This is a genomic window from Mesorhizobium sp. M0991 (assembly GCF_040318915.1).
GTDB lineage: Bacteria > Pseudomonadota > Alphaproteobacteria > Rhizobiales > Rhizobiaceae > Mesorhizobium.
Genome location: NZ_JAMYNE010000029.1, coordinates 1 through 56,453, shown reverse-complemented (window position 1 = coordinate 56,453; position 56,453 = coordinate 1). Strand labels below are relative to the sequence as shown.

Here is a 56,453-nt window from a genome sequence, read left to right as displayed (position 1 = left end):
CGTATCTACAATTTCCCCCTCTTTCTAATGGCAGGATAGCCTATTTTGTGATACACACAAAATAGGCGGCGCGGCCCTGGCGGGCCTTAGCGCCCGCAAGCGGGCTTGAGAGATGGATGCAGACGCCCAGAAAGCAGCGGTAAAGAGCGCGTCACGACGCTATGGCGAGGTGACGCACATCCGGTTTTCGGCTGACGAGCTGGCCAACCTCAAAGCCATTGCGGAGCGGGATGGGGTTACCGTCAGCGAGGTCGTGCGGCGTCTCGTGCGGGCAGAGGTCGGGCATCTGCCTATCGCATCAGAGGCGTTGCGGCCGGCGATCGTGGACATGACCGATCAGCTGCGGCGCGTCGGCATCAATTTCAATCAGGCCGTGCGCGCGATGAACGACGGCCGTGTTGCCCACGACGAGGATCTTGAACAGGCGCTGGTCGCGGTGGGCGACCTCGTGCGGCAGTTTCGCGAGGAACTGAAAACGATGACCGTCGCGTCTCGCAAGGCTAGGGAGGCCAAGCCATGAGCGGTCGTCTTGCTGGCTACGCTGCCGAAATAGAACGCTATCTGCGGGGCGAGTCCGGCGTGAAGCGTGAGGAGCTGGACGACGACAAGTCACTGACGGGCGCCCGACGCGAGGCTGGCGAATTCCAGGCGATGAAGAGTTATCAACTGACCGGTGGCGGCGGACGCCTCGGGCAAGGACAAACCGGCTCGACCGTAGGTGGCGGCAGGAGCGCCCCTCGTTCTTCGCCGGGAGTAACAGGAGTGGTGGGGAGCTCCGTCTCCAGCGGTGCACCGAAGTCCGTTGCTGCTGCGAGCTCGCCCAAGGCCGCTAGCGCGCCGATCATGGTCTATGGCGCCACGCTCGCCGGTTTCCGGCCGGAAGAGGAGGAGGAAGACTGGAAGCGGCGCGGCGGCGGAGGCCGTGGCCGTGGTGCTGTTCGTCCGAGCGGTACAGGGCGAGCAGCGCGGGCGGGCTATCAGGCGCGGGCCGTGGCGGCACGGGCAGGCTATGCGGCGGGTGCGCAGCCTGCCGTGTTTAAAGTCATGCCCAATCCTCCGTCGACCAAGGAAGCCGCCGCGCGGCTGCTTAACTACATCGGGAAGCGCGAGGACGAAAAAGGCGAGAAACACGACATCGAGATTTTTGACGAGGACGGGCAGGTCCTTGCGACAGGCGGCGCACGAAAGGCGTTCCTGGAAACGTTTTGCGAGACGTTCGAACCACCCCTGGAAAACACCAATTTTATCGAGGTTCGTTTCGAGCTCGCCGGCGAGATCACCGATGCCGCCGTGAGCGAGGCATTGAACAACGCCTTCGGTGCAAAACCGTTCATCTATGCGCAGGATGGACAAACGGTTCAGGTTTACGCGCACACCGATGAGCGGGCCGGGCCGCTCGCCAAGGTGCTGGCCGGCGGTCGGGAAAATTCGCGCAGCAAGGCGCTCGAGAAGATCGAGGCGCGCTTGTCTGAAGCCATGGGCGCGGCGAGGGTGGTCGCCAAGGCAGAGGTGATGGCGGCCGTGAGCCGTGAACCCAAAGCGAAATATTTCTTGCAGAAGTTCATCCGCACCCACAGCCACGTCCGCCACGCAAATCGCGAGGCTGTGCCCGGGGTGAAGAATTCCACCAAGGCGGCGGCTGCGGTCTACGAACAATGGCGCCCGCAGTTTTCGGGGCGTGAGCGCCGCAATGCCTATCACCTGCTTTTCTCGGCAAGAGCCGGCACCGATGCCAACGCCGTCATGGCCGCGGCGCGCGCCGTGCTCGAGGAGCGCGCGCCAGGATACAAGTTCGTCCTGGCGCATCACAAGGACACCAAGCACGTCCATATCCATGCGATGGTGCAGGCACGGTCAGCCGACGGCGAGCGCCTGAAATTCTACAAGCCTGATCTCGCAGCTTGGCGCGAGACTTTTGCGGAAAAAGCACGCGAGAACGGCATTGCGATGGTGGCGACGCGGCGCATGGATCATGCGATGACACGGCCATTCACGAAGGAGCATGCTGGAGCTTATAGCCGCGCCCAGAGCGATCCGCGCTACCAGGTCAGCGCCAGGACGATCGAGCGAGTGGAGGCCAAGCGGCAACGCCGTTTGGATGGACAATCCCTAGTCGTGAACGGCGATGCAATCGCTGCCGCATGGCAAAAGACTGTGACGACGATGCGGACCGCGGGCATAGTCGGTCAGGCTCTCACGGCAGCGGAGTCGATCGGCAACAATTTTCTGCAGTTCCGCCGCGATCGAACAGGGGAGGGGCAACCAGGTCCTGCTGCGGGTCGCGGAGCTGATCAATTGGGGCAGAAGTCTTTCCTGTCCCATCCCGGTATGAGAGAATTGAATGCACTGATAGGAGATTTGGACATGGCGCAAACCCCCTTGGAAATGCGGCGTCAGATGGCCCGCGTCAATCAGGCTCTCGACAACATGCGCGAGACGCTGCCGCCGGCGCATCAAGGACAGTTCGAACAGTATCGTGAAGAGGTCAACGACAAGATGCACGACCGTCTGGCGCGGCTGCAATTCGAGCGGCAGCAGCAGCGTCGTGGTGGCGGCGGTGGCGAGCCGATCCCCGAGCGCGAGGTGCGCGGTCGGGATCTTCCAACTCGGGACGATCCCCGCGAGCCGGAGCAGCCGCGCACCGGCACCGAGCAGGAGAAGGTAAGAGCCAAGCAGAAGGACGCCAAAAAGCAGAAGGCTCAGCAGGCTGAAGAGCACGACCGCAAGACGCAGCGCTCAAACGACAACGATTACGAGCGTTGAGCAAGGGCCAACCTAGCGTCCTCGCGTGGCGGTCTATCAAATCGACGCATTCGTCATAGAATGATCAGTTGGATGGCAGCAAAACGCCTTCGTTTCTGCCGTTCAGGGTGACGATCCAGATGCTCCAAAGCATACGTCTGTTGATCGCTGCGAGCTCCCCGTCTTCATTGACCCGCCTCCATCAGATGCAGCGTATTAGTGTCTGCTATCGGCCCCAAGCCGCGGCAACGCACTCTGTGAGATAAACTCTGCCGCTTCCCGTTAGCCGAAGTTGCAAGCGGCCCCGCCAACAATCGTGGTTGCGCCTTTAGGCATCGTGGTTGAGACCGCTGGCGGATTAAACTCATGTTGGCTTTGCGATCAGCTCACGCTGCCGACAATCGGTGCCCTATATAAAGGGGCATGTCCAAGCGCCGAAAACTCAATGCAATAGCGAAGCTGATTGGAGAGTGGCCTTTAACCCCGGCTGCAACGCTTGGATCGTCCGTCAGAGCGAGGGGCATTTTTCTCGAAATACGCGCTCGACTTCCGACGGAGTTCAGGAAACTGCTCCATATCGAGTCCCGGGTGCTTACCCTGCGCCTGTCTGAGGGCGCGGAGAATGATGTGCGGGTGGTATTCGGGATCGTATCAAACGCACTGCAGAATATCGAAGACCTGCCCGTAATCCCCCGTGAAATCGAGGACATTTTGACGATCTCGACGGCCGAACGGCACCGCTGGCTGAAAGATGGTCGCTTGCAGAGCGCCGGGACGAAAACGGTGAAACTCCGCGGGCGGGCAAGGAACATCACCTTTCACGTGTTCGACCCGCAGCACGTGGAGGATGTGCTTGACCGCGACCTGGTCACGGTCTGGCGCGAACAGGACGCAGCGACGGCTGCAGAGAATAGGCGGCGAGCCGCTGGGAAGGCCGCTATGAAACGCGCTCAAAGAAGAGGGCGCGGAACTGCTGCTTCAGCTGGCTATGGCCCCGATGAGAACTCGGACTCCAGTTTGCGCGGCTGGGAAGATTTCGAGAATGACGGACTCCTGCGCTGATAGGCCGGGCGCACAAGCAGGTCAGAACGTTTGCCTGCGGCGTGCGAGATGCGCAAGGAGTGCCGTCAAACGCATCGTATTCAAGACCCGCTTCGCAGGGACTCCGCCCTTGCGCGCCATCTCGACACCCCAATGCATGTGGTCGAGTTCGCGGATCGAATGAGCGTCCGGATTGATGCTGAAGATGCAGCCCTGATCGAGTGCCTTTTGATGCCAGCGCCAGTCGAGGTCGAGTCGCCACGGATGTGCATTGATTTCGACAGCGACGCCGTGTTTCGCACACGCTTTGAGGACTCTGTCGATGTCGAGATCATAACCGGGCCGGCGCAACAGCTGGCGACCGGTCATGTGCCCGATGATCGTCGTCCGAGGATTTCCGATCGCTTCAATGATACGCTCCGTCTGCTCCTTCTTGGGCAACTTGAAGCGGCTGTGCACGCTCGCGACGACGAAATCGAACTGCTCCAGGATATCATTCGGGTAATCGAGCGAGCCATCCGCCAGGATGTCCGCCTCGATGCCCTTCAGTATGCGAAATTTTCCTTTGTATGCCTTGTTCAGCCCGTCAGCTTCGCGGTGCTGTTCAGCAATCTCCTGCAACGAAAGGCCGCCTGCGTAGTGAGCGGACTGCGAATGATCGGCGACACCATAGTATTCGAAACCGCGCCTGTGCGTGGCTTCAGCCATTGCCTCAAGCGTTTCGGTGCCATCGGATGCGGTCGTGTGAGAATGCAGGATGCCATGCAGATCTTCATCCCGAATGAGAGCGGGTAGCTTGTGCTTTGCCGCTCGCTCGATCTCGCCCCTACCTTCGCGCAATTCTGGCTCGATAAACTGCAAGTCTAGAGCTTGGTACATTTCTTCTTCTGTCGCTGACGCGATCAGCTTTCTCCCGCGATGAAGCCCGTCGGCATTTAGGGTGAATCCCTTGTTGGCCGCGAACGTCTTCAGTTGCTCAAGGTGATCTGCCGAACCGGTCGCTTCGAGCAGGCTCGCGCCAAAGTGCTTCCTGTCCGTGACAACAAGCCTGAGGGTCGTCTCCTCGATACAAGTCGATTTTTCGGCCTGCGCTACCAGGGCGAAGTCGGAAACGAGTTCGCAACCGCGCCGGAAGTCACCTGCAATTTCGACGCGCGAAAACTCTGGATGCTCTTGCTTCACCGATATGACCGCATGTTCGAGAAGAGCGGCGGCCTTGTGCAGGTGAAGTTGCGTTTCGCCGCTTCGCACAATGGCCAGGTTCTGCAGGAGCTTTGTCTGAAGCGCAGCGCCGAGTCCTTTGACCGGGCGTATGCGGTCTTCTCTTGCCGCGGCCTCGAGCTCCGCCAGCGAGTTCACGCCGAGCGCCTGATGAAGCTTCAGTATCTTATCGGGACGAAGCCCGGGTATGGCAAACAGCTCCATCACGCCCGCTGGAACATCCTCGCGCAGCTTCTCAAGCCTCGGGTGCGTGCCGGTTTGGTAAAGCTTGGTCACGATATCTGCGATAGCATCACCGATCCCCGGGATCTTGGTGAGGGCGCCGGCGGCGATGATCCGATCAAGCGGCTGCGATAGCGCCGTGAGACTGTCCGCGGCGCGCAGGTATGCCTTTGTGCGATAGGGATTGTCGCCGCGCATGGACGCCCGTTGCGCATATTCCCTCAAAAGATTGGCGACGGTCATCGGATCGATTTTTGCCATGGCTTCAGCCAAACGAGGCCGATCTCCGCAGGTTCCAATCAGGCAGGGCCATGAGCGCCGCGTTGCCCTTTGAATGCTGGCTTTACTGACTCTTCCCGCGTCGGACGCTACAGATTGGGCAAGGATTGGTCAGCGCGACCCCATCCAGCCAGAGCTTTGGAGGCTGCGCGTTTCTTTAATTCAGGAGCATCGCCCACGTGGAAATGTGAGGGCGCATCTATTGTCTTCATCTCCGCCCACGTGATCGGTGCCGCCACAGGGGCGCCCGGACGTGATCTTGCGCTGTAGGGCATGATCGCGGTCGCCCCGCGCTGATTGCGTAGATAGTCAACAAAGATGCGACCCTTGCGGCGCGCCTTTGACAACACGGCCGTGAAATGGGCCGGATCGCTCTGGGCGACCGCCTGCGCCAGGCGAGACGCGAAGTCCTTCACCTGGGGCCACTCGGCGCCAGGGATGAGGGGCGCGATGATGTGCACTCCTTTGCCTCCCGTCAGCATCGGGAAAGTCGTAAGCCCCAGCGATTTAAGGATAGCGCGGAACTGAAAGGCAGCGGCGCGGACAGCCTCAAAATCGAGGCCTTCATCGGGGTCCAGGTCGAACACGAGGCGGTCGGCCTTTTCGACATCCTCGATCCGAGCCCCCCATCCATGCAGCTCGATCGTTCCCATCTGGACGCACGTCATCAGTCCTTCGGCATCGTCGATATAGAGATATGGTTCCTCGTGCCCGTCCTTCTCCGTGATGCCGACGTGGTGGACTTTGTCGCCAAAGCTGCCGGCGTCGTGTTTTTGGAAGAAGCACTTCTTCGCGCGGCCCTGTGGGCATCGAACCAGACTGATCGGCCGGCTGCCAACCCAAGGAAGCATGATCGCCGCGACCGCCGTATAATGGTCGGCGAGCTGTCCCTTGGTGATGTTGGAATCCGGATAGATCACGCGGTCACGGTTACTTATCGCGACGGTTGTCGCAGACGCGGCGAGATCGGCTGCATGACGTTCCATCTCGACCACGACCGCCTCCGGCTTCTTGTCTTCGCGGAGACCAAGATAGCTCGGATGTCGTAATGTCCCTTCATTTGTCATTTCGGTGAAAGCAATCTCAGCGACCAGTTTCGGACGGAGCCAGTGTGCGCCGCGCACTTCGGCGCGTGGTGCGTCGACGGTCGCGGCCTTCTGCTCAAGCGGCGCCATGATCTTCAAGAGACGAAGAAGTTCAGCGGTATCGAAGCCGGTGCCGACTTTCCCGGCGTAACGCAGCTTGCCGCCGTCATGAACGCCAAGGATCAAGGACCGAAAAGCTCGGACCTTGTCGGACGGCGTCCAGCCGACAATCACAAACTCCTGCCGCCTGATGCATTTGATCTTCAGCCAGCTTGCGCCGCGGGCTCCCACATAACTCGAGTCCGCGAGCTTTGAAATGACGCCCTCAAGACCGGCTGCGCAGAAACGATCGAGCAACTCTTCTCCGCGACCGAGGATATGGTCGGAGTAGCGAAGGACGGGATTTTTCGCGGGCAAGATCGCCTCCAGTTTCGCCTTGCGCTCAAGGAGAGGAAGCCTAGTCAGGTCTTCGCCGTCGAGCTGCAGCAGATCGAACGCATAAAAGTCGATAGTCGCCGGGGCACCCTTCAATGCATTCTGAAGCGCCTGGAAGTTAGATCTTCCATCCGCATCGACAACCACGGCCTCGCCGTCAATCAGGGCGGAGCGCACCTTGAGCCTGCAAGCCTCGGAGAGGATCGAGGGAAAACGGCTAGACCAGTCCAGACCAGATCTTGTATAGGCTCGCGCCTTGCCACCGCCGACGGCAACGAGAATACGATAGCCGTCGTATTTCATCTCATGGATCCAACGATCGCTGGCAGGAACTGTGTCCACGAGCGTTGCGAGCTGGACCGGCCGGAAAGCGGGCGGCGCTAAAGTGACCTCGGCACGAGCGTGGGACTTCGCTTCACTAGCGCTTGATCCATTGATTGCCCTACGCGACGTTGGCTTGACCCTTCTGACCTAAACCACACTCAAGACGAAACAGCGTTATCTGCGTCCAACGCGCGACTACTTCTTTAGTTTCACTGCAGACCGTATCGAGCTTTTCGCGATCATTTTGCCGACCCGCTTGAGCGCATCGGCCTGAGGCCGTGCTTCCTGCCTCCGGACCTTCCACCTTCCCAATCTGCGCACACAGCTCACTGGCAATAATTAAGAGCAGGAACGTGCCCTCGAATGCCGCCGCAGCGTATCCGCTTTCTGCCATCGGCCTTAAAACCCCGGTTGGGCCTCCACCGAGGGAGCCGACTTTCCCCAGCTTTTCGCCAGCGGCGGATTCTTTGCCAGTCACGCATTTGAAGCCTATGCTGTCGCATCGGTCGCCAGATCCTTCGGACGCAGCCGACAGTAAGAGGTACGTGCTCTTGCCCGTATGGGAGAGAGCCATGCCCCAATCCCTTCTTCGCAACCATGTATTGAAAACCCTCTCCCCGGAGGATTTCGAGCTACTGCAGCCGTCAATGCATCACGTCGAACTCGGTATCAAAGCCCAGCTTGAAGTCTCATATCAGCCGATCGAGCGTGTGTATTTTCCAGAGATGGGCATCGCGTCGGTAGTCGCCACCATGACCGGTGGGCGGCAAAGTGAAGTCGGCATCGTCGGCCATGACGGCATGACCGGAGTGGCCGTTATCCTCGGCCAGGACAGGTCTCCCAACGAAACCTATATCCAGGTCGCCGGTAATGGCTGGATCCTCCCGGTTGAAGCCCTTCGCTCTGCGATTGCGGCGAGCCAATCCCTTCGCGAGTCACTGCTGCGCTATGCCCACGCGTTCCTTATCCAGTCCTCCCGGACCGCACTCGTCAACGGCCATTCGAAAATCGAGGAGCGGTTGGCCCGCTGGTTGCTGATGGTCCAAGACCGCGTCGAAGGAAGCAAGATCTACCTGACGCATGAATTTCTGGCGACCATGCTTGGCGCCCGGCGACCCGGTGTCACCACTGCCCTCCAAATGCTTGAATATCGGGGGCTGGTTCACGCCAGGCGCGGCGAGATCACGATTGTCGACCGCGTTGGAATGATCCAACTCACACATGGTGCTTACGGAGAGGAGGAGCAAAGTCACTTCGGCCTAGCCTCCACCTAATTGTCCTGAATCGGACAAACCCTTGCAGGCTACCGAATTCGTGCCGTAAATCGTGTTGAGGGTTCTAGGGAGGCATTCTCGATGACCAGCACTTTTCACACAGTCACGGTTGAAAAGGCGGCAGAGGCCTATGTCCGTTCCAGAGGCAAGGCCCAGTTCCTGTCCATCGCACAGTCGATCCGCGCTATTAGAACTCTCATGCCCGCATGCAAGGCTACCGACCACGAGTTGGAGGAGTTGCTGGCAGCGGCATCCATCATTCACGGTGTGCCCGTCGCTTTCGATGCAAAAACAGCCGATGGCGTAGAGCCACGGCTCCATTCGTAGGCCATAGATGCCTGCGCTCGCGCAGAGGCCTACCTTGTCGGACGTTCGCCAGGCGATTGTCCGCTACCTTATCGACGGTGTCGTCAGGCCGTGCATTTCGATATCCGAGGTTAGCCACGCCGTAAGGGGAACATTTCCGCTTTGCGAACTCACGGATTGGGAACTTGGCGATCTCATTGCGCGAAGTGCCATCGACGCAGGATTCGCGATTGAGTTCGACGCGGATTCTTGAGACACCTGTTGAGGCATGTGTCGTCGACGATTTCGTGCGACAAAGGCACGATAGACAATGACCTCTCCGCCGCATCGGAATGCTAGCCTACCCATCGACTACATCAGGCAAAGTATCTTCGACGACGCTCAAATTTCGATCGAAAGCCTCGGTGTCGGATGCGTGAGCTCGGAGAGATCGCACCCTGTTTAGGATAGCCGCAACCGCCGATTCTTTTTCGGGCGCTATGCGTGTTGTTACCGCTTTGGCCGCCAACGCGGAAAAATCTATGGCGGGATAGACTGGCGCGACTGCAGCGTCGGCTTTCGGCCGTTCCTTTACGATTGTGCGCCGGCCGCGCGGCGGAGCCATACGGCCGGCTTTTGCTGCGAATGTCGCGCCGCGCCGTACGCGGGTCTGCAAGAGGCCGGAGCGGTACGCGGGTGCTGTCGGCACAATCGTCGGGAGCGCAGGAGATGGAACCGCCGCAGAGAGGTCCAACGCAGGGCTTTTCGTGCGCGAAGAGTCGGTAGAGGCGGGCAGGGGCATGAACGCGCGTTTGGCGAGCTGGCCGTCGGCGAAATAGAAATTGCGCGTTCCAAGGATTGGCAGTTCGCCACGGGGCAATATGATGACCTTGTTCTTATCGAGCGTACGGATTTCATCCGGCCTCATGAGGGGCCGCCGCACTTGCTTGCGGTGCTCCGAGCGCGTGTAGTAGGTGTCGAACAACGTTGCCTTGGTGCGCGTCACGTCCTTTTGCACGTCCGACGTTTCGCCGAGCTGCTCGGAAACGTAGCGCAGATCGTCAGCGTCCTGCGCGCCGAAAAAGATCTGCACGCGAGCCGCGTTGATAAGCGTCTTGCGCCCTTCCTGGCGATAGATCTCGTCTACAGCCTTCAGCGACTGCACGAAAAACCACATGGAAACACTATTACCGCCTAGCACACTGGCCATTTCGGTCACGTTCTCGAGCTTGCCGAGGTTCTGGAACTCGTCGAGCAGCACAAGCACCGGATGCTCTTCCGGACGTGGCATGGTTTCCGACATGAAGTTCATCATCTGCGTAATCAGGACGTTGAACAACGGTCCAAGCGACGTAATCTGCTCGCGCCGCACGTCGAGATAGAGAGAAATCCGGTCACGCTTGAGCATGCGAATATCGAACGTGCTGCGCGACGTAGCTCGCATCAGGCGCTCGTTGAGGAAGGGGGCCATGCCGGTCCGGACGCCGGCGTAGATTCCGGAAAACTGCCGCTCAGACATCTCAAAATATGGCAACAGGGTTTGCAGCGTGAAATGCGAACATTCGCGGCGGCGTTCCTCGCGCAGCGAGCCGATGAATTCCAGGAGCGGCTGCTCAGCACCGTTCATGATCTCGAGGATTGTGGAGAAGGTCTTCGTCTCGTTCGGGATCGCAGGCGATTCCATGACGAAGGATGCGATGCCCGTAAAGAGGAGGCGGGCATCGTTGACCCAATAGGGATCTGCGTTCGAGGGGGGGCGCGGAAACAGCGCCGCAGCGATGTTGCGAAGGTCGATGTCGCGCTGTGCCGAGTCCAGCGAGATGAAGTCCATCGGATTGTAGCATGCGGTATTGCCGTCCGGATCAGCCGGCGCGAAACGCACCACGCGGCTCATGGTCGAACGGTAACCAGCAGTCGCCGCATAGGTCTCACCCCGTAGGTCGAGAACGACGAGCGAATGCGGCCAGGTCAAGGCGTTCGGGATGATGAGAGACGTACCTTTACCGGACCGCGGCGGCCCTATGACGAAGCCGCCAACATCATCGCCATCAATCCACAATTTCTTGCCGCCGATCAGCTTGCGCTGCGTCAAGCGAATCTTGCCGGAGCGCTGATCGCGGCCGGGTGAAAGAATTTCGGCAAGCCTGCCGCCGGCTCGACCGACGAAGACGCCGCCCACTTTCGTCAGCCCGGTTTTCGATACGTCGCTCATAGTCATGAAGCGAGAGTCATTGCGCTTTCTCGGACGCATGAGAAACAAGCTGACCAGTGGCAAGAGAAACCCTAATGCTCCTGCCGCAACGGCGTATTGTATCCTGCTAAAATTCCCCGACATCGTGTCCGCCCACGCCAGACGAACGACCGGCAGAGGATTGGCGTTCAACTGGTCGAACAGAAAGTGGGAGCCGGTCCGGTACCAATCCGTCGCGGCATAGGCGACCGTGAAGGCCAGGGCGCCCAAGGCCATCGCCATGAGTATCATGAAAATTGCTGTTGCGATTTTCTGCATGGGTGGGCTCGCTAGATCGTCTCCGCCTTGGTGAACTTGATCTCGCTGACGCCGCGCTGTCCGCCTTCGGTGCGGACCATCTGGACGACCACCGGAATGACCTCGCGCAGATAGTCGAGAATTTCGCTTCGTGAGAGGCCCGAGCTGCCCTGCATGACCATCAGCGCCAGGCGCTCGTAGGCGGACCGGGCGGAATTGGCATGAACGGTCGTAAGCGAACCCGGGTGGCCGGTGTTGATCGCCTGGAGGAACGCGAAGGTTTCAGCGCCGCGCAACTCGCCCAACAGCAGACGGTCGGGCCGCATGCGAAGCGAGGCCTCGAGCAGCTGTTGCGCTGAGACCTTGGCAAGCCCCTGGTCGCCCTTTGAGGCTATCAGGGTGACGTTGTTGGGGGCCGGCAGCCGCAGTTCACGGGTGTCTTCGATCGTGATGATCCGTTCATGGGCCGGGATCTCCTTCAGGAGTGCATTCAAGAACGTCGTCTTGCCGGTCGACGTACCGCCTGAAACGACGATGGAGACACGGTTGCGCACCGCATATTGCAGGAAGTCCATCGGCGACGTGTCGTGCAGCATCTCGACAAGTCGCTTTTCTTCGGTTGAAAGCGCCAGGCCGCTGCCCATTGCCGTGTTTTCGAATGCGCCGAGATCGTTGTAGGCATCGAGGCTCATATCCATGATGACCTGCTTGCGGATCGAAATCGCCCCGCCTTCGGGAGCCGCCGGCGGCAAGATGCATTGGATGCGCTCACCCGAAGGTAGAGCCGCCGACAGGATCGGTTTTTCTTCGTTGATGACCTGATTTGTCGCCGAGGCAACGCCGGTCGAGATATGCCTAATCCAGCCGGACGTGACCTCGCGCTTGACGACGTGCTCCATTTCCTTCGCGCCGAGGCGTTCGATGAACAATTCACCCGGTCTGTTGATTGCAATCTCGGAAACCGCATCTTCGTTCAGATAGGGCCATATCGGTTCCAGATGAGCGCGCAGGACCGGGGCTCTTGCCCAAGGGTCGGGGAGAGGATGCACGGCATTCATTTCACCGGGCTCCCATAGCCGGAATAGAAATGATCCTTTGGAGTCGCGTAAAGAGGCGTCGGATCGATTGCTGTCCTCGGCCGCCCACCTGCCTTGAGGCGCGCCACTTCTTCCTGAACGGGGTCGGCGTATAAGTCCGAAAAATCGAGGTCTCGCCGCACCAGCACGACAATCGATGTGCCCTGGTCAACGTAGACTGTCGGGCCAATGTTCTGCGTGTCGCGAAACGCCTCTTGCGCGAGTTGCTGCAGGGCGGTCGATGATTTGTCGAAGGCGATGCTACGGGCGTCCCGCTGCGAGCCATTGCCGCCATAAGTTACGGTCGTGGTCTCACCGGTCACGGGATCGACCGTCGACACCTGGCGCTGTTGTCCATTCTGGCTGCTATCGCCAAGCGAGGATAGATATTCAGAGACACCGCCAACGACGGAAAGCATGATGGCGTTTCCGTAGCGTTCAACCCAGTGCGTATCGACACGGCCGCCCATGCCGCCGCGGCCGAGCGCGTCGGCCCCAGGCGACTTGATATCGACGGAAATGCCGTCCGAGCGAATGACCCTGCTCCAGACGATGAAAACACGCTTTTGACCGCGCGCAAGCCCCGAGCGGTATTCCCCGGTCAGGCGCGAGCCCTTCGGAATGAGGATCCGCCTGCCGTCGAGCGAGAAGACATCCTCACGCACGACTGCGCGCACGGCGCCGGGAAGGTCGGTGTTAACAGCGGTTTCCAAATAGCCGCGAATGATCGTTCCTTCGGGGATCAACGCGTCGGTACGCCGGAAGGCCCTGGCTTTTACAATGCCGGAAGAACTTGCCTCCGACTGCGCCAGGAATGCCTTGTTAGGATCACTGTCCGCGCCGGGGACCGGGACGATCTGACCGTCGGGCGCGATTTCGATCTGCGCCGCCTGGGCGCCGGCATCTGTCGAGCCGGTTTGATCATTCGTCACCATCTGGTTCGACCGCAGGCGTTCCCACACCGCTTTTTCGCGCTCGGCGGCTTCAGCCTTGCGGCGAGCCTCGTCCTCAGCCGCGGCCTTGCGACGGGCTTCTTCCGCCTCGGCCTCCTCGGCAACCATTTGTGCCTCCAGCGCGCGCCGCTGCGCGTCAAGGTCCGGGCCCTCCTGCACCGTCTGATCGACATTGTCAGCCTGTTGCGTGCCACCCTGGTCGGCGGCCGGTGGCGGCACCACGATCTGGTCGATCGTGCCGTCGGCAGGTTGCGGCGGTTCGTTCAACGCCGGCGGGCGGAACTCGGGCGGGTTGAAGTTTTCCTCGCCATCGCTGGGAACGTCGCGCGACACAGGCTCGCGGGGCCAGTTCAGCCATATCAGCGCGCCAACCAGCACCACGCCGAGGCCGACCAGCGCGATCCTGGTACCGACGCCCGCACCACGGCGCGAGACCGTCGGGCTGCCGTCTAGTTGGTTATAATCGATCTGCGTCATCACCGCGCTCCGCTGGATCCGAACAGGGTGGAACCACCTGTCAGTTTCGTTGGACCGTAGACCTGCTCGACCGGATCGATTGCGTTGGGTCGCGCCCGGTTGTAGAGGCAGAGCGTCTTGCCATCGGCCCGCAAGGTGAATTGCCGTGCGACCTTGTCGATGACGGTGTATTTGCCCTGCGTGCGAACGTTGACCAGCGACTCCTGACGCTTGTCGTCGACAACGAAGATCGCCGGAATGTCGCCCTTGAACTCCAGAAACACCTTGGTGCCGTCGTCGAATACGGTGCGCGGCTTCAGGCTGTCGTCGCCCTTGTAGGCGTAGTCGTAGTTGAGGTCGGCATAGTTCAGGTCCTTCAAATCCGGATCGGCGGCGCTCTCCTTGGCCTGTGAGAGCAGCCGCGCGTTGATATCCTCGTCCGGGTATTTGAACCGGACCTGGAAGGATGCCCGGTCACGGCTATTGTCAGTCGCCTGCAACAGCAAGGAATAGACGCGCCGGTTGGTGACCACGTTGACGTTGGTCCACGCATCGCGCTCCAGCGGCTTGACGAACAGAAATCGCGATCCGCGTTTGGGGATGATCGACCAGCCTTTCGTGTCGCCAGCCGACACGGTTTCGATGACTTCGGTCGGGCTGAGCTCGACCATCGTGGAAATCCCAAGAGCGGCGCGCACCGACGTCACGTCGTCGTTGTTGAAGGTGACATATCGGATGCGGCCGTCGCGTGCGGCCGCGCCGTGCATCGTGCCGAGCAGAAGGGCGGCCGACAAGGCGAGGCTCACGCGCCATCTCATTGCAGGCTCCCCGCGGCCGGTGCCGATTCCTGGTCGCGGCGGTAATCCGTAACCTGAAATCCCAACGGGTTGTCGAAACGCCATTCGTTCTTGAGCGGCGTCGAGGTGTAGCGGAATTTTATCACCGCTACCCAATTGTCGGCGGTGGACGAATTGTCCCGCCGGGTCGTCGTGGCAAAGCGCACCGAGGCCGTGTTGCGATTGAGCAGGGAAACCGACTTGATCTCGACGGAAATGGTGACATTGCGGCCAAAAATCTTGTCCAGCGATTGTGGGTTTGCAGGCGTATAAAGCCACGTCAAATCCTTGGACGCGGCGTCGGTGGAGTAGAGCTGCGCCAGGTCGTAATTCTGTTTCAGTTCACGGGAATCGTAGGTTTCGCGGGCCCTGATGTAGCGCACAAGGTTCGCCGCCGTGACGGCTTCGTTCTGGGACAAATCTCCAGGCTTCAGCGCGCGCATGATCTCGAGGTAGCCCGTCGATTTGTCGACCTCGACAACGTACGGTTCGAACTGCCGAAGCGGCAGGATCAGCACGAGCGCGAGCAGCGACAGCACCGCGACCAGTCCGGAAACGCCGCTGACGATCCAGGCCAATGTACGCGATCGGCGCATTGACCTGTGCGTGTCGTCTTCCCAGGTCGCGCCCGCCCTGTAATAGCGCTTGTCGACGAGCTCGCCGCTTTCAGTAACCGTTTCCAGTGGAGTTGACACTTTACTCCTGCCTCGTTTGCGCGACGCATTCTGATCCAGAGCCGCGATCGGTGATCGTTGTGTTCTCGTTAGGCCAGTGGCCTGGAGTTATCGCGGGCACCTTGCTGGATGGCGCTCCGGGTTGCGGCATCCGCCCTGGCTGCTCGGGACGATCGAAAACTGTTTGCCGCGAGCTGCCGGGCGCCCCGAGCGGCGCGGCCGGCGGCCCATCGTGCACCGGCGTAGCGCACGGCATTCCTGCCGAAGGTCCCATAGGAGTAGCGAGCTCCCACGGTGCTGAGATACCCGCCGCCGTTCAGGATCGAAGCAATCGAGGGTATCTGCATGAGAACGTAGATCCCGATGATCGTCACCAGCACCAGCGGCAGCACCAGCGACATCTTGCTGTCCATGGTCGCTCCACCGGACGTGGCGGTGTTCAGCGCCGCATTGACGAGCGAAAAGTAGAAGCCGAGAAATCCGTAGATCAGGACTTGCTGGATCATCAGAAAGGTGGTCAGCGAAAGGAAGCCTTCGCTCATGCGCGAGGACCAGCGGTAAAGCCAAAGAATGATCCATATCGGCGCCAGAGCGAGCGTGATGAACAACATCACCTTGGCGGCGATGATCGCGGCAATGGCAAGCGCTGCGAAGATGATGGCAGACAGCAGAACCAGCAACGACAAGAGCGCGCCAAAAATGTCATAGAAGGATCCGCTGTAGACCTGATTGGCGACGTCCTGCGCCCCTTTGTAGAGATTGTCGATCAGCGCTGGGATTGCCGCCTGATCGCTGAGCTGGTTGCCGGTGGCTCGCGACACGGCGCCAACGATCACCTTACCGACCTCATCCGGAATGCTTTGAACAAGCTGGTAAATCGTTGCCGAAAATGTCCCCCATCCGGTCAGCAGCAGATAGATGATGACGGCGCGGCCGAGGCGATAAGCCGCTTCGATTGGCGAAATTGACTCTCGCCCGCTCAGGATCGAATAGCCCCACCACACGATATAGAGGGTCAGCATGAGGGTGAAGACGTTGCCCATCGCATTGCCTAACTGCATATAGACGGTGCGGACGAAGTCCTCGCCGATGTTGTCAATGCCACCGAGAATGCTTTCGGCAAGACCGTTCATGGATCCTCGTCAATGATGCTGGCGAACGGCGTTGAATTGACCGGCTTCAGCGCGCCGCATTCGTCGGCACGGGCATACGCCAAAGGCCCGCACGGCGCTTTCAGCTCGCGATTTGCGCATCCGAAAAGCACGGCGCTGAGCCCAATCACAAAGCATATGCGGAACACCCGCCTCGACAAGTGCTAGCCTCCGCTCTTGCCAAAGTCCGCGAACGGATTGACGTTGCGCGGTGTCATCATCTTCTGCACCTGGCTTTGGCGAAGAAGATCTCCCTTCAGCTTCTCATTCAGGGCCGCGACCGCACCGTTCTGGACGCCGATCAATTCGTTGACCGCGCGCGCGTTTTCCAGCTGCATTCGTGTGTTCTGGTCCACCGATCCCTTGACGTCCTGCGACTGCCCGATTTGGCCACTCGCGGACTGCAGAGACTGTTGGCGTTGGGTGACGCCCTGCGAAGCCTGGGAGGTCAACGCGCTTAGCAGCGAGGCCACGTTGACGCTGCCTCCATAGGCCGTGTTGACGGCGCTCGTCTCCTTGCCGGCAATCTGCTGGAGCTGCTTCACCAGCTGCAGCCCGTTGATGACGGCGCCGGCGATTTTCTGTATTTCGGGCGACAGGCCACCAAACGAAAGCGCACCGCCGTTCAGTATCGATCCGAACGACGGCGCCTGGGCAATCGACATGTTGCCGCCGAGGCCCATTTGTCCGATGCCGAGCGAACCGTCACGACTGCCGCTGAGAGCCTGCAGGATCTCCTCGCTCTTTTTCAGGATATCCTTGTTGGAATCCATGATGGAGTTGGTGTTGTCCGCATTCTTGCGGGCGACATCGAGATTGGCGCCATCAATGACGGCAATCTGTGCGTGGGCCGTGCTTGCCCAAAGCGCCAGACTGGCGGCAATCGCGAATTTGTTCATGTCAGCCTCCTATTGCTGTAGAGAATTAATGACGCTGGCAGCGCCGGCAGGATCACTGGTGATGATCATCGAGCGACTGTCGGCCGAGCTTGCCCCCGCGTTCTCAAGTGCGCATGGTAGCCACCGGCCGCGATCGATCCTCAACCGCTCCAATTCCGCGGGATCACAAGAGAACGGGTTTGGAGAGCCGCTCTTCGGCTGTTGCACCAGCTTGGACGACTGCGATGCCTGAACACTCTGCAACGATAGAAGTTGGGCCAGCAATGCCGTGAAGTCCCCCGCCTGGGCGAGGTACTGGTTGGTGACATCGGCGTTGATCCCACGAGCCGACGAGTTTAGCTCCCAAGCGTCCTTGTATTCGGTCACCTGGCCAACGTTGCCCGCCAGCGCGTCGATTGCAGCATTGTTGGCGCCCATCTGCGATGAGCTTGCATCGAGGCCGCCAGCCGCCTTCCTGACCGTGCCCATGGCCGCGTCCTGGGCCGTGCCGCCTGCGCCGTCGGCCGTTACGATCGAGAATGGTGGCGGCGCGGCGGCCGGAGCCTTGCCGCTCGACACATAGTCGTTGAAGTAGGTGTTCCAGCGGCCGACACCGCCGGCCCACTGGTTTTGCTCGCCAGCGTTCGATCCGTTGTAGAAGGAGGCGAGACAGCTATAATTCGTCGCCCCGCATTGCTTCACGCCCATTCCGAGATATTTGACGCCGCCTTCGACATTCTGCTCGTTCACATCGCGGTCAAGCCCCATTGACTTGCCGGTGCCCTTAGTCAGCTGCATGACGCCTTTGACGCCGGTGTGGCTTCCGGCGCATGTGTCGAAGCGCGATTCCTGATAGGCGACGGACAGCGCCAGGCCTTCGGGCACCCCGTATTTTTGCGCATAATAGCGGATCATCTTCACGTTGCCCGCGTCGCGCTGCAACGCTTCGGCTGGCGACCGGCGAAACATTTGTGAGCGGTATTTGCTTGAATAGGTGCAGACGACGCTTTTCTTCTTGTCGGTTTCGTCGTTCTTCGCTTCATCCGACTTCTTGCTGTGCTGCTCGTCCTCTTGCCGCTTGTCGAGGTTCGGCCCGTCGATCACCGCGATCTGAGCGATAGCCACGCTCATGCTTCCCGCCGTCGCGAGAGCCACGGCCAGACAAGCGCTGCTAAGCCGCTTCGTCATGCTCGTTCTCCCATCCGCAGAAGTATGGCAGCCACATCTCCGGCTCGTCGCCGAAGGTCTCCCGGAGCCGTGCGCATTCCTTGCTGTTGGCTTCGTTTGAGGACAAGACCTTGATGAGATCGGGCATCGCCGACAAATCGAGCTTGGCTACTATCGAGTCGCTGTCGTGCTTGACGAGGAAGGTGCGTGTTTCCTTGGCGGTTCGGCGCACGAATTCGAATTCCTTCGCCGTCAACGAGAAGCGCTCGATGTAGGAGTCCTTGCTCGCCTTCGGGTTGGGGAAGAAAATGTTGGTCTTCGTTTGCTCGATCAGCGACGGCGAGATGGAGGAATTGACGACGTCCTCCGCCGTCTGCGTGCCGAAGCCGACGACGCCGTTGCGGCGACGAATGGTCTTCAGCGTCTCGTTGATGAAAGCGGCGAAAACCTCGTCGTCCAGCAGCTTCCAGCCTTCATCGAGGAAGAGCATGATCGGCGAGCCATCGATGACTTCCTCGAGACGGTGGAAGATGTAGAGCAACGCCGCCGAGCGCAGCTTTCGGTCGCCCAGGATCCTGGTCATGTCGAAGCCGACGACGGGTTTCGAGAAATCGACCAGATCGACGGGATTGTTGAAAAGCCAGCCTTTGTCCTTCGGGTCGAGCCAGGGCTGTATCCGCGCGGCCAGATCGTTCATGCCAGGCATGAGCGACCCCCGCAGCACTTCCGGCAGCAGGTCGAAGGTACGCTGTTCGCGCGGAATCTTGTAGATCATGTCGACGGCGGCGTTGATGACGCGCATCTCCGCCACATCCAGCGCGCCGCCTTCCGGCGTCAGAATGTAAATGAGCAAATCTTCAAGGAACGAACGGTTTTCTGCCGTGTCATCAAGCTGCAATGGCGCGAACCCGGTCGGCTGAGAAGGCTCCATCACCTCGTAGCGGCCGCCGAGCGCCCGAACGAAAATTTCAGCGCCGCGCATATAGTCGAAATACACACATCGCGGCCGCGGCATGATGCGCATGGCCTGCGCCATCAGGAATGACAGCACGACGGTCTTGCCCGAGCCGGTCGGGCCGAACACCGTGAAGTGCCCGACATCGTGAACGTGGAAGTTGAAATAATAGGCCGTCTGGCTGGTCGTTTCGAGCAACGCGATGGGCCGTTTCCAATGCAGCCGCTCACGTTGGCCGGAGGGGAAATTGTGTCCTGAAAAAAGGCCGGCGAAGTTCAGCGACGAAATCAACGCACGTCGCGCGATGTAGCTGAAATTTCCCGGCAACTGCGCCCAAAAGGAGAGTTCCGTGTTCAGTGTCTCGCGGACAGGCACGATCGACATGCGCGAAAGCTCGGCCGTAATGTCGGACAGCGCACGGTTGAGCCCAGTCATGTCCGATGCCAACGCCATGACGCTCATATGATGTTGTCCGAAGACGACTTCGCCGCCAGCCAGCTTGTCGGCGCCGTCGTGGACGGACTCCTCGACCGTCGTGCCCGCTTCGTCGGAGCCTTCAACCTGGTTCGCGATAGTGTTGATCCTGCGCATCGCCGTTACACGATCTTCGATCGCAAAACTCTGCGTCAGGACAAACTCATGCGGCAGGCGCAAGAGACCGTCCAATGAGCCCGGCGCGGTGAACGGTGGGTATTCCTTGATCGACACCATGGCGCCGAGCTTGCCAGCGTCCGGTCCGCGAAGTTCCAGCGCGGACTTGCCGAAAAACAGCTGCCGCGTCGCCAGCACGTCACCAAGGCTCATGCGCGGCAAAGGCATTTCCACGTCGATGCCGCCGGCGAGGATCTTTGCCAAAAATTCCGCGGGCTCGGAAGAGAAGCCGTTGCGGCGCTTCACGACCCCGAGAAGACGTGCACCATAAGCCGTAAAATCCTTGACGACTCCGTCGAGAACGTCGTGCAGTTCGGCCATCGCCTCTTCGCGGGTTTCTTCGCCTGCGGTGCTGATGCGGAAGGCATTGAGCGCCTTGTCCACCCAGCCGACGCGGCCGACCATCGGTCGGCGTATGACCGTCAGATACGCTTCGTTGACGAAAAGGTTTTTCGCCCCAAGCTCATCCATGTAGCGAGCGTCGAGCTCGGCCACGAAAGGATTGTCAAAGTCGCCTTCGATCTCCGGCGTCACGTGGCGGCGGATGATCGTCGTGTAGACCGCAAAGCGAGAGGTCGAGAGATTGCGGAACGTGGTGTTGCGGTTGAACATTCGGCTGTTCAACTCGGCCTGGTCCATAGTCTGGAACGGCAGGCCACTGAGCTGGATGACGCCGACCAGAAAGCCGCTCTTCGTCACGATTAAATTGTCATCGACATGGCGAATGTAGGGGATGTGCATCGCCGCGGGCTTTTCGCGGCGGCGCTCAGGGCCAAATTTCAGGTCAGCATCGAGGCTCATGGCGAATAGCTCCTCGCCCCCCAAAAAGTAAGGTTCGCCACCGCTCCGCGTTTGGAGACGCGCCGCTCGAAAATATGGAACATGTAGGGGTCGCGCTGGCACAGATATGCGCTGACCAGATGCACCACGCCGAACACGCCAAGGCCGAGCATGAAGCTGCTCGTAGCGATAAAACCGATCACCGCCAGGATGCCGTTCAATGCAAAAACCTCATAGCGCACGCCCCATTTCATCGGGGGGCGCGTTAGTGGCAGACTGACCGGCTCGACATAGACTTCCTCATCATCCATGCCTCAGCTGCCTCCCGCGGTCGCGCGAACCGCATCCACCAGCTGGGCAGCGCCGAAGATCAGAGCGATGCCAATGATGATGGAAAAGGCCATCATCCACGCCAGTCGGCCCGTCATGGCGAGGAAGCCGAGAAAACAGACCGCGATGATGGCGAATGAACGCGCTATGTTGCCCTGCAGAACTCCGACGAACCACTCCAGCACATTTTCGACCGGTGCCGCCGACTGGGCATACGCAGTGGCTGGCGCGAGAGCTATTCCGACCGCCGAGGCCAAGGCCAGTTTCAGGGCAAATTTGCCCGCTTTCCTGTATTCCACCCTTGGCTCCTTTCAGTTGCCGAAATCCATGACATGACCTTCCTGCCAAGCGTCCTCGCTTGCTGGCGGTGCGGCCGCGAGCGTTTCGGATTTGGCCGGGGCAGACTTCTTCACGACACCGCCGAACTTCCAGCGGTTCAGTATTTTCACGATGTATTCGGCCGTCTCCGGATTCACCGGAATGCCCTGCGCCTTGTAAACGCCGTTAGGCCCGGCGTTGTAAGCCGCCAGCATCAGGAGCGGATCCTGGAACTCGCCATAGAGTGACTTCAGATAGCGGAGGCCAGCCCGGACATTTGCCGCTGTGTCGCAACGGTCGCTCACGCCGAGATCGGCCGCCGTGCCCGGCATCAACTGCATGATCCCCAGGGCTCCGGCCTTCGAGGGACCCTGACTGGCGCCGAGATCGCTTTCGGCCCATGCAATTGCCTCGGCCAGATCGGCGTCGAATCTTTCGTCTTGCGCGATTGAACGCACAAGTTGGGAGACCTCAGCACGATTTGTGGTCTTACACGCCCCCCGCGTTTGCGCCCCGACTGAGGCAACGGCTTGCGTCGGCGTTGCAAAGGCAACTGCGACGCGGTCTGATGCCAAGTCCCGGCCGAACGCTTGCAACGGCATCGTGGCGCCAAAGAGGGTGAGCAGAAGAGCGAATCGAGTGTTCATAGTGTCGCCAAAATTTAACACTTTACTATGGCTACACGCAGCCCTAGTAAAGTGTCAACACGATATCGATCGCGAGGACGGATTTCGATGAAACAGACGGCCCTTTGCACGGTGTTGCTGCTCCAGGGCACCGTGGCTTATGCTGCAGGCGCCGACGCCCCGAGTGCCTTCGCGCAGCCCTCGGAGCATTACCTGCTCCAGTTTGCGAAGCCGGGCCAAAAGGTGTTCGTCTATGAGCGCTACGATGCGAAAGGTGCGCTCTTTCAGCGCGATGCGGCGACCCTCATCTCGCCAGTCAAAGTGCCGTCGGCGACCGAGCGCGTCATCAACGGCATGGCGTATCGACTGCGCGGCCTTGCAGCCTGTCCAAAACCAAAGATTACCTACAAGGCGCAGCAATGGGACTGCACGAAAGCCGCGCAGGACTATGAAGAGGCAATCTACAACGATCGTGCATCCGTCGTGCTTTGCAAAACACTCGTGCTGCAAAGCAAGAAGGGTGAACCCGACGCTGTGTCGTGCTTCTCGCTCGTGGGTGCGGGCAACGCAAACGACCCGTACAACGTCGCCTACGACGATGACGAAATGGTTTTTTTCAACATGGCGGCTATCGGACACAACAAGGACGGCAAGTCGCTGCGCCCCGATCTCGAGCATTCCGCCGACCTCGGTGGACAGTTTCAGGAATGAAACAGGCGTGCTTCGCAGTGCTGGCCGCATTTGGCTTGTGCGCATCGGCACAGGCCCAGGATGCATCCGAGTCTGCCGTGCCAACGCCCTTTGCGGTATCGAAATCGGCTCAACTGCTGACCGGTGATACCTGGCGTGACGGAGGTCACCTTTTCCGCCTCTATGGCGTCCAGTCATGTCTTCGAGGCACGTCAGCTGAAGAGCCAAATGGAAACAAAATCGATTGCGGGAACACCTCGCTGGCGCATCTTGCTGCGCTGTTCGATAGCGCGGCGGTTACGTGCCAACCAGTCGGCTACGCGCTGGACAAGGCGGTTTTTGTCGTGTGCGGTGCGCAGCTCAATGGCGAAACAATTGACGTCGGCACCGCGCTCATAGCGACCGGATACGCGTTTGCCGCAACTACAGCAAAGGGCAAAGCCGTGAATGAGAACTACATCGTCGCGGAAATCAACGCTAAGATGAAACGCGCAGGTTTGTGGGGCACGACGTTTCAGCATCCTGTTCAGTTGCTGCTAAATAAGCGGTCGGAGAGACAACAATGAAGCACGACGATGAGGCGCACAAATATTACTATCCCGTGGAAGGACGCACTGACGGCGCCATTGGCGATGCTATTGCTCTCATCGCGATCATCTTGGTGCCGGCAGGAATCTATGCGGCCTGGAATACCGTGGCCTCATGGATTTCGGCGCTCTTCTCCTAGGACGGCAGGTTCGCGAAAGAACCGAGCAACGCGCGAAAATCGTCGACATCAACCTCGCACCAGTCGTTCCCCAACAACCGCCGGAAATAAGCTGCCTTCATTTTCATCTCAACGACATCGGCCACCGGCGCAGCGGCCGCGCGCCGACGCGCGATAGCCTCTTCCGCCATCACCGAATCCAATCGCCGGCCGATCAGGGTCGCATCCCGCCCATCGGCCCTCATCCATTGCCTGCCGAGACGTTCAACCATGGCGACTGCATGACGATGCGCGGCGAGCAGATTCGCGACCCCAGCGGCCTCTTCCATCACTCCGTTATTACAGACCACTTGAATGGACATCGCCGGCTCCATGCGCATGACAATTCGTAAATGATACCTGGGGAGGCGAGAAAAAAGGAATGGGTTCATCCCTCTGCTTCTCAGGCTCCGAAACCCTGGCTTCCCTACTGTTCGCTTATGAGGTCACACTACCCTGCCACAGACGAACGTTTCAGTTGGTCGGCGGTTTGCGAAACATCTCCCACGCAACAAACGTGCTCAGCCTCTCCAGCGGGTCACCCGCCATTCGATCTCTCCCGTGCCGGCCAAAATCGAGTTGATAAAAACGTTGATTGAGGACGAAGGCACGATAGGATACGAAGCCTAGCGAAACGGAACGAAAATAGAGCCTATAAGTTGTTGTTTAGGAACGGAAAGTTATTTCTCCCTCCGCCGAGAGACGGGAGTGATTTCAAAGAATTATTCAAACGACTGGCGGCGGCGGGTGCGGGTCGACTGTTGGACAAAGACGGCTTTCCTGCTGGCCCATGGACGCCCGAACTCCTTGCAGAGGCGATTTCACTGATTGATTCCAACCGGGTTGGGGTCGATCTGCGAACGGTGCAGCTTTGGTTTCAAGAGAACGAGAAGGGAATTAGCACTGCCAACATTCGTTGGCTGGCGAGGATTTTTGGATGCGGTGATCCGGTCGCAACTAGCGAATGGCAGATAGAGCTTAGTGAGGCGCAATCGCGGCTATCGGCCAAGAGACGAGAATGGAAGAGAGCCGGAAGCAGCGTTGCACAGGAGACTGCGACCATCGATGACGAGACAGACTCCCCGGTAGAGCTGACACTGGATACAGACCCCAAGGGGCCGAGCCGGCGCTTTAGTCTGGCGAGGAAATCGGAGGCGATTTTTAGTCGCGGATCTCCCCTGAATTTACCGGCGTCGGTGTTTGCGGGTGTCACCGCTCTTGGGTTTTTGTCGTATCTTACGGGGATTCACAGCGTGACGTATGGCCGGGCGGATGGCGTCGTCAAGCAGGTCGGGTTTCTTTGGACAGCGAATTGGACATTCGTCTTCATGGTATTTTTGCCACTGTTTTTTGCCTTCGTGACCGAGCTGGTGACCTTTTGGAAAGATGAAGGCCGCCCAAAGCTTGTGGCGCAGGGCGACAAGATGGAAAGCGACAATGACTGGGCGCGCACCGTACAAGCTTCTTCGTATTCATATTGGGCAGTTTTTTTGATTTGTGTGGTGTTCGCCGGTCTTTTCCAGTGGATCGGCGTGTCTTTAATCCCGTTGTTCAAAGGTGGTGGCAACTATGCGACGGATTGGGGCTCGTTAGCGATTGTGCGCCCTGAGGTTATATCGGTGCCGGAAGCGGTCGTATTCACGGGGCTCGCTTACCTATACATGTGCCTCTGTTTTTATCTGTTCTTCGTAGGCCTCATTTTGCTTTATACGGTGATCCATGATCTTTGGAGAATTGGAGAAACAGCGAGTTATCGGCTGGAGGTGGATTATCAACACGAGCTCCATGAAGCCAGCCTCAGGGTTATGCGTGCGATTTTCCGGTGTACTGTTTTGGGGCTTCTGATCGCCATAGTCATGAAGCTCCAGAGTGCTTACCTGACGTCGCGTGGAGAGAATATTGTGGCTTGGTTGGTCGGTGATATGTCTTCCGCCTTCTATGCGCGCAATGATGTGAGCGCCGAGATCAGCTACCGTAGGCCGACCCATTACAGTAGCCTTCTTATCGCTATTTCGACCTGTGTTGTATTTCTGTACGGCTCCATCCGTATAGGTGTCGAATGTCGGTTTTGTATGCCTTTGTGGAGGATGTCAGCGATCGTAGCGGTACTCGTGGCTGGCTACTTGCTGATCGATGCATTTGCTGGCTTTTCAATCCTTCTGGGCGTTGGAGTGCTGCTCGCAATATACGGCCTGTTTGATCCAGGGTTGGGGCGATGGCAAGCGAGTAAGTTAGGAAACAACCAGAGTGTATCATAGTTGGCTTGATCATTGGGATGAGCGGCGGGCGCGACGCGGTGAGGAAGGGAAGAAACCAACGGATTTCATCCTTGACGCGGAACGCGCCTTTCCAGGTGCGAAAAAGATAACAAATATCGAGGAATTCTGTGCTCTTGCGGACCAAGCCGTGGCTGATCCAGCCTTTTTCGATGAGCCGAGTGTGAGTGATAAGGGTTTTGAAAGGCTAGATGGGTGGCTCAAATTTCCATCGGACATTTGTACTGATATCGAACAGAACAATGTCGTCTCGGCGAAAATCACAGAAAGCGGGTCGTTCGATCAGGCGATGGTGATTTTTCACCATTGGAATGCAAGCGCCCGGAATCGTAAGATTGCCAACTTTTTCTCGCAGCGTGGCATCACGGTTGTCGAGATTGTTATGCCTTATCACTTCGAACGTAGCCGTCCCGGCTCCGTGCACGCCGACTATATGCTTAGCCCGAATCTCGGTCGAACGATCCAATCTGTAAGGCAGGCAGTGTTGGATGGGCGAAAACTCATACGTTGGTTGAAGATCGAAGGCTACCGAGAGATTTCGGTTCTCGGTATGAGCTTAGGCTCCTGGGTTGCGGGGGTGGTCGCCGCGCACGACTCGGCTGTGTCAAAAGCCTCGTTGTTTCTGACGGCGGGGAGTCTAGCGGATATGGTTTGGACGGGTCGCGCGACACGATTGATACGTGGTAGCCTTGAGCCTGAGATTGAGCTGACCGATCTCAGAAGGGCCTGGGGTCCACTGAACTTGGAGAATTACGCACATAGTTTGGCACGGCCTGATCTCGATCTTCATGTTGTGTTGGCTAAGAGAGACAAAGTGGTGTTGCCAGAGCTATCGGAGAGGTTCATGCAGAGGCTGAAGGACGCCCGAGCTAGGCCAAATATTTTGAAATTAAACTGTGGTCACTATTCGCTCGCCATGCCGCCTTACATTCTATTGGCCGGTTTGAGCTTGAAGCGGTTTCTCTCGCGTGCTGACAAGTCGGCTCGGCGAGCATGAGTTTGGCTTTGGCCGGTCAGTTCACCAGCAAATTCTATGGCAGGCATCACGATACAAAAGTGATGAATGTGGGGTCGCCACCTACCGGAACCGACCCCTGGAAGTGGCCGACAAAGGCGCAGGCATGACACCGGCAATTGTCGAAAAGGCTCGACACCCTTCTTCTCTACGCGCGCCGGCAGGTTTGGCGGCTTGTTCTCATGGTTTCGACCCTCAGGGGAAAGCTCTTCATCAGCAAGCATTCGCGGCGCCGGCACAGTCGTCCATGTCAAAGTCCCGTTATTAACCCCCGCCGCTAACAGCCGACGATGACGCCAGCGGCCCGACAGCCGCGGCGGGGGGCTAGTCGGCCGCCGGGCCTGACCGGCAGGGGGCATAGAGCGACGCCGGCTGGGCCAAATTATAGGCCCTTTATGGACAATCGTGGGGCGGCTAGGTATCGGCTCTGCCAGACGGGATCTTTTCGGAAAAGAGGAAGGTTGCTGGATCAAGTTTCAACGCCTTGGCGATCGCGGCAATCGTGTCCACACTGATGTTGCCGCTCGCGCGTTCCAGTTTCGTGAATGTCGCCTCCGCCACGCCGATGAGTTCGGCCATCTCATAACGGTGCAAAGTACGTCGTTGTCGCTCAAAATCGATAATATGCGCCAGCCGCTTGCGGATCGCATTGTCGTCCAACCGATGCGCCCATTCCGGAACTTTCTTACCGCCGGCGAGCAGTCCTGCAAAAGACAATTGCAAGCCGTTTGCCATGACCTGCAGCGTCGTCAATGTGACATTATTTTTCTGACGCACAGTCTGAATGTAGGTTCGATAGGCCAGTTTTTCGCCCTCGGGGGTCCGAAACAGTTCGGCCATGTGCATATGGGATAGGCCGCGTCTGGCTCTCTCTCGCTCAAGTGCCAGAGCAATGTTGGCGCGCAACGGGTTGTTGACTACGCCTCCGTCGTCTCGTTTCATAAATCGATGTAGTCGCACAAACCTGCCTTTTCGACCTGTCCTTTTTCGCGCGGATTGTCCATAGTAAACTGTCAAATCTGCAGTGAGGAAAGGCTATGACTATACTCAAATTCTTACTGGGGGGTGCCGTCGCCATCGCGAGCACAGCGGCTCTTCCATCCCAATCAAAAGCGTCGGAATGGGGCTGTCAGGTCCTCCTATGTCTTTCCGGCGACTGGCAAGGCACCCCCTCGTGCCATCCGCCAATTTACAAGTTGATTGCGGCGATGGAAGCCCCGGGTTTTAATTGGCCGACCTGTCCGCAAGCCAACTCCAGCGCGGCGAGATTTGACAAGTATGAGGACTGTCCGTCTGGCTGGCAAGCAGTTGGGAGCTCCGAATCCGATCGGCCGGGCTTAGGCCAAGAACGGAACATCTGCCGCATCGCGGTCGATAAGCTCTCCTTGCCCGTCGTTCTCAAAAACAGCGGCCTCGGTGGGCATCATGGAGACGGATCACGTCAGGTCCAAATCGAAATCGACGGGAAGGCGGTTGCGGCAACAATCCAGACCGCGGGGAACGATCGAGGTCATTCCATTCGTAATGGTCCGACCTACTACACCATCCCTCGACCGATGCGCGGAAAGCCCTGGTTCATCGAGTATGATGACGCGAACGGCGTGCGCCAGAAAAGCTGGTTCAATCTCAACATGCCATAAGCCAGGCCATCACGTAGGACGAGGACTATGAGGGCCACAATTCACGGAGGTTTGTAGTGTTCAAGGCGCTTCTGCTATCCACAATGATTATGAACACAGGCGCAGTGTTGACGGCGGCTGGTCAGAGCGACAAGCCGCGATCAAGTGTGGACAATCCTATGTGGCCCGCTTCACTGAAATGGGACTGCAGGACCGCTGCCAAAATCGTGTGTGAGCGTGGGGGCAGTTGCTCGGTGGCTGAGGACCACACGGGATTTGTGCTGAACTACGGCAGCAACGAGGCTGAGTTCCCGGCCAGCAATGTCAGGATCAAACGTCACTATCAACAGACCGTGCAGGCAAGCCCTTTGCAGCAGGAAGTCAAAGTCGAACTGGCCGACAACCGCGTTCTATGGCTGACGGCCGTGGATGCCAGCCGCACGTATTCGGAAGCGTGGGTCGGCGCACTAAGCGAGCTGAAGGGTGGCGCGGTACTGATGGAATCCGAGGGAGTCTATTGCATGCCGCACAAGTGAGTGCGCCGAGAGGACAGGCGAGCAAGGGCGATGTGGTCTGACCGGGGCGCCGACCCCGGCGTTTAAGAAGTGTTCAGAGTCTTCCGTCCGATTTTATCGAGCGGTGAGGTGATGATAAGTAATATCGATCCGTCGCATCGAGATGTATGGCAGGAGTAACTGCAACGGTACTTCACCTTGCTCCTCTATGTGACTGGCGATGACTTGAGGCGCGCACCATGCGTACTTTGCATAATATAACTGGTGAAAGTCGCATAATCTATCTTATGGAACTTCGATTTCGTTAAACTGAAGCACTACACAAATCTGAACGACGTGCCGTGAAGTGGTGCGTGATGGCCCGCGGCCGGCGCAATCCCGAAGCTGTACGCGAAAATCTCGTGGCGCCAACGATGCTGTCTATGGAATCGCGTCAAATCACCAGTACATACATCGGCTATTTGAGGTCCGCCTCAAGCTTTTCATCCCCAAAAGAATTGCCTCCCAGGTGCGGCTCGATAACCGAAGCTTGGCGATCCTATTCCACATCCGAGATACCTCCTCAGAACATGATCGATAATAGTGTTGCAGGCGCGCCACCGCAATCGCTTACCGCGATCACCTCCGAGAGCGCTCCGAGGATTGTTCATCCCGACGACGTGCGCAGCGAGGATCGACCCGCCTGCGCCAATTCGGACGAGCGTGCGCAATCCTGAACCGATCGTGAGCTGAAGCTGCTGAGGGAGCCCTTCCACCTCGTCACTGACCCCAGACCGATCCTGGCAGCGCGTTGAGCGGGATTTTCAGATAACGCAGGCCATTTTCCTCGACCTGAGGCAGCTCTCCTCCGCGAATATTGACCTGGAGGGCATGCAACATGAGCCTTGGCATCGGCAATGCCCTGTCTCGCGTCTCTCGAAGCCTGATGAACGCACTCCGAGATTGACCGGCGACGTGCTTGTTTTTCTCTTTCTGCTCCGCCACCGAACTCTCCCACAGAGCCTGGCGCCCTCCCGGCCTGTAGTCGTGACCGGTAAAGAGACGGGTCTCGCCGGGTAAGCTCAAAATGTCCTGGATGGACTGCCACAGATCAGCTGCGCTGCCGCCTGGAAAATGGGCGCGGGCGGAGCCGCTATCGGGCATGAAAAGCGTGTCGTGAATGAACGCCGCGTCGCCGATGACATACGTGATCGACGCCAATGTGTGCCCTGGCGAGTGCATGACGCGGGCTTCCAGCTCGCCAATCTTGAAGATCTCGCCGTCGCCAAACAGCCGATCCCATTGTGAGCCGTCGCATGCGAGATCCGGCCAATTATAGATCTCCTGCCAGATCTGCTGCACTTCCTTCACGCGCTCGCCGATCGCTATCGGCACGCCGGTTTTTGCCTTGAGATAACCCGCGGCCGAAAAGTGATCGGCATGCGGATGGGTGTCCAGCATCCACTCGAGCTTCAAATTGTGGCTGTTGATGTAGTCGAGGATCGCGTCCGCATTTGTCGTTGCCGTCGAGCCAGACTTTTCGTCGAAATCGAGCACCGGGTCGACGATGGCGCATCTTCGCGAACTCGGGCATGCAACGACATATTGGATGCTACCCGTCCGTGCATCGTAGAAGCCGACGACTTCAGGCTGCTGCATGGGCGATGCCCTCGACTGCGGCTCGCGGGAAAAAGATCGCCCGGCCAGGGTCGAGGTCGTAGTCACGCTCGAAGTCCGTTGCGTCGGACGCAATCTGCGCCACGGCATTGAGTATGAACTGCACCTTCTCGTCCGGCAGCAGAACGCTGAAATTCAGCCGAGTGAATCCCGGCTTTTTCATTTCCTCGCCAGAGAGAATGGCTTGCCTGATTTCTTCGGACTGTTCGTCGTCGATCGATAGCAGTCTGTGCACATACGGGCCGGCACAGGCGCAGCCACCGCGCGCCTGGATCCCGAACCGGTCGCTTAGCATGCGCGTGATCAGCTGCTGGTGGACGTAGCCACCCTTTCCGTTTTCGACCCTAAAGGAAAAGATCGGAAGCCGCTCAGGATCCGATAGACCGAGGAGCTCCAGCCGCGGCAGGGCTTTCCATGCGCGAAAAGCACGACGCGCCAGCTCGCGATTGCGCGCTGTCATCGCGTCGAGTCCGATCGCATCTTTGACGATGAAGGCCAGCGCGGCTCGTATGTCGCCGATCACGTTCGGCGTGCCGGCTTCCTCGCGGGATTCCAGGCTGTCGCTGTAATCGTGTGTCTTCGGGGAGACAAACTTCACCGTCCCGCCACCTGGCCACGACGGCGTTTTCGTCGAAGATACGTCGCGTCGAACGATCAAGATGCCGGAAGCGCCGGGGCCTCCGAGGAACTTGTGAGGCGAAACAACTATTGCGTCGATCTCGGCATCTGGGGCGGGCGACATGGAAATCGGCAGGTAAGGACCTGCGCCCGCATAGTCCCAGATCATCTTTGCGCCGGCGGCCTTCACGATCACGGTGATGGCCGCGACATCGCTGGTGATGCCCGTGACGTTCGAGGCCGCGGACATCGAGCATATCGTTAGATCTGACGACCCCCCGCCAACCGCGTCCTTGAGCTGAGACAGGTCCGGCCCGCCAGACGGATGCTCGGCGATTTCCACGATTTCTGCTCCGCTCTCGCGCCAGGGCAGAATGTTGGAGTGATGCTCATAGGGACCGATAATGATCCGAGCGCGCTTGCCCGCTGCCACGGCTTCAGCGACGCCGAATAGCTTGACGAGGCGGTTGATCCCCGACGTAGCGCCGGAGCCGGTGAAGATCACAGCATGCCGTTCGGTGGCCCCGCAGAATTGACCGATCAGGGCGCGCGCTTCCCGACGCATGCGGGTCATGAAGCCTCCGCAATACGAGGCTTCCGTGTGGCTGTTGGCGTAGTACGGCAGGACCTCCTCAAGCACAAAGCGCTCGATCTGACGGAGTGCGCGGCCTGACGCGACATAGTCGGCGTACACCAGGTCCTTTTGCCCGTAGGGACCCACGATTTTCGCCGTCGATCCCACAAGCCCATCCCGGAGGTCGGCGGTCACGTCAGCCTTTTTCTTTAGCCCCTGGCGGAACTTTGACAGAGGGGTCTCGGTCTGCCCTGTCGTCGGGCGAGCTGCTTGCACGGTCATTCTCCCCGACTCGGATATTGACTCGGATTGTAGCCTGCTCCACGGTCGAAAAAATTCACCTATTTTCTGCAATTTCTTGCAAAGAGCGTGTCAGATGATCGAAGATCGGGCGAAAATCGATGCATTTGATATGAAGATTTTGACGGCCATGCAGATCGATGCAAGCGTTTCCCAGCGAGATTTGGCGGAGAGGGTCGGCCTGTCTCAGAACGCGTGCTGGCGGCGGATCCAGCGCCTGCAGTCGCTAGGCCTTATCCGGGGGTCGCACAGCGATATCGATCTGCGAGCGCTGGGACTCGACCTGACGGTTTTCGTAATGGTCCGCACTCGCCACCATTCCAAGGAGTGGAGTGAGGCGTTCCGTGCCCATGTTGAACGGTTGTCGGAGGTGATCGATTTCTATCGGATCGGAGGGGACTGGGACTATCTGATCAAGGTCGTGACACAAGGCATGTCCGGCTACGATGCATTCTACCAGAAACTGATCACGAACTTCGACCTGGCTACGGTGACAGGCTTCTTTTCCATGGAAGCGATCATCAACAATCGTCCAGTGGATCTGACCAATCTGCGATAATGCGGCGCCTGCTGTTGGACACTTCGCCCTTCATCGTCGGCAAGCCGTCGACTGTGGCACCACCAGGGTGAGGTGTCGATTACATGAGCCCGCAGGTCTGGCTGCGAGTTCGCCCCATGAGCTGTTTGCAGGCCTCAACTGAGAGTTCCTCCGCCCTTGCTGCGCGGGTCCTGACGACGCTTCGCTCACGTCCGCACCCTCAGCGCCTGCTCCAGCCTGTCGGCAATCTGGGTGACGATATAGGCAATCACCATGTAGATCACGACGGCAATCACGAAGGCTTCGAGGTAGTAGTAGTTCAGCGCGGCGGTCAGCTGGGACTGGGCGAAGATATCGACAACCTCGATGGCGAATCCGAGAGAAAGCGCCTTCATGATGACCATCATCGAGGTTGTCAGGTCGGGAATTGCCGTGAGAGCCACCTGGGGAAACAGAATCCGTCGGAACAATTGGCCGTTCGTATAGCCAAGGGAATGGGCGGCGTCTGACTGACCGGTGTCAAAGGCGTTCAGGGCTCCTTTGATAATCTCCGATTGGAACGCAGCGATACAGCCTGTCACCGCAATAATAAGGATAACCGAGTTGGGTGTTTCGTGGGCGTTGAAGTTGATCCCGAGCAACGAGAGCAGGAACTGGAATGCCGGGGGCAGACCGAAATAGGCGAGGAAAATCACGATGACCATCGGAACGCCCTTGAAGACGATCTTGTAAGCCATGATGAGCTCTCGCAGCACCGGGACTCGTCTGTATTCGACGAGTGCAAAAATGCTGCCGACTAGCGTCGACAAGACGAAAATCGTCAGCGCCATTCCAAGCGTTACAGGTACGGCGCCCAGAATTTCCTGGGTGTCCTGGAGCAAAATTTCGGTATCGAACATGGTTTAATACCCTTTAGGTCAGACGCTGGCGATGGCCGCGTTCTTGATCTGAGCTGTTGTCGTGGCCTCAGGCGCCTGCATCGGCGAGCGAAGCTCGAACAAGTGCACGATGAACCAGGCAATCAGGCACATCAGCGCATAGATGACGGCCAGGACGAGGTACGTTTCGAACTGGTACTGGTTATAGTCGCGCTCCATGATCAAGTGCGCGGTCGCCATGACGTCGGCCGCCCCGATGTACATCACCAGCGCAACGTTATGGATCAGGTAGATGATGGAATTTCCATAGCCGGGCAATGCGAAGTGCACCGCTTGCGGGCCCACGATGCGGGTGATCTTCTGGCGAAAGGTATATCCTAGACTGTCGGCCGCATCATGCTGGCCGCGATCGACGGCCAGGTATGCGGGCCGAAGGACTTCCGACAGATACCCGCCATGGTAAAAGCTCAGTCCGACCATCGCAGCGATCGTCGGCGAGAAGAAATCTGCGGAGCCGAACAGGGCCACCAATAGGGGGAGCCCGTAGAACGCGACGAACAACTGGAGGACGACGGGAACGCTGCGGGCATAGGACACGTAGAGGTCAGTGAGGTGGCTGACCACTGGTATCCTGCGAATCCGCAATGTTGTCGCAACGAGCGCCAAGCAAAAGCCGACCAACATGGCGGTAAACGTGATAGCGAGCGTCAGCGGCAATGCCGAGAGCAACTCGGGAATCATAGCAGAAACATCCACTTTGAAACGCTCCTTCTTGCAATTCAGACTTGCCGCTGACGATATCTACTCAGATCACATCATTTCATATACTTGACGATGCCTTCGCCAAACCACTTCTGCGAGAGCTTTTCGATCGTACCGTCGTCTTTCAACTCCTTCAGAACTTTGTTCACGTCATCGACTAGAACCTTGTTTTCATCTGACTTGTGAATAAGCATATAAGTATTGTTGGTGAAGACTGGTTCGGACGCCACGATGTCGAGCTTCTTTTCATCGATGACGGTCTGCTCACCAAGATTTGAAGGCAGGACCAGCGCGTCGAACTTGCCGTTCTGAACTTCGTCCAAACGGTTTGGATACGGGATTCCGGCGCTCGACGCCGTCACGTCAAGCTTGTATTGCGGATTTTCTTTTTGCCAGTTCATGATGAACTTATAGGTTCCGCCGCCAGCCGTGGTCGGAACGATCCTCTTGCCGACCAGGTCTTTCATTTCTTTGATGCCGCTGCCCTTTTTGCTGTAGATCTTCATCAGGCTGGCGCCCATGGGGTTTTCCGGAATGAAGAACTGCTTGGCGCGCTCGGGTGACTTATAGTAACCGCCGACCGCGATGTCGTATTTGCCTGTGGCCAGGCCAGTTTCCTGCGCGATGTCGGAGACACCTTCCATTTCGAACTTGTATTGCGGCAGCTTTGCGTTGATCGCCCTCAGCAGATCGGGTTCATACCCTTGCGGCTCGACGCCGAGCGCGCCCCAAGCCAATGGCTTGGATTCGGCAGAGGTCGCGATCTTGATTGTCCGAACGGTCTGACCATAACTGATCCCTGCTGTCGCAAGGGCAATTGCGATGCCGCCGGCGACGGCCAGGGCATAACGACGCGAAAAACTGGATTTGATTGCAGACATTTCTTGGGTTCCCTTCTTGTTGGATTATTGAAAAGCGAGTTCAGACTGCAGGAATTGAGCAAGTCGTGGGCTGGAAGGCGCATCGAAGATCTCAGCTGGACTGCCGTCGGCGGCAACCACGCCACGATCCATGAAGACGATCCGGTTCGAGATGTTCTTTGCGAATTGCATCTCGTGGGTTACAAGCAGCGAGGTGATGCCGGACGACGTGACGTCCTTGATCACCTTCAGGACTTCACCGACCAGTTCGGGATCCAGCGATGATGTCGGTTCGTCGAAGAGCATCACATCCGGCCGAACCGCCAGCGCACGTGCGATGCCTGTGCGCTGGAGCTGGCCACCTGAGAGCTGGGACGGATAGCTGTCCCGCTTCGCTGAGAGGCCGACCCTTTCGAGCTCTCGCAGCGCGATTTCACGCGCCTCGTCGGTGGACTTGCGCTGGACGACGACCAGCGGATCCATGACGTTCTGGAGGACGGTCATGTTCTTGAAGACGTTGAATTGCTGAAAGACCATCGCTGTCCGGAGCCGGATCGCCTGGATGGCTGCCTTGTCGGCGCGCTGGTAATCCATCAGAATCTGGTCGAACGCGATGGTTCCAGATGCAGGCTTAACCAGATAGTTGATGCATTTCAGCAGGGTGGTCTTGCCGGTGCCGCTTGGGCCGATGATTGACACAACGTCACCTCGCTTTACCGAGAGATTGACGCCGTTCAGGACCTGTGTGCTTCCGTAGGACAGCTTTATATCTTTGAGTTCAAGCATTCTGGTTGGTTCCCTTCAGAGTGTGGGAAGGAGTGTCTTGACCGCATGCGATATCATCACCCGCTCTCCGCATGGCCGAGAACGTGCATCAGCCGGTTCGCCCAGCCGAAGATCGATATGGCGTGGATAAGGTCGATGATCTCGGCATCATTCATGCCGACCGATCGCAGCGCGGCGATATCGTCTGGCGTCGCTTCCGACGGCGCCGCCGACAGGCGGCGGGCAAAGCTGTAGATCGCCGCATCTCGCGGCCCAAGCTTTTCGGGTTTGTCGAGGTACAGCGCGGTGACAACATCGTCGCTCTTGGTCAGCTCTGCATGTCGGCGGGCGTGAACAACGGCACAGAATTTGCAACCATTGACCATCGAGGCGCCCAAGGCGCCAAGTTCGCGATCGGGACGGGCGAGCCCGCCCTCGACGTACATGATCGCGTTGAACAGAATCGTGCGGGCAAGATAGCTTTCCGGATCATGCACAAGGGTCCGTACATATTCCGAAACTTTCTTGGCGGAGGGCGTAACCTTCATCGCATCGAGCTGTTCCGGCGTGGCCCCGGACAGCTCGACCGGCGCGATGTATGGCTGCCAGTTCAGCGGCTTCAGGCGCACCGAGGAAATCATGCCGACCTCATCAATCGCAAGCCGGTCGCCACCCGTGTCTGGAAGTTGACGAAGGCGATCAGTTCGGAGAGCGCGACGATCTGAGGATTGTTCAATCCAGCCTTGTCCAGGAGCGCGATGTGGCTTGCTTCCGCCTTTTTCGGCGTCAGGGTGATCAGGTCAACATGACGGACGATGGTCGCCAATGGTTCTTCCAGAGCCGTTTCGCCCTGGGTCACGGCCAGAAGCTGCTCGGTCGGACCAAGCTGAGCCAGCTGCATATCATATTCGGCCACCAGGACCGGATCGGCGTTCAGGGCGGCCATGCGGCGGGCAAGAGCAACACGCAAGTTCGGCGCCAGCCCCTGATCGTTTGCCGGCTGCAGCACCGAGAGGCGACATTCCTCGGCCCCTCGCACGAATTCGGGCCGAAACCGCCGTGCGGCGAACAGCGCATCGTCCGGCGAAAGACCGGCGGCTTTGTCAATTGCGTCGATCACAGCGCGGCCTCCTTTTGCAGCAAGGGTGTTGAATCGACCCATTCGTCGCCCAGAAGTTCCGGGGTGTCGTAAGCGATCAGATTGGCGAAGTGGGTTTCGACATCTTCAGCAAACAGCGACGCCGCAATGCCGCGGACGAGACGGTCGGCACCGGCACTGACGGCTGGGATATCGCCGGAGACCTTGCCATGTGTCAGCATCGCGGCATCGTTGAAGCAATGGATGTGCGCCAGCACCGGGCAGGAGCCGGGAACGCGTTCGCGAAACTCGAAGGCAGGACCGAGATCCGGCGCGTCCGACATGCCTGCACGAGCCGGCCCCATATCCGGCCTATATCGGCCATCCGACCAGGTGCGGATATATGGGGCGATCGCCGCAAATTCCGGGCGGCCGCTGAAGTCATTTGAAAAGCCGGTTGCCGCGATGAGGAAGTCGTAGCGTATCGGCCCCTGCGTGGTTTCCACCAGCAGAGTCCCTGCCTCCTCCTTCACCGCAACTATGCCGCAGTCGAGAAGGAACCGAGCATTCGAATGGCGAGACACGCGAAGTGTCGATGAACGAGGCGGCGGTGTTTGGGTCGAGGCGGTATAATCGAAGAATTTCCACTTCCAGGCGTCGGGCAAGTGATGCATGCCGAGTACAACACCCGGGCTGCCAATACCGGTCAGCTTGTTGATGCGCGGCATTTCCTTGCGACGGATCAACATGTCGACACAGCCGGCTCCCGCCTCGAGTGCCGTTGCGGCATTATCCATGGAGGAGGCGCCGGCGCCGATCACCGCCACACGCTTGCCTTTCAGCGCATTGAAATCGATTTTGTCGGCAGAATGGGCCCAATAGGCGCGATCGACGCCGCTGAGGAAATCGGGCACGGCAAAACCGCCCAACCCGGACCGACCAGTGGCCAGAACGAGACGACGGGTGAGAACCCGGCCGGTTTCCGCGCCTTCGATATTGATCGCAATCAGATCTCCAACGGGTGCCAGTCCGGTCATGCGCACGCTGTTGCGCACCGGCAGGCCAAGAACCTTGCGGTACCAGACGAGGTAGTCCATCCACTGGCCCTTGGGGATTTTGTCCAGCGACCGCCAGGCCTCAACGCCCCATTGCGCCGTGAACCAGGCGCGGAACGTCAATTGCGGCAGGCCGAGCGACGGACCGTGCAGGGTTTTTGGCGACCGAAGCGTTTGCATGCGGGCAAACGTCACCCATGGTCCTTCGAGCCCGGCCGGAGCCGCATCATAGGCCACGACATTGGTTATCCCGGTCAGCACCAGCTTTGCCGTGGCAGCAAGTCCGCACATGCCGGCGCCGATCACCACGACGTCACGGACCGGCACGCCATCGTGCGAACGCGCGGGAACCCATGGCTTGGCGGGCAGTTCGAGAAACTCGAGATCCTGCGCGAGCTGTGCTTCGAGCGCAGCAAGACCTGTCGGCGTTGGCGCGGCGGGGGTATGCTTCATATTCCTGTTCCGTGATTTGTGCCGGATGCAGGATCGTTCACCAATTGGCCAGCGAGGGTCGGATCCAGTTTTTTGAAGCCGACGATCGACCGTTCAGCCACCGCCTCGACCGCATCCATCAACGCCTGCGCGACTGGACGAAGCGGGCGTTTCTCGGCAGCCACAACGCCCCAATAGAAAAGAACGGTCACGTCGATCGGGCGAATGACGACCCCAGGCAGGGCCACGCCATAGGCGGTGAGGGGATCAATCACAGCCGCGACGCCAGTCCGCCGAACGATCTGCAACGCGCCATATGCTGTATTCGTCCGGATCACTGGCCCGGTATCGATGCCCCTGGCCGCCAATGCCTTGGAGACATGCAACTGGAAACGTAGGGGGTTGAGCAGTGTGGCGACGCGGCGACCGGCAAAGGCGGAAAGCGGTATCACGTCAAGTTCAGCCAGCGGATCGTCCTCCCGCACGGCAGCAACATCAGGCGCCGAATAGAGCCGCAGGACATCCAGACCGGGCGTATCGAGCGGCAGGCTTGAAAACCCGATCTCGGCACGTCCGCTGCGCACCTCCTGGGCGACGATCGAGGGGAGAAACTGCCCCAGATGCGTCTCGTGCGGAAGTTCGACACCTTTGAGTTCGGCCATGGCCGTCGGGATCAAGCCAGTACCGATCGCCGAGGTCGTAACAATCTGCAGGATTCGCCCTCTGCCGGCGGCAATCATCTTGGCCCGCGCGGCTAGCTCGGTGAAGGACATCAGCAAGCGCCGCGCCTCCTCCTCGAAGGCCACACCCTCCTCGGACAACTGCACCCGCCGACCGACACGGTGCAGCAATTCGAAGCCGAGCTCTGCCTCGAGATCCTGAATGGTGCGTGTCACTGCAGGTTGGGAACGACCGAGCATGTCAGCCGCCTTGGTAATGCTGCCGCTGGCAGCAACCGCAAGGAAGCTCTGAAGGTCGCGGGTTTCCATGTTCTCTCTACATGCGCAATCCGTATGATTGACATCGTCTCATTCATTTTTGATATATGTCAAGCGGAAACGAATATTCGCTGAGGCATGTTGCAATCGCGGGCTCAGGCCGGAATCCCATCGCCAGAAGCCGACGATGGCAGATGCGGCTCCGATTTGTGGAACCTCCTAGTGAGAAATGGAGGCTGCAATGCCCGCAACAGGAGGGAATTTATGCGCGTAAGCATTCTTGGCGCCGGAGCGATTGCTTACGGCCTTGCCGCCTATCTGGCCGAAGCGGGACATGACCCTATGCTTTGGTCGCCTTCCGGAGAACGCACCAAGGCGCTGGCCGCCGGTGGATTGCTGAAGGCTACCGGAGCTATCAAGGCAACGACTAAGGTGCGCATCGCCAAGGATTGCGAAGACGCCATTGCCGATGCCGACGTCGTCATAATCGCGTTGCCGGCCTACGGGCACAAGATGGTGATGGACGCTGCCACTCCTTATCTAAGGGACGGAACGCCGGTTATCATCAGCTCGCACAGTTCCTTTGGGGCACTGTATCTCTCCAAGCGGCTTGCGGACCGGAAGGTTAGCCTGCCGATCGTCGTCTGGGGTACCACGCTCGTGACCGGGCAACAGCGCGGGCCAGCCGAAATCGATGTTGCAACCGTTCGCCAGAAACTGGATGTCGCGACGCTGCCTTTCAGTGCTCAGGACCAAGGGTTCGAGCTTTGCACGAGCTTGTTCGGCGATCGTTTCGTCAAGCGCGACGGCATGCTTGCTATCGCACTCAGCAACCTCAATCCGCAGAACCATCTCGGGATCGCTCTTCTTAATCTCACACGCATGGAGAAGGGAGAACAGTGGAGCCAGGCCGGAAACGTCACCCCGGCTGTCGGCCGCTTTATCGAGGCTCTGGACGCGGAACGATTGGCGATCGCCGCCCGTTTTGGAATTGCCGTGCGCACAGTTGAAGAGCATTTTTCATTGTCGTTTCACGTCCCCATGGCCACCGTTTCGGAAATGAACCAGGAGATGGATCGCCAAGGCCGCGGCGGCTTCGGCCCGTCAACCATCGAAAGCCGCTATATTCTCGAGGACGTTCCGTTCGGGCTGCTGCCGACCGTTTTGTTGGGGAAGATCAGCGGAAATTCAGCGATTCTCCATGAATCTGGAATTGCCATATTCTCGGCGGCTTACGGTCGCGATCTTAAGGGCGATAATGATATTCTTCCCGCGCTGGGCTTCGAGGGAATGGCAAAAGCGGACCTCGAAAACCTTTGCCGTAAGGGATTCTAACAAGTTTCCGCCGTGGACTGGGACATAGGCCAAGTGCCCGAAAAACCACCGGGACTGGTTGCCGGCGAGCACGACATGCAGGTTCCTCGGCGAGCGCCGGGAGATGTCTCCAGGAACTCAGCACGAGATCGAATGGTCCCGCCCGGCGGTGTGAGTTGGTCTGTAGCAGGGTCCGTCATCGAAACCCAGTGCGGCATGGTTCCATCAGTTGCCACATGCCTGAACATTGCATCAACTGCGCAGGCGCTTCGCGCCTCCATCAAGATACCGGCCATGCAGGCGCCGACAGTCCGGAACAACGAGTGTCGTAGCCCGTTCAGGATAAGTGGTTCGTCCACAATCAGCTACGCGAGATAGACATGTTCCGATTTCTAACGTTGGCAGGGACCATCTTGGGTCTGACGATGTCGCCGGCGCAGGCCGCCAGTGATGCGGATCAGGCTGTCGAACAATTTCACCGTACCTGTCTGGCCGAGGGTCCCAATTTCGAGCGCATGATAGAGACCGCGCACGAACGCAGGTGGACACTTATTGCCGAAGCAGGCTTCGGCGAACTCGCGCCAATCGCTAATCCAACCTCAGTGGAGGCATGGCTGGTGGCCGAAGCGGAGGAAGGATTGCCAGCAGGAACCATCATCGGCACTACCAAGGCAACGATGAGCGGCAAACCGGTGCAGACGTGTACGCTGGCATTTCCCGATATCGATGAAGAGGCATTTCGGAAGAGTTTCTTCACCCGTACGGATGCCGAGAAGATTGCCGAAGACCGCGATACGGAGGAGTTCTCGCGTCTCTACATCCTCGTTGCCGGCGGACGTAAGCAATTTGTCCGGCTGGTGGTCCTGCCTTCAACGCCACCAGGAAACCCGCGCGTCGTTGCCAGTTCGATCATGGCCGACTGACATGTCATTCCTCCCGCCCCCGTGCTCCTCTGGAGGGCGAACACTGCGAAATGTCGCGAGCAGCAGAAGGTCGTAGATAATTTTCAGCCCACCGGCGATGATCAGGGGCCAGCCGAAGCTGGAGACGGCAAGGAGAGCCCCTGCGAGGACTGGACTGGCGGCCGCCGCGAGGCTGCGGGGGGCGGCGGTGATGCTCGCCGCGGCAGCCCGCTCTTCGGGCGTCACCACGGCCATGAGGTACGATGTGCGGGTCGGTACGTCCATCTGCGACAGCGCGCTTCTAATCAGCAGAAGAACGATAGCCGGAGCGACGCTCGGCATGAACGGGATGAGCACCAGACAGAGGCTCGACGGAAGGTGCGTAAACACTGCAGCCGCCGATAGAGGAGCACCGCCGCCAACCCAAGTGAGGCATAAAATAGAAAAGCTGCCTGGAGGGCCTGCTTCATTTCCAGGCCGATGGCGTCGCGGAGAAAGTCGGGCGTTCCTGCGGCCAGCGCTCCGACGGCGCCGGCGAGAGAGCCGATGAGGCTGTAGCGCGCAAAGAGCGCCGTGCGGTCGCGGTCGGTGACGCTCTGCGCAAGCTGCGCATGTTCGAGCGGTAGAAACACGCTGACGTCCCCTGAAGATGGGTTCAGCGTGCCGACGAACGCGATGAGAAGCAGCGGCCAGAAGTCGTGAACGACAGCGAAGACGACCCCCGTTGCTATCATCAGGACAGCCGCTGCGGTCAGCAGCGCTCGACGGGAGAAGCGATGCGCGACGATCCCAACAGCCAGGGTGAGGACGGCTGAGCCCGCGAGCGTCGCCGTCGACAGGGTTCCGATCTCGAAGGCGTCGAAGCCGAGCGTGGCCAGATAGGCGGGAAGCAGGATGCTGACCAGACCGTCACCGAACGCCCGCAGTCCCCTGGATGTCAGCAGGTTCGCAGCAGTCGGCTCAGCACCGGCAGGAAGCAGCCTGAAGCGCCGCTTCGAAATAGCTTTGCGCAAACCGTGCGCGAGCCACTGTAACGTCAACGATGCCTCCACCTCCTCACCCCACGGGTCAGGGCGCTGGCTGCACGGGGTTAGATCGCTCCCGTCGCCATCCCGTAGAGCAGCCCGAGGATCGAACAGCCGACGAGCACCGGGAGCATGCCGATCTTGAAGCGAAACACCGCTAGCAGCGCACCCAATGTCAGGACGAGGGACGCGACGTTGACGGAGCTGAATGCGGGCACATCGACCGTCATGCCGAACCCTTTGACCTCGCGCAGTGCACCAAACAGAACGTGAAGCGCGAACCACACCGCCAGGTTCAGGATCACGCCCACCACGGCTGCCGTTATGGTCGCCAGCGCGGCGGACAAGGCCTTGTTGCTGCGCAGCGTTTCCACGAACGGCGCACCGACAAATATCCAGAGGAAGCAAGGTGTGAAGGTGACCCAGGTGGTGAGCAGGCCGCCCAACGTTCCAGCGAGCAGCGGATTAAGTGATCCCGGCGCTCGATACGCGCCCATGAACCCGACGAACTGGGTCACCATGATCAAGGGGCCAGGCGTCGTCTCCGCCATGCCGAGGCCGTCCAGCATCTCACCTGGCTTCAGCCAGCCATATGTATCGACAGCCTGCTGCGCCACGTAAGCGAGGACGGCGTAGGCGCCTCCGAAGGTCACGACCGCCATCTTCGAGAAAAAGACCGCGATATCGGCGAAGACATTGCCGGACCCGAACAGCACGAAAAGGCCGAGGACAGGTGCCAGCCATAGCACCAGAAACACACCTCCGATCTTCAACGACCAGCTGACCGGCGGGCGAGCATGGGCAGGAATGCCTTCGCCGAGCGCCGATTCCGCGTCGGCGACCTGCTTGCCGCCGATCTTGCCGTGGCCGTTGCCCGCCATGAACGCTGCCAGCCCGGCCCGCCCGCCGACGTACCCGATCACTCCGGCCGCCAGGACAATGAGCGGGAATGGGACATGGAACAGGAAGAGCCCGATAAAGGCGGCGGCGGCGAGGCCTATCATGACCTTGTTCTTGAGCGCCCGCTTGCCGACCCGGATAACCGCCTCGAGCACGATGGCGAGGACGGCGGCCTTCAGACCGAAGAAAAGCGCCTGCACCGCGCCGACATTGCCAAAGATTGCATAGATCCAGCTCAGCGCCATGATGGCGAGGACGCCGGGCAGTACGAACAGCGTGCCGGCCACGAGCCCGCCTCGGGTTTTATGCAGGAGCCACCCGATGTAGACGGCGAGCTGCTGGGCCTCCGGTCCTGGCAGCAGCATGCAGTAGTTCAGCGCATGCAGGAACCGCGTCTCGCCGATCCAGCGCTTCTCCTCAACGAGGATGCGATGCATTACCGCGATCTGGCCGGCCGGGCCACCAAAACTCAACGCAGCGACTCGCGCCCAGACCCGCACTGCTTCGCGGAAGGGGATGCCATGCGAAGGTTCATCCCCCAGCGCATTCGGATGGACGGCATGGACGCTGGTCATTGGTTCCCCTCACCCGCGCTTCTGGCGGAAATACTGGTAGAGATTGTCGAAGACCGGGCCGCCCTGCGCGATCCGCTGCTCGTCGCCCTTATTCGTCATGGCGATGCCCGCGATTAGGCTGGCAATGCCCGTCGTCTCGTCGCGCCCGAACTTGCCGTCCTTGAGGTCGATATCATGGACGATCTCGGCGATGGCCTGCAGCGCCGGGTCGCCAAGCCCGGCCCGGGTGAGCAGCACCTCGAAGCTGCAGCGGTCGCCCTCATGGGTGATCTCACCGTCAAACATATCAAAGCGCAGCTCTCCCGGCTTTGCCGCATAGCTCTTGCCTGGGACGAAGCGGATGACGGCGTCTGGATCAATGAAGCGACGGATTAGCCAGCTGCAGGCCATCCGGTCGACGTGCACGTCGCGGCGTGTCACCCAGATCCGGCCCTTGAGGTCAGTAATCGGCTCAGTCGCCTTTGACTCCTCGGTCATGGGCTGGTCCTCCACGAGATGCGTCTCGAGTTCGGCGAGCAAACCCTCAACCGCGAGGCGACCCGTGGCGCCGAAGAAGTCGATCGTGTCCACCTCGGCGAGCCGCTTGCGTATTCGGCCGAGCTGCGATCGTGTCTCCGCACGCTTTTCCGGCGTGGCGTTCGCGCCGATCTCGGCGGCGAGACCACGCGCTTCCTTGGCGATCTCCGCATAGTCGGCATCACGCGCCGCATCGAACAGCGCTTGGACCTCGGCATCCGACAATCCGTCGATGAGACGCGCCTCGCACACCATCGCCTCGCCACCACCCGCGACGATCTCCTTCAGGAGCCACTCGAAATCCTCCTGCGTCTCGGCATTGGCCGGCAGTGCATAGACGGTGCTTTTTACCGCGACCGCGCCGATGCCTTGCAGCCGCCGCCAGATCTTCACCCGGAAATAGGCCGGCTTGCTCGGCAGCCGATGGATAAGGAGCAGCCAGCGCTGTTCCGTCGTTTCCCCCTCACTCATAAGTGAACCGTATCACGTGCAAGATTAAATGCAACACTTGTATCATTATTTGTTCAGGCGTAGCGTTGGCGGTCTCGCAGACTGTCCCGCTGACGCCTGACAGGAGGTGCCGAAATGAGAGCTTCGGGTGGGGCTACCCAGTCAGGATCATCCGCGACTCGGACCCTTGGACGCACCGCAGCTAGGCTCATGACTGCCGGCATGATTATCGGGACGGGTATTTTCGGTGCCCTTGGTGCGACCGCCGAGCGGGCCGGTCCCGCCCTTCTCCTGGCGATGATTCCAGGAGGGCTGGTATGCTTGGCCACAGGTATCAGCGGCGCGCAGCTCGGCGTCAATTTCCCCAGACATGGCGGTGCGTTCATCTGGGCACGAGCGTTCCGTCTCGACACGGTCGCCTTCCTTGCTGGCTGTTGCTATGTTGGACAGGGCATTGTGGGCACGAGCGTGGTATCGCTCGCCTTCGCTTATTACTCAGCACAACTTATTCCTGGCCTGCCCCTACATTTGACGGCTGGCGCGGTTGTACTCGTTGTCATGGCACTGAATTCCTTCGGTATCTCCTTCACGAGCAAAGTCATTATTGGCCTGATGCTGGTCATCGTTGCGCTGCTGGGCGTATTCGTCTTCTTCGCGGCTCCGCATGTAGAAGTCGCTCGTTTGGCCCCGACACTGGATAAGGGGCCATTCGCATTTATGGCGGGCGCCGCGATCTTCTTCTGGGCTTGGGACGGCTTCATGCGCACCGCCATTATGGCGGGCGAAATTCGGGATCCCCGAAAGGCCATTCCCTTCTCCATTCTAGGCGGCATTGCGATCGCCGCCGTCGTCTACTACGCCGTGGCCGCTACTACTCTGGGGGTGCTTGGCGCAGAGGAAATGGCCAAAGATGACGTACCTCTCTTCAAGGCAGGTATGCAGGCTATCGGGTCGTGGGGCGGCTGGCTGATCCTGGGGGCCGCATGGACAGCATCGATTAACGAACTCGTTAGCGATCTGCTCAGCGTCTCGCGTGTGGCGCTCGCGATGGGCGAGGCGCACGAATTGCCGAAATGGCTCGGCGAGGTCCATCCGCGCTTCAAGGTGCCGCGTCACGCAGTACTTGCCGTCGGCGTGCTCGTCTTTGCAGTGGTGCTGGTGTTCGACCTGCGTCAGGTTTTGCCGCTCGCCAGCTTTTACCTGCTGGTTTGGTTTGCCATTACCCACTACGCGGCTCTGCACTTAAGCAAGGAGCAGCGCCTATTCTCGCCCTTCTTCGCTTGGTTGGGCCTGGCTTGCTGCTTCACACTGCTCTTTTTCATACCACTCCTGCACCTTATAATTGGAATGGTGACGCTCGCGATGGCGTTCGGCACTCGATTCATTGTGCGGCGCCAACCGAAATTTGGTTTCGGCTAGTGCTAGATGAAACGAGGAGGTCTAAGATGCTCAATACCCAAGCTATTGAATCCCTTACCGGACTGAAGGGACAGACCACGGGGGACGTGCTCAAGTTATCGGTCCCGCGCAGTGAAATGAGAGTGACCCTGGACGGCTTTGAGATCATTCCGTTTATGGGCCTCACCTCCTGGGTCAGTTTTAAACAGGGGGCACATCATGCCACGTTGATGGGCGACATCGTCGTGCTCGAAGATGAAATCGAGGACGCGATGGCCGCAGCGATCCAGGCGAACCTGTACGTAACAGCCCTACACAATCATTTCGTCCGCGAACAGCCGCGCGTGATGTTTATGCATGTCGAGGGTACGGCTGATGAAACTGCGTTAGCGACAGGAGCGCATAGGATTTTTGAAGCGATAAAAATCGTGCGCCAGAAGCATCCTGTCGAACCTGCCATGAAGAAAGTGAACAGTAGCTTGGACGCGCCGCCGCTTGAGGCGATTGTCGAGCACAAGGGCGAGAGCAAGGACGGCGTGCTCAAGTTTGTCCTGGGGCGCCCATCCGTGCCCGTCGTCTGCACACGCTGTGGCGAGCTCAATATTGATGCGGCAATGGGCTACAACACATGGCTAGCCTTTCAGGGCACGGACGAGCGCGCCGCGGTCTGCGGCGACTTTGCGATGCTGGAAAATGAAGTCCGTTCGGTCATCCGTGAACTGCAAGCTGGAGCGATTGAAGTGATCGCGGTGCACAATCACATGTTCTTTGAAGACCCGCGGATCATCTTCTTGCACTACTGGGGCATCGGCAATGCTCAGGCGTTGGCGCAGAGCTTGAGGCGGGCGCTCAACACACAGCAATAGTCTGTTGCAGTCGCCACAGGAGTCACGCGACCGCCGCGCGCTCGCGATTGATGGCAGCGATGATGTATCGAGTGAAGAACTTCGGCGCAGCGCTCGGGTTGGCGGCGCGACGGCGGTGGGAAGGTCGGCCTGGGTGGCGGTTCCGTCGAAGTTGCCATACTCGTCGATCCTGGCGGGGCCGAACGGCACATCTCTTGGGAACTGCCGTTGGCATCGATCCAGTCGATGTCACGGCGGACCCCAAACACGGGTCGGCCAAGATCGAAAACCTATCTCCGGATCAGCGGCCGAGCAGGGTAACCGCCAGCGCGGCGCCGATGTCCAGAACATGTCCCGCCTTGGCTCGCAGGATTTCGGTGCGCGCCATCAGATCTTCACCCGGAAGGCCGGCTTGCTCGGCAGCTGATGGGCTGATGGATAAGGAGCAGCCAGCGCTGTTCCATTCGGTTCGCCATCACTCATAAATGAACCGTATCACGGGCAAAATAATATGTAACACTTGTATCATTCTTCATCCAAGCGTAGCGTTGTTGGTATCGCAGCAGTAGGCCGCGCTGAGTGGCGCCAACCAAAAGGGAGACAAGGCCATGAAATGGGTTACCCGCGAACGTCCGGTCATCGACCGTATTGCTTGTCCCTGGCTGATCGCCCGCTTCATCGACAAGGAGCCAGAATTCCTGTTCGTGCCGCCGGATCGGGTGATCCCGGTTGCCCAGGAGACGGGCGCTACACCGTATGACGTGCCCGGTGTCGAGTTCACGCATGTGGGTGACGGCTGCAGTTTCGATACCTTCGTCTCGAAATACGGCCTCGAGCGCGATCCGGCGATCGTGACGATCGCCTCGATCGTGCGCGGCGCCGACACCGATCGGCACGATTTGACGCCACAGTCTGCGGGGCTGCTTGCGATCTCGATGGGGCTCAGGGACGTGACGCCCGACGACCAGGAAGTGCTGAAGCACGGCTTCGTCATCTACGACGCGCTCTATGCCTGGGCTTCGCGCCGCAAGGCGGAGACGCACAGCTGGCCACCTGCCATGAAACCAGCTGTGGCTTGACCGGTGGGCGATTGGGGGCAGATCACAAGGAGAACTCCCATGCATGCAAAACTCATGAGCGGCGCAATGCTAATTGCGGTCTCGGCGCTGCTCGAACCGGCATCGGCTGCACCCAATTGGCAAATAGTCGCGCAGACACTCGGCAAATCCGGAACGGAAATGCCTGGCGGCGTTTACAGGGTGGGCTTGCCACGAACCGACCTGAAAGTATCCCTCGATGGGATATCCCTGAAGCCAGGATTTGCGCTCGGAGGCTGGATCGCGTTCGAGCCAATGGTGAACCAGGCGATGGTCATGGGCGACATCGTTCTGACGCAGGACGAGGTGAACCCGGTCATGAAGAAGCTACAAGAAGGTGGGATCGAGATCACTGCAGTGCACAACCACCTGCTGCGCGCGGAGCCGATGACGCTCTACATGCACGTGTTCGGCCAGGGTGATCCCGTCACGCTCGCCACTGCGCTTCATGCCGGATTGGCGTTGACAAAGACCCCGATGGAGAATGCCGCGTCCGGTGCCTCGCAATCGGAAGCATCCACCCAGCCGATCGACACGGCGGCCGTCGACAAGGCCATTGGCTACAAAGGTAAGGTCAATGGCGGCGTCTACCAGTTCAGTATCCTGCGCGCCGAACCGGTCAAGGAAAATGGTATGGACGTGCCGGCCGCCCTGGGCTCGGCCTTAGCGATCAACTTCCAGTCGACGGGCGGTGGCAAAGCAGCGATCACGGGTGATTTTGTGCTGACCGCCAAGGAGGTCAATCCGGTTCTCAAGGCAATGCAGGATAACGGCATCGAGATTACCGCGCTGCACAGCCACATGCTCGATGAAGAGCCGCGGCTCTTCTTCATGCATTTCTGGGCGAATGACGACGCGCAGAAGCTGGCAAAAGGCCTGCGCGCGGCCCTCGATAAAGTCGCCGTCAAGAAGAGCTAGATATTGGGCCTCCGCGCGATCGCACGCCGGGAGGGAATCAGCCGATGTTGCTGCGAAGCCGGATGTCTGACAAGGCGCAAATCGCTACACGGCAAGAGGGAGGATATGCCCTTCAGGTCGGTGCGTTGACCAAGCGCTATGGCGAGCAAACCGCGTTGGCGGATGTTGCCTTCAACGTGGAGGCCGGCGAAGTTCTCGGTCTTATCGGGCCGAACGGCGCCGGCAAGACTACGCTGTTGGAAGCGATCGCCGGCCTTCTTCCGGCCGACTCGGGAACGATTCTCCGGCACGGCGCCTCTCTGCCGCCTGCATCGCGCCGCAGGTCGATCTTCTTCCTTCCCGACGGCCTGCGGCCCTGGCGCGACCAGTACGTCGAACATGTTCTTGCGTTCTTCGCTGATGTCTACCGGACATCGCACCTCGACGTCGCGGAGACAGTCGGGGCCGTCGGACTTGCACCGGTGTTAATCAAGCGCGTGTCTGAATTGTCCAAGGGGTATGCCCGTCGACTGATGCTGGCGCTTGCCCTGATCACGCCGCATCCCTTGCTGCTGATGGACGAGCCCTTTGACGGCTTCGACTTACGACAGACCTGCGAGATCATGAGCGTGCTTCGCAAGGTCGCGGCGCAGGGGCGCAGCCTCGTCCTCGCGATACACCAACTGCTCGATGCCGAGCGCATGTGCGACCGTTTCGTCTTGCTCGCGGACGGCCGCGTACGCGGCATCGGATCCCTGAGCGACCTGCGGGCGCGTGCGGGAATTTCCTCCGGTGGGTTGGAGGAGGTTTTCCTTGCGCTCACCTGAGGCAGCCGTACCGCTCGGCGCTCCCTTCGGCCCCTTGCTGGCCAAGGAGCTGCGGGAAATGGCGAGCGGCCGGCCGCTCTGGATAATGCTGCTGATACTCTGCCCTCTCATTGACTTCAGCTTCTTTCAGGCCGTATCGCTCTATAGCAACGCGAGCGCCACGGCGCTCGACGCGTCGGGGCTCGCGAGCGCGCTATCACCGATTGACGGCGTGTTGGTCCCGACGTTCGGTGGCTTCTACGTCGCCGTCACACTGCTGTTTCCCTTTGTTGCCATACGCGTGCTCGGCAACGAAAAGGAGTCCGGCGCCTTGCGGCTCCTGATCCAACTGCCCTATCGAACGCCGACCTTGATTGGCGCGAAGCTGGTTGCCGTCTTCGCAGCTTGGCTCATTGCCGCGGTGCCTGCGATCTCTGCGCTCGCGATTTGGGAGTTCATGGGCGGACACCTGTTCGTTGCCGAGACGCTGAATCTTGTTCTCGGACATTTGCTCTACGGGCTACTGGTCGGCGCCATTGCATTGTTCGCAGCCGCGCTTGCCGAGAGCGCGGCAACCGCCGCGATTGTCACGCTCGGTTTCACGATTGGATCGTGGGTCATCGACTTCGCGGCGGCCAGCCAACCCGACCTCCTTGGCTGGTCGTCGTGGCTGTCGCTCACCCAAACGCTGCACACCTTTGAGCTCGGATTGCTGTCGATCAGTCTTGTCGTCGGGGTGCTCGCTGCGATTCTTGGTTTTGCTGCGCTCGCTACCATTTGGCTCCCGATGGGCGTTGCCCTGCGCACCAAGGTTGCACGTTCGGTCGTCTGCATCGCGGCGACCTGCCTTGTGCTGGTCGCTGCAGCCCAGATCAGATGGTCGGTGGATTCGACCGAGGACCGGCGGAACTCTTTCTCGCTAGCCGACGAGCAGGCGCTGGCGCAGCTCAGCAAGCAGCTGACCATCACCGTTCACCTGGTACCTGAAGATCCCCGGTATGCGGATTTGCAGACCAGCATCCTGTCGAAGCTCGAGCGGATCATTCCCCGGATTATCATCCGTCCTGCAGGCGACCAGCAGAGCGCTGTCGGCAGCGCAAGCGACGAGTCGTATGGTGAAGTGGAGTACAGCTACGGCGGCCGGTCGGCTGTCAGCCGATCGACGGGCACCGAGGAAATTCTGCCGCTCCTCTACGGGCTCGCAAACGTACCCCTGCTCGCACCGGTCACAGGAACCGACGACTATCCAGGTTATCCGCTCGTCGCCGTGCCCTGGATCGCGCTTCCCTGGTTCCTTGGCGGCCTGCCGCTGCTCATCGGGGTCGCCTGGTGGCGGTGCCGCCGGGTACCGACCATCGAATACGCTTCAAGCCAGAAGGAGATCAGCCGTGAAAATCTCACATAGCCTCGTGACAGTCGCCGCAGCTGCCGGCCTGGTGGTCTTGCTGCTGCCAGCTTCTGCCGGCCAGCGCAGCATCGTGAACTTTTCGGACGAGGAAGTTGGCGCAGATTCGAAGGCTATGCCCGGCGTGGTGGGCATTTGGCGGATTGAAACTGAAGGCGACAACAAGGTGTTGGCCGTCGATGGCCGCCAATGGAAGGAGGGGCAGACCTCCGCCGGCCTCGCCGACAAGGCACGGGCGCTCTATGGGGAGCGGTATGCCGAGTTTCTCGACCGCGTCCAGGCTTATGCATACTTCCCCTACGCGGTCTTTGAACGCACGCCAGATTTCCGCGATGGAGAGATCAGCGTCCGCTTCGAAGGCATCAGCGGCCGCATCGACCAGGGTGCAGGGATATTGTTCAACCTTAAGCCCAATGGCGACTATCTCACGATTCGCGCCAACCCTCTGGAGAACAATCTTGTCTTGTGGAGGTTCGAAAAGGGGAAACGCTCGTCGGTGACCTGGGTCAAGAACACCCCAACCTCAACCCATGAATGGCACGACCTGAAGGTGCGCATCGCCGGCACCAAGGTCGAAGGCTATGTCGACGGCAAGCTCTACCTGCAGGACACGCTGCCTGAGCCGGTGACCGGGCGTGTTGGCTTGTGGTCGAAGGCCGACAGTCACGTGTATTTTGATGACTTCACCGTAACTCCGGCTGGTTAGCCGGTACGCTTTCAACCAGCTTTCAAAGCTATCGGCGGCACGGTGCGCCGGAGTCCGGTCTTCCGGGCGCCCGCTTTGGCCCGGTAACGGGTGATTATTTCCATCGCACACGAGACTCAAAAGGCGGGCCGGGTTTTTGCGAACCGATGCGTTCGGAACGATCGAAGGCCCGCTTCGTTCTGATCGGATGGACTGGATTAGACTAGGCCTCCTGGCGTTGGCGGGGTTCCTCACCTGGACGCTGAACACCCTCTCGGCCGGAGGCGGAGGTCTATTGCTGATCCCCGCCGTGACTTTCATCACAGCGAGCGCGGCGGTTGCGCCGGTCATCACCTTGACCGAGCTCATCGGCAATCCCATCCGCGCCCTGGCGTTTCGGCGCAACATCGATTGGAGCCTGGTCCGTTGGTACCTGCCCGGCGCCATCGCCGGCGCCGCGGCGGGCTCCTGGCTCTTCGCCAACAGTCGGGCGGAATGGCTCCAGATATTCATAGGGATCTATCTGATTAGTGCAGTCTGGGAATTTCGCGGCGGCGCGCGCGAGCGGAGCTACCGAGCCCGCCGCTGGTGGTTCCTCCCGGCCGGCCTGATCGTCGCGCTGTTGTCGGCGCTGATGGGCACGGTGGGACCCGTCCTGAATTCGCTCTATCTGAACTACGGTTCGGAGAAGGAGACGTTGGTCGCCACGAAATCGGTGAACTCGTTTGTGACCGATGTCGTCAAGATCGCGGTATTCACCGGACTCGGCGCGCTCGGTGGTCAGGCGGTCATGTACGGCGCAGCCGCGGGTTTGGGCGCTGCGCTTGCCAATCTGCTGGCCAAGCGCTGGCTCGAACGCCTGAGTGGACGACAGTTCCGCGGCCTTGTGGTCGCGCTCATGGCTGTGAGTGGAGCGCTGATGATCTGGAACCAGCACAGCTTGGTTGTGCAGGCCTGGCGCGCGGCCACAGGAATGTCTTAACAATGTCGCTGTTGGCTGGAGCGCTGCGCCGTAGCTTGGTTGACCGGTCGCGCGATACGTAGAAGCTGGCAAAAGGCCTGCGCGCAGCCCTCGACAAGGTCGCCGTCAAAAAGAGCTAGCGCTTCCCGTCCGCGCGCATCATACAGGGCTCTTCGAACCAGCCGACCTAACCAGCTCAGCTTCGAAAAGGTTCGCGAGGTCAGATCACGCTCAGGGTCACGGCGGCAAGAACCAGATAGCGGCCGACCTTGGCGACGGCGACAAGCAGCAGGAAAACCCTGAAAGGCTCGCGCAGGACGCCCGAGACCACGGTCAGCTTCGCGAATCGTTCCGGCGCAGAAACGACATCTTTCAGATAACCGGGCGGCGGCCGCTATCGGCCAGATGACAGGCTGCAACGCCGCCATGCGGCACCGATCGCAGCATCGGTTCCTCAACCCGACAGATATCGATCGCCACGGGACAACGTGTGTTGAACCGGCACCCCGGAGGCGGCGCGCTTGGGCTCGGCGGATCGCCGGCTAGAATGATCCGGCGGCGCCCGGCTTCGATGCGAGGATCGGGAGAAGGAACAGCCGACAGCAGCGCCTGGCTGTAGGGATGGGCCGGCTCGCGAAACAGCGGCCGGGTCACGCCGGCTTCCGAGATACGGCCGAGATACATCACCGTCACGTTCGAGCAGACCTCACGCACGATCGCCAGGTCATGCGCGACAATGACGATGGTCAGACCAAGCTGCTTTTGCAACGACGTGAACAGGTTGACGATCTGCGCCCGGATGGAAACGTCGAGAGCGCTGAGCGGTTCGTCACACACCAGTATGGACGGCTTCAACGCGAGCGCGCGCGCAATCGAAACACGCTGGCGCTGACCGCCGGAAAGCGAGCGCGGAAGCCGGTCAAGCACCGTCTGCGGCAGCGCCACCAGGTCCAGAAGCTCGGTGATGCGGCGCCGGCGCTCTGCCGACGAGCCGAGGCGATGGATCTGCAGCGGCTCCTCAAGGGTCTGATAGACGGTCTGGCGGCGGCTCATCGATCCCAACGGATCCTGAAAGACGAACTGGACTTCACGGCTGAACGACTTCCTGTCCGCTTTCAGCCACTCGGCGCGATCTCTTCCCCCAATCAGGACAGTGCCCTCGCTCTCCTTCTGCAAACCGACGATGGTGCGCGCCAGCGTGGTCTTGCCGCAACCGGACTCGCCGACAATGCCGTGGAACGCTCCGCGCGCGACCGACAGGTCTATGCCATCGACCGCCCGCACCGCGTCGGTGCCCGAGCGGTTGGCGAAATGCACCTTCAATCCCCTGACCTCGATCGCCGGGACATCAGACATGGACGGCGATCCCCTCTCGTTTCAGCACGACCGGGCAGGCCACGCGATGCGGATTTGCCGAGATGGATATCGTCTGAAGCGGCGGTCGGTGTTTTCGGCAACCGGCTTCGACCAATTCGCAGCGGTCGGCGAAACGGCAACCCGGCTCCAGCCTGATCTGGCTTGGCGGCAGGCCCGGTATCTCGCGCGTAGCCACATTGTCGTCAGCACGAAAATCCGGCACCGATGCGAGCAGCCCGCGTGTATAGGGATGGACCGGCCGGGTCAGCACATCCATTGCCGTCCCCTCCTCCGCCACCTGTCCGGCGTAAAGCACGATGACGCGGTCGGCGACGGAAGCAACCACGCCGATGTCGTGCGTGATCAGCACGACCGCGATGCCGTCCTCGCGCTGGATCTGGCGAATGAGCTCCAGAATTTGCGCCTGGACGGTGGCGTCGAGGGCCGTAGTCGGCTCGTCGGCGATCAGCACGCGCGGCCGGGCCGCAAGCGCCAGCGCGATCATCGCGCGTTGCAGCATGCCGCCCGACATTTCGTGCGGATAGCGGTTGTAGCGATCCTCAGGGTCCGGAATGCCGGAGCGTGCCAGAAGCGAGACCGCTTCCTTGCGCGCCGCCTCATGCGACAGGCCGGCGAAGCGGCGCGCCTGGCGCGCCAGTTGCGGGCCGATTTTCAGCATCGGGTTGAGCGCGCTCATCGGGTCCTGGAAAATCACGCCGAAATAGCGTCCGCGCAGATCCGACAATTGCCGGGAACCGATGCTGAGCAGTTCGCTTCCGTCGGCTCGCGCCGAACCTCTCATGTCCACCGTCACACCCTCGGGCAGCAGGCCGAGGGGGCCGAGCGTCATGACGGTCTTTCCCGAACCGCTTTCGCCGACGACCGCGACCGTTTCTCCAGGACGGACGTTGAACGACACCCCGTCTACCGCCCGCACCGAAACGGTGGTGGCGTAGAGATCGATGACCAAGTTCTCGATCGAGTAGATCGGCTGATCGTCGCTCATGAGGTCGTTCCCGTTTCGACGGCATTGCGTTCCGTCTCTTCAAGGGCGCGCGCCCTTCGACGTTTGCGCAACGTCGCGCCGCGAACCGGCCGCGGCACCTTTTGCAATGCAAAGGCTTCGCCCAGAAGGTTAAAGCTGACCACGACCAGCGTCAGCGCCAGACCGGGCAGCACGACGAGGCGCGGCACCTCCTCGATGTAGCTCATGCCGTCGACCAGCATCTGGCCCCATTCCGGTGTCGGCGGCGCGACGCCAAGTCCGAGAAAGCTGAGCGTCGCGATGGCCAGCACAAGCGCGCCGGCGTCGGCGCTTGCGTAGACGACGACGAGGGCAAGCACATGCGGCAGGATATGGCGGACAAAGATCCAGAGATGGCCAGCGCCCATGACCCTGGCCGCCTCGATATAAGGCTGCTGCAGCTCGGCGGTGACGACGGCGCGGCTCATGCGGGCATAGTTCGCCCACCACGCCAGGGTGAGCGCCGTGATCATCGACCAATAGCCCGTGCCCAGAATGCCGATCAGCGCCAGCGCGATCACCAGGCTCGGAAGCGCCAGCGCAATGTCGATGATGCTGATCAGGACAAGCTCGACGCGACCGCCGACATAGCCGGCGAAGGAGCCGATCGTCACCCCGATTGCCAGAGCGGCGACAAGCACGATGACCATCGCCACCAGGGAAATGCGGGCGCCACCAACGATGCGGCTGAAGACGTCTCGGCCGAGATAGTCGGTGCCGAGCCAGTGGCTCCAGC

General features: G+C 59.7%; 55 protein-coding genes and 2 pseudogenes. 23 read left to right on the top strand and 34 right to left on the bottom strand.

Annotation, left to right across the window (positions count from 1 at the left end; translation table 11 throughout):
- Positions 1-112: 112 nt before the first annotated feature.
- From NKH70_RS28980 to NKH70_RS28970, 3 genes are all read left to right on the top strand, one after another.
- On the top strand, positions 113-520 hold the full coding sequence (locus NKH70_RS28980) for a hypothetical protein (protein ID WP_352509556.1): 408 nt from the start codon (positions 113-115) through the stop codon (positions 518-520).
- The gene (locus NKH70_RS28975) at positions 517-2,763 is read left to right on the top strand and encodes a relaxase/mobilization nuclease domain-containing protein (protein WP_352509555.1); all 2,247 of its coding nucleotides are present in this window, start codon (positions 517-519) and stop codon (positions 2,761-2,763) included. Before NKH70_RS28980 ends, NKH70_RS28975 begins: the two co-directional genes overlap by 4 nt.
- 402 nt (positions 2,764-3,165) lie before the next feature.
- Positions 3,166-3,804 carry a hypothetical protein gene (locus NKH70_RS28970; RefSeq protein WP_352509553.1) on the top strand — a complete coding sequence of 213 codons (639 nt, stop codon included), beginning with the start codon at positions 3,166-3,168 and terminating at the stop codon, positions 3,802-3,804.
- A 21-nt stretch (positions 3,805-3,825) separates the two neighbouring features.
- Here the strand turns inward: NKH70_RS28970 and NKH70_RS28965 are convergent, their stop codons facing one another.
- The 3 genes from NKH70_RS28965 to NKH70_RS28955 form a co-directional block, all read right to left on the bottom strand.
- On the bottom strand, positions 3,826-5,487 hold the full coding sequence (locus NKH70_RS28965; RefSeq protein ID WP_352509552.1) for a DNA polymerase/3'-5' exonuclease PolX: 1,662 nt from the start codon (positions 5,485-5,487) through the stop codon (positions 3,826-3,828).
- A gap of 107 nt (positions 5,488-5,594) precedes the next feature.
- Positions 5,595-7,463 carry a DNA ligase D gene (gene ligD / locus NKH70_RS28960; RefSeq protein WP_352509563.1) on the bottom strand — a complete coding sequence of 623 codons (1,869 nt, stop codon included), beginning with the start codon at positions 7,461-7,463 and terminating at the stop codon, positions 5,595-5,597.
- Positions 7,464-7,467: 4 nt separating this feature from the next.
- Positions 7,468-7,923, bottom strand: a complete 456-nt coding sequence (locus NKH70_RS28955) for a hypothetical protein (protein ID WP_352509551.1) — start codon at positions 7,921-7,923, stop codon at positions 7,468-7,470.
- Here NKH70_RS28955 and NKH70_RS28950 point away from each other — a divergent pair.
- Together NKH70_RS28950 and NKH70_RS28945 are read left to right on the top strand one after the other, a co-directional pair.
- Positions 7,922-8,623, top strand: a complete 702-nt coding sequence (locus NKH70_RS28950) for a Crp/Fnr family transcriptional regulator (RefSeq protein ID WP_352509550.1) — start codon at positions 7,922-7,924, stop codon at positions 8,621-8,623. The genes NKH70_RS28955 and NKH70_RS28950 overlap by 2 nt on opposite strands.
- Positions 8,624-8,704: 81 nt before the next feature.
- On the top strand, positions 8,705-8,950 hold the full coding sequence (locus NKH70_RS28945) for a hypothetical protein (protein WP_352509548.1): 246 nt from the start codon (positions 8,705-8,707) through the stop codon (positions 8,948-8,950).
- A gap of 319 nt (positions 8,951-9,269) precedes the next feature.
- Here NKH70_RS28945 and NKH70_RS28940 read toward each other — a convergent pair whose 3' ends face one another.
- From NKH70_RS28940 to NKH70_RS28885, 12 genes are all read right to left on the bottom strand, one after another.
- Positions 9,270-11,417 carry a type IV secretory system conjugative DNA transfer family protein gene (locus NKH70_RS28940; RefSeq protein ID WP_352941335.1) on the bottom strand — a complete coding sequence of 716 codons (2,148 nt, stop codon included), beginning with the start codon at positions 11,415-11,417 and terminating at the stop codon, positions 9,270-9,272.
- A gap of 11 nt (positions 11,418-11,428) precedes the next feature.
- On the bottom strand, positions 11,429-12,454 hold the full coding sequence (gene virB11, locus NKH70_RS28935) for a P-type DNA transfer ATPase VirB11 (RefSeq protein WP_352509547.1): 1,026 nt from the start codon (positions 12,452-12,454) through the stop codon (positions 11,429-11,431).
- Positions 12,451-13,902, bottom strand: a complete 1,452-nt coding sequence (virB10, locus tag NKH70_RS28930) for a type IV secretion system protein VirB10 (protein WP_352941340.1) — start codon at positions 13,900-13,902, stop codon at positions 12,451-12,453. The genes virB11 and virB10 overlap by 4 nt, the downstream gene beginning before the upstream one ends.
- Entirely contained in the window at positions 13,902-14,699 is a 798-nt protein-coding gene (locus tag NKH70_RS28925; RefSeq protein ID WP_352509543.1) for a TrbG/VirB9 family P-type conjugative transfer protein, read from the bottom strand. Before NKH70_RS28925 ends, virB10 begins: the two co-directional genes overlap by 1 nt.
- Positions 14,696-15,412, bottom strand: a complete 717-nt coding sequence (locus NKH70_RS28920; RefSeq protein WP_352509541.1) for a VirB8 family type IV secretion system protein — start codon at positions 15,410-15,412, stop codon at positions 14,696-14,698. The genes NKH70_RS28925 and NKH70_RS28920 overlap by 4 nt, the downstream gene beginning before the upstream one ends.
- A 68-nt stretch (positions 15,413-15,480) precedes the next feature.
- Positions 15,481-16,524, bottom strand: coding sequence for a TrbL/VirB6 family protein (locus tag NKH70_RS28915; protein ID WP_352941345.1), 1,044 nt, complete (start codon positions 16,522-16,524; stop codon positions 15,481-15,483).
- Positions 16,525-16,706: 182 nt separating this feature from the next.
- Positions 16,707-17,441 carry a type IV secretion system protein gene (locus NKH70_RS28910; RefSeq protein ID WP_352941348.1) on the bottom strand — a complete coding sequence of 245 codons (735 nt, stop codon included), beginning with the start codon at positions 17,439-17,441 and terminating at the stop codon, positions 16,707-16,709.
- Between the two features lie 9 nt (positions 17,442-17,450).
- Entirely contained in the window at positions 17,451-18,551 is a 1,101-nt protein-coding gene (locus NKH70_RS28905) for a transglycosylase SLT domain-containing protein (RefSeq protein ID WP_352509950.1), read from the bottom strand.
- 40 nt (positions 18,552-18,591) lie between these two features.
- Positions 18,592-20,994: a VirB4 family type IV secretion/conjugal transfer ATPase gene (locus NKH70_RS28900; protein WP_352509949.1), complete on the bottom strand. Its 2,403-nt coding sequence runs from the start codon at positions 20,992-20,994 to the stop codon at positions 18,592-18,594.
- Complete coding sequence (locus NKH70_RS28895) at positions 20,991-21,284, bottom strand: VirB3 family type IV secretion system protein (RefSeq protein ID WP_023720449.1); 294 nt, start codon at positions 21,282-21,284, stop codon at positions 20,991-20,993. Before NKH70_RS28895 ends, NKH70_RS28900 begins: the two co-directional genes overlap by 4 nt.
- A 3-nt stretch (positions 21,285-21,287) precedes the next feature.
- Positions 21,288-21,602, bottom strand: a complete 315-nt coding sequence (locus NKH70_RS28890; protein ID WP_023720448.1) for a TrbC/VirB2 family type IV secretion system protein — start codon at positions 21,600-21,602, stop codon at positions 21,288-21,290.
- Between the two features lie 12 nt (positions 21,603-21,614).
- A complete protein-coding gene (locus NKH70_RS28885; RefSeq protein ID WP_353026730.1) occupies positions 21,615-22,289 on the bottom strand; it encodes a lytic transglycosylase domain-containing protein in 675 nt (224 codons plus the stop codon).
- Positions 22,290-22,355: 66 nt separating this feature from the next.
- Between NKH70_RS28885 and NKH70_RS28880 the strand changes: the two genes are divergently transcribed.
- Genes NKH70_RS28880 through NKH70_RS28870 form a run of 3 tightly spaced genes read left to right on the top strand, consistent with a single transcriptional unit; the run spans position 22,356 to position 23,664 of the window.
- Positions 22,356-22,958, top strand: a complete 603-nt coding sequence (locus NKH70_RS28880; RefSeq protein WP_352941355.1) for a hypothetical protein — start codon at positions 22,356-22,358, stop codon at positions 22,956-22,958.
- A complete protein-coding gene (locus tag NKH70_RS28875) occupies positions 22,955-23,503 on the top strand; it encodes a thermonuclease family protein (protein ID WP_352508397.1) in 549 nt (182 codons plus the stop codon). Before NKH70_RS28880 ends, NKH70_RS28875 begins: the two co-directional genes overlap by 4 nt.
- Complete coding sequence (locus NKH70_RS28870) at positions 23,500-23,664, top strand: hypothetical protein (RefSeq protein ID WP_278055737.1); 165 nt, start codon at positions 23,500-23,502, stop codon at positions 23,662-23,664. The genes NKH70_RS28875 and NKH70_RS28870 overlap by 4 nt, the downstream gene beginning before the upstream one ends.
- Here NKH70_RS28870 and NKH70_RS28865 read toward each other — a convergent pair.
- Positions 23,661-24,005 carry a hypothetical protein gene (locus NKH70_RS28865; protein WP_352508396.1) on the bottom strand — a complete coding sequence of 115 codons (345 nt, stop codon included), beginning with the start codon at positions 24,003-24,005 and terminating at the stop codon, positions 23,661-23,663. The two genes, NKH70_RS28870 and NKH70_RS28865, sit on opposite strands and share 4 nt — an antisense overlap.
- A gap of 339 nt (positions 24,006-24,344) precedes the next feature.
- Here NKH70_RS28865 and NKH70_RS28860 point away from each other — a divergent pair, with 339 nt between their 5' ends.
- Together NKH70_RS28860 and NKH70_RS28855 are read left to right on the top strand one after the other, a co-directional pair.
- Entirely contained in the window at positions 24,345-25,940 is a 1,596-nt protein-coding gene (locus NKH70_RS28860) for an RcgA family putative transporter (RefSeq protein ID WP_352941419.1), read from the top strand.
- Positions 25,930-26,955 (top strand): RcgR family putative quorum lactone hydrolase, encoded by a 1,026-nt coding sequence (locus NKH70_RS28855; RefSeq protein WP_352508395.1) that lies wholly within the window; start codon positions 25,930-25,932, stop codon positions 26,953-26,955. The genes NKH70_RS28860 and NKH70_RS28855 overlap by 11 nt, the downstream gene beginning before the upstream one ends.
- A gap of 432 nt (positions 26,956-27,387) precedes the next feature.
- Here the strand turns inward: NKH70_RS28855 and NKH70_RS28850 are convergent, their stop codons facing one another.
- Positions 27,388-27,813, bottom strand: a complete 426-nt coding sequence (locus tag NKH70_RS28850; protein WP_352508394.1) for a helix-turn-helix domain-containing protein — start codon at positions 27,811-27,813, stop codon at positions 27,388-27,390.
- Between the two features lie 197 nt (positions 27,814-28,010).
- Here NKH70_RS28850 and NKH70_RS28845 point away from each other — a divergent pair, with 197 nt between their 5' ends.
- Together NKH70_RS28845 and NKH70_RS28840 are read left to right on the top strand one after the other, a co-directional pair.
- Positions 28,011-28,613 (top strand): hypothetical protein, encoded by a 603-nt coding sequence (locus NKH70_RS28845; RefSeq protein ID WP_352508393.1) that lies wholly within the window; start codon positions 28,011-28,013, stop codon positions 28,611-28,613.
- Between the two features lie 56 nt (positions 28,614-28,669).
- Positions 28,670-29,128 carry a hypothetical protein gene (locus NKH70_RS28840; protein ID WP_352442704.1) on the top strand — a complete coding sequence of 153 codons (459 nt, stop codon included), beginning with the start codon at positions 28,670-28,672 and terminating at the stop codon, positions 29,126-29,128.
- Between the two features lie 738 nt (positions 29,129-29,866).
- Here the strand turns inward: NKH70_RS28840 and NKH70_RS28835 are convergent.
- Both NKH70_RS28835 and NKH70_RS28830 read right to left on the bottom strand, forming a co-directional pair.
- Positions 29,867-30,745, bottom strand: a complete 879-nt coding sequence (locus NKH70_RS28835; protein ID WP_352508392.1) for an MBL fold metallo-hydrolase — start codon at positions 30,743-30,745, stop codon at positions 29,867-29,869.
- On the bottom strand, positions 30,732-32,237 hold the full coding sequence (locus NKH70_RS28830) for an aminotransferase class V-fold PLP-dependent enzyme (RefSeq protein WP_352508391.1): 1,506 nt from the start codon (positions 32,235-32,237) through the stop codon (positions 30,732-30,734). The genes NKH70_RS28835 and NKH70_RS28830 overlap by 14 nt, the downstream gene beginning before the upstream one ends.
- Before the next feature lie 94 nt (positions 32,238-32,331).
- Between NKH70_RS28830 and NKH70_RS28825 the strand changes: the two genes are divergently transcribed.
- Positions 32,332-32,814, top strand: coding sequence for an Lrp/AsnC family transcriptional regulator (locus tag NKH70_RS28825; RefSeq protein WP_352508390.1), 483 nt, complete (start codon positions 32,332-32,334; stop codon positions 32,812-32,814).
- A 185-nt stretch (positions 32,815-32,999) separates the two neighbouring features.
- Here NKH70_RS28825 and NKH70_RS28820 read toward each other — a convergent pair whose 3' ends face one another.
- The 8 genes from NKH70_RS28820 to NKH70_RS28785 are packed head-to-tail and all read right to left on the bottom strand — an operon-like array spanning position 33,000 to position 39,612.
- Positions 33,000-33,692 (bottom strand): amino acid ABC transporter permease, encoded by a 693-nt coding sequence (locus NKH70_RS28820; protein WP_352452053.1) that lies wholly within the window; start codon positions 33,690-33,692, stop codon positions 33,000-33,002.
- Between the two features lie 18 nt (positions 33,693-33,710).
- The gene (locus NKH70_RS28815) at positions 33,711-34,427 is read right to left on the bottom strand and encodes an amino acid ABC transporter permease (protein WP_031194726.1); all 717 of its coding nucleotides are present in this window, start codon (positions 34,425-34,427) and stop codon (positions 33,711-33,713) included.
- Positions 34,428-34,486: 59 nt separating this feature from the next.
- Entirely contained in the window at positions 34,487-35,314 is an 828-nt protein-coding gene (locus NKH70_RS28810) for a transporter substrate-binding domain-containing protein (protein WP_352508389.1), read from the bottom strand.
- Positions 35,315-35,338: 24 nt separating this feature from the next.
- Positions 35,339-36,079: an amino acid ABC transporter ATP-binding protein gene (locus tag NKH70_RS28805; protein ID WP_352508388.1), complete on the bottom strand. Its 741-nt coding sequence runs from the start codon at positions 36,077-36,079 to the stop codon at positions 35,339-35,341.
- 56 nt (positions 36,080-36,135) lie between these two features.
- Complete coding sequence (locus tag NKH70_RS28800) at positions 36,136-36,699, bottom strand: peroxidase-related enzyme (protein WP_352503504.1); 564 nt, start codon at positions 36,697-36,699, stop codon at positions 36,136-36,138.
- Positions 36,696-37,178, bottom strand: coding sequence for a CMD domain-containing protein (locus tag NKH70_RS28795; RefSeq protein ID WP_352508387.1), 483 nt, complete (start codon positions 37,176-37,178; stop codon positions 36,696-36,698). Before NKH70_RS28795 ends, NKH70_RS28800 begins: the two co-directional genes overlap by 4 nt.
- Positions 37,175-38,644: an NAD(P)-binding domain-containing protein gene (locus tag NKH70_RS28790; protein ID WP_352508386.1), complete on the bottom strand. Its 1,470-nt coding sequence runs from the start codon at positions 38,642-38,644 to the stop codon at positions 37,175-37,177. Before NKH70_RS28790 ends, NKH70_RS28795 begins: the two co-directional genes overlap by 4 nt.
- Positions 38,641-39,612: a LysR family transcriptional regulator gene (locus NKH70_RS28785; protein ID WP_352508385.1), complete on the bottom strand. Its 972-nt coding sequence runs from the start codon at positions 39,610-39,612 to the stop codon at positions 38,641-38,643. The genes NKH70_RS28790 and NKH70_RS28785 overlap by 4 nt, the downstream gene beginning before the upstream one ends.
- Before the next feature lie 213 nt (positions 39,613-39,825).
- Between NKH70_RS28785 and NKH70_RS28780 the strand changes: the two genes are divergently transcribed.
- Together NKH70_RS28780 and NKH70_RS28775 are read left to right on the top strand one after the other, a co-directional pair.
- Positions 39,826-40,896, top strand: a complete 1,071-nt coding sequence (locus tag NKH70_RS28780; protein ID WP_352508384.1) for an NAD/NADP octopine/nopaline dehydrogenase family protein — start codon at positions 39,826-39,828, stop codon at positions 40,894-40,896.
- A 359-nt stretch (positions 40,897-41,255) separates the two neighbouring features.
- On the top strand, positions 41,256-41,798 hold the full coding sequence (locus NKH70_RS28775; RefSeq protein ID WP_352508383.1) for a hypothetical protein: 543 nt from the start codon (positions 41,256-41,258) through the stop codon (positions 41,796-41,798).
- Positions 41,799-41,819: 21 nt separating this feature from the next.
- Here the strand turns inward: NKH70_RS28775 and NKH70_RS28770 are convergent.
- The 3 genes and pseudogenes from NKH70_RS28770 to NKH70_RS28760 form a co-directional block, all read right to left on the bottom strand.
- Positions 41,820-42,757 (bottom strand): annotated as a pseudogene (locus NKH70_RS28770) (MFS transporter); the annotation flags it as partial.
- Between the two features lie 110 nt (positions 42,758-42,867).
- Positions 42,868-44,277, bottom strand: a complete 1,410-nt coding sequence (chrA, locus tag NKH70_RS28765) for a chromate efflux transporter (RefSeq protein ID WP_353026725.1) — start codon at positions 44,275-44,277, stop codon at positions 42,868-42,870.
- Between the two features lie 9 nt (positions 44,278-44,286).
- On the bottom strand, positions 44,287-45,264 hold the full coding sequence (locus NKH70_RS28760) for a chromate resistance protein ChrB domain-containing protein (RefSeq protein WP_352508381.1): 978 nt from the start codon (positions 45,262-45,264) through the stop codon (positions 44,287-44,289).
- Between the two features lie 189 nt (positions 45,265-45,453).
- On the opposite strand from NKH70_RS28760, the gene NKH70_RS28755 reads away from it, so the two are divergent.
- From NKH70_RS28755 to NKH70_RS28720, 8 genes are all read left to right on the top strand, one after another.
- Complete coding sequence (locus NKH70_RS28755; protein WP_352508380.1) at positions 45,454-46,662, top strand: APC family permease; 1,209 nt, start codon at positions 45,454-45,456, stop codon at positions 46,660-46,662.
- A gap of 26 nt (positions 46,663-46,688) precedes the next feature.
- Positions 46,689-47,507, top strand: coding sequence for a DUF1259 domain-containing protein (locus NKH70_RS28750; protein ID WP_352508379.1), 819 nt, complete (start codon positions 46,689-46,691; stop codon positions 47,505-47,507).
- Positions 47,508-48,094: 587 nt separating this feature from the next.
- On the top strand, positions 48,095-48,565 hold the full coding sequence (locus NKH70_RS28745) for a chromate resistance protein ChrB domain-containing protein (RefSeq protein WP_352452041.1): 471 nt from the start codon (positions 48,095-48,097) through the stop codon (positions 48,563-48,565).
- A gap of 39 nt (positions 48,566-48,604) precedes the next feature.
- Positions 48,605-49,501 carry a DUF1259 domain-containing protein gene (locus NKH70_RS28740; RefSeq protein WP_352508378.1) on the top strand — a complete coding sequence of 299 codons (897 nt, stop codon included), beginning with the start codon at positions 48,605-48,607 and terminating at the stop codon, positions 49,499-49,501.
- 125 nt (positions 49,502-49,626) lie between these two features.
- The gene (locus NKH70_RS28735; protein WP_352615160.1) at positions 49,627-50,307 is read left to right on the top strand and encodes an ABC transporter ATP-binding protein; all 681 of its coding nucleotides are present in this window, start codon (positions 49,627-49,629) and stop codon (positions 50,305-50,307) included.
- Positions 50,294-51,691, top strand: coding sequence for an ABC transporter permease subunit (locus NKH70_RS28730; RefSeq protein ID WP_353026722.1), 1,398 nt, complete (start codon positions 50,294-50,296; stop codon positions 51,689-51,691). The genes NKH70_RS28735 and NKH70_RS28730 overlap by 14 nt, the downstream gene beginning before the upstream one ends.
- Positions 51,675-52,397 (top strand): LamG domain-containing protein, encoded by a 723-nt coding sequence (locus NKH70_RS28725; protein ID WP_352941374.1) that lies wholly within the window; start codon positions 51,675-51,677, stop codon positions 52,395-52,397. The genes NKH70_RS28730 and NKH70_RS28725 overlap by 17 nt, the downstream gene beginning before the upstream one ends.
- 187 nt (positions 52,398-52,584) lie before the next feature.
- Entirely contained in the window at positions 52,585-53,358 is a 774-nt protein-coding gene (locus NKH70_RS28720) for a sulfite exporter TauE/SafE family protein (RefSeq protein WP_352508400.1), read from the top strand.
- A 199-nt stretch (positions 53,359-53,557) separates the two neighbouring features.
- Here NKH70_RS28720 and NKH70_RS28715 read toward each other — a convergent pair.
- The 4 genes and pseudogenes from NKH70_RS28715 to NKH70_RS28700 all read right to left on the bottom strand — a co-directional run.
- Positions 53,558-53,674, bottom strand: a pseudogene (locus tag NKH70_RS28715) (YqaA family protein); the annotation flags it as partial.
- Positions 53,675-53,709: 35 nt separating this feature from the next.
- Entirely contained in the window at positions 53,710-54,693 is a 984-nt protein-coding gene (locus NKH70_RS28710; protein ID WP_352508374.1) for an ABC transporter ATP-binding protein, read from the bottom strand.
- Positions 54,686-55,699, bottom strand: a complete 1,014-nt coding sequence (locus tag NKH70_RS28705; RefSeq protein ID WP_352508373.1) for an ABC transporter ATP-binding protein — start codon at positions 55,697-55,699, stop codon at positions 54,686-54,688. Before NKH70_RS28705 ends, NKH70_RS28710 begins: the two co-directional genes overlap by 8 nt.
- A partial coding sequence (locus tag NKH70_RS28700; protein ID WP_353026719.1) for an ABC transporter permease occupies positions 55,696-56,453 on the bottom strand: 758 nt, incomplete at its 5' end. The genes NKH70_RS28705 and NKH70_RS28700, both read right to left, overlap by 4 nt.

What these genes read in the sequence shown, in the direction of transcription:
- NKH70_RS28980 (WP_352509556.1), top strand. Translation starts at nt 113, where the DNA reads ATGGATGCAGACGCCCAGAAAGCAGCGGTAAAGAGCGCGTCACGACGC.
- NKH70_RS28975 (WP_352509555.1), top strand. Translation starts at nt 517, where the DNA reads ATGAGCGGTCGTCTTGCTGGCTACGCTGCCGAAATAGAACGCTATCTG.
- NKH70_RS28970 (WP_352509553.1), top strand. Translation starts at nt 3,166, where the DNA reads ATGTCCAAGCGCCGAAAACTCAATGCAATAGCGAAGCTGATTGGAGAG.
- NKH70_RS28965 (WP_352509552.1), bottom strand. Translation starts at nt 5,487, where the DNA reads ATGGCAAAAATCGATCCGATGACCGTCGCCAATCTTTTGAGGGAATAT.
- NKH70_RS28950 (WP_352509550.1), top strand. Translation starts at nt 7,922, where the DNA reads ATGCCCCAATCCCTTCTTCGCAACCATGTATTGAAAACCCTCTCCCCG.
- NKH70_RS28955 (WP_352509551.1), bottom strand. Translation starts at nt 7,923, where the DNA reads ATGGCTCTCTCCCATACGGGCAAGAGCACGTACCTCTTACTGTCGGCT.
- NKH70_RS28945 (WP_352509548.1), top strand. Translation starts at nt 8,705, where the DNA reads ATGACCAGCACTTTTCACACAGTCACGGTTGAAAAGGCGGCAGAGGCC.
- NKH70_RS28940 (WP_352941335.1), bottom strand. Translation starts at nt 11,417, where the DNA reads ATGCAGAAAATCGCAACAGCAATTTTCATGATACTCATGGCGATGGCC.
- virB11 (WP_352509547.1), bottom strand. Translation starts at nt 12,454, where the DNA reads ATGAATGCCGTGCATCCTCTCCCCGACCCTTGGGCAAGAGCCCCGGTC.
- virB10 (WP_352941340.1), bottom strand. Translation starts at nt 13,902, where the DNA reads ATGACGCAGATCGATTATAACCAACTAGACGGCAGCCCGACGGTCTCG.
- NKH70_RS28925 (WP_352509543.1), bottom strand. Translation starts at nt 14,699, where the DNA reads ATGAGATGGCGCGTGAGCCTCGCCTTGTCGGCCGCCCTTCTGCTCGGC.
- NKH70_RS28915 (WP_352941345.1), bottom strand. Translation starts at nt 16,524, where the DNA reads ATGAACGGTCTTGCCGAAAGCATTCTCGGTGGCATTGACAACATCGGC.
- NKH70_RS28910 (WP_352941348.1), bottom strand. Translation starts at nt 17,441, where the DNA reads ATGAACAAATTCGCGATTGCCGCCAGTCTGGCGCTTTGGGCAAGCACG.
- NKH70_RS28905 (WP_352509950.1), bottom strand. Translation starts at nt 18,551, where the DNA reads ATGAGCGTGGCTATCGCTCAGATCGCGGTGATCGACGGGCCGAACCTC.
- NKH70_RS28900 (WP_352509949.1), bottom strand. Translation starts at nt 20,994, where the DNA reads ATGAGCCTCGATGCTGACCTGAAATTTGGCCCTGAGCGCCGCCGCGAA.
- NKH70_RS28895 (WP_023720449.1), bottom strand. Translation starts at nt 21,284, where the DNA reads ATGGATGATGAGGAAGTCTATGTCGAGCCGGTCAGTCTGCCACTAACG.
- NKH70_RS28880 (WP_352941355.1), top strand. Translation starts at nt 22,356, where the DNA reads ATGAAACAGACGGCCCTTTGCACGGTGTTGCTGCTCCAGGGCACCGTG.
- NKH70_RS28875 (WP_352508397.1), top strand. Translation starts at nt 22,955, where the DNA reads ATGAAACAGGCGTGCTTCGCAGTGCTGGCCGCATTTGGCTTGTGCGCA.
- NKH70_RS28870 (WP_278055737.1), top strand. Translation starts at nt 23,500, where the DNA reads ATGAAGCACGACGATGAGGCGCACAAATATTACTATCCCGTGGAAGGA.
- NKH70_RS28865 (WP_352508396.1), bottom strand. Translation starts at nt 24,005, where the DNA reads ATGTCCATTCAAGTGGTCTGTAATAACGGAGTGATGGAAGAGGCCGCT.
- NKH70_RS28850 (WP_352508394.1), bottom strand. Translation starts at nt 27,813, where the DNA reads ATGGCCGAACTGTTTCGGACCCCCGAGGGCGAAAAACTGGCCTATCGA.
- NKH70_RS28845 (WP_352508393.1), top strand. Translation starts at nt 28,011, where the DNA reads ATGACTATACTCAAATTCTTACTGGGGGGTGCCGTCGCCATCGCGAGC.
- NKH70_RS28835 (WP_352508392.1), bottom strand. Translation starts at nt 30,745, where the DNA reads ATGCAGCAGCCTGAAGTCGTCGGCTTCTACGATGCACGGACGGGTAGC.
- NKH70_RS28830 (WP_352508391.1), bottom strand. Translation starts at nt 32,237, where the DNA reads ATGACCGTGCAAGCAGCTCGCCCGACGACAGGGCAGACCGAGACCCCT.
- NKH70_RS28825 (WP_352508390.1), top strand. Translation starts at nt 32,332, where the DNA reads ATGATCGAAGATCGGGCGAAAATCGATGCATTTGATATGAAGATTTTG.
- NKH70_RS28820 (WP_352452053.1), bottom strand. Translation starts at nt 33,692, where the DNA reads ATGTTCGATACCGAAATTTTGCTCCAGGACACCCAGGAAATTCTGGGC.
- NKH70_RS28810 (WP_352508389.1), bottom strand. Translation starts at nt 35,314, where the DNA reads ATGTCTGCAATCAAATCCAGTTTTTCGCGTCGTTATGCCCTGGCCGTC.
- NKH70_RS28805 (WP_352508388.1), bottom strand. Translation starts at nt 36,079, where the DNA reads ATGCTTGAACTCAAAGATATAAAGCTGTCCTACGGAAGCACACAGGTC.
- NKH70_RS28800 (WP_352503504.1), bottom strand. Translation starts at nt 36,699, where the DNA reads ATGATTTCCTCGGTGCGCCTGAAGCCGCTGAACTGGCAGCCATACATC.
- NKH70_RS28790 (WP_352508386.1), bottom strand. Translation starts at nt 38,644, where the DNA reads ATGAAGCATACCCCCGCCGCGCCAACGCCGACAGGTCTTGCTGCGCTC.
- NKH70_RS28785 (WP_352508385.1), bottom strand. Translation starts at nt 39,612, where the DNA reads ATGGAAACCCGCGACCTTCAGAGCTTCCTTGCGGTTGCTGCCAGCGGC.
- NKH70_RS28780 (WP_352508384.1), top strand. Translation starts at nt 39,826, where the DNA reads ATGCGCGTAAGCATTCTTGGCGCCGGAGCGATTGCTTACGGCCTTGCC.
- NKH70_RS28775 (WP_352508383.1), top strand. Translation starts at nt 41,256, where the DNA reads ATGTTCCGATTTCTAACGTTGGCAGGGACCATCTTGGGTCTGACGATG.
- chrA (WP_353026725.1), bottom strand. Translation starts at nt 44,277, where the DNA reads ATGACCAGCGTCCATGCCGTCCATCCGAATGCGCTGGGGGATGAACCT.
- NKH70_RS28760 (WP_352508381.1), bottom strand. Translation starts at nt 45,264, where the DNA reads ATGAGTGAGGGGGAAACGACGGAACAGCGCTGGCTGCTCCTTATCCAT.
- NKH70_RS28755 (WP_352508380.1), top strand. Translation starts at nt 45,454, where the DNA reads ATGACTGCCGGCATGATTATCGGGACGGGTATTTTCGGTGCCCTTGGT.
- NKH70_RS28750 (WP_352508379.1), top strand. Translation starts at nt 46,689, where the DNA reads ATGCTCAATACCCAAGCTATTGAATCCCTTACCGGACTGAAGGGACAG.
- NKH70_RS28745 (WP_352452041.1), top strand. Translation starts at nt 48,095, where the DNA reads ATGAAATGGGTTACCCGCGAACGTCCGGTCATCGACCGTATTGCTTGT.
- NKH70_RS28740 (WP_352508378.1), top strand. Translation starts at nt 48,605, where the DNA reads ATGCATGCAAAACTCATGAGCGGCGCAATGCTAATTGCGGTCTCGGCG.
- NKH70_RS28720 (WP_352508400.1), top strand. Translation starts at nt 52,585, where the DNA reads ATGGACTGGATTAGACTAGGCCTCCTGGCGTTGGCGGGGTTCCTCACC.
- NKH70_RS28710 (WP_352508374.1), bottom strand. Translation starts at nt 54,693, where the DNA reads ATGTCTGATGTCCCGGCGATCGAGGTCAGGGGATTGAAGGTGCATTTC.
- NKH70_RS28705 (WP_352508373.1), bottom strand. Translation starts at nt 55,699, where the DNA reads ATGAGCGACGATCAGCCGATCTACTCGATCGAGAACTTGGTCATCGAT.